We start from the raw sequence: 45,136 nt of genomic DNA, 5'->3' as shown, positions 1-45,136 counted from the left end.
CTGAAACTCAAAAGTTCATTTTCGTATTCTCTTCCCTTCCCTGATTGCTACTATTTAATAGCTTTTAAAGAACCGTTTCTCAGTGTTTTCCCTTGCTTTTCAGCAGGTAACCCCTGAGGCACGAGAGGTAAATTAACAAATAGAATAAATACTGTCAATTGAATTCAAATAAAAAAATTCTTTTTTATTTTCCCACAGAAATTCAGGCAAAATTCCTTCGGATTATTAAAGGTTTGAAATCAGATTCCGATAATTTTCGACCTGTCATGACAGAGGCTGTTCAGTCCGGTCAGAGTCTATTTCAAATGAAGAGAAATTTTCTTTTTGAGCTCTTCCGAGTAATCGGGTAAAGCGCCTTCCGAAGAGACGACAAAGGCTGCGACATCAAGCGCCAGCCTCCCTGCCCTGTCAATATCGCCGGTATTGAGATAGGAGTAAACAAAAGCTCCGGAAAAACTATCGCCGGCACCCACCGTGTCTACGACATCAGCCGGTTCCGGCTTAAGCTTATATTCACGGCGCTCATCAAAGAACAAGGCGCCTTCTCCCCCCATTGTAACGATGATTATGGAAACTGTTCTGTATGTTTCCATAATTTTTCTGGCGAGATATTCTTCAGTCATGTCCTGTCCGAAAAGAAGCCGGGCTATAACCGGAACCTCTTCATCATTAACTTTAAGAATGGTTGTGTGTTTTAAGGTTTCCTCAATAATTTCCCGACTGAACCATTCCTGCCGAAGATTTACATCAAAAAAAACATGCGATCTTTCCACGTTTTCCAGAATCCACCGGGCGGACATTCTGCTCTTTTGACTCCTCTGCGCAAGAGAACCAATATACAGCACATCCCATTTGAGTTCCGTCATTTTCTTTTTGGTTTCTTCATTTATTTCTATTGAGTCCCAGGCCGATCCCTGTACGATTTCATATGAAGGGATTCCATTATCCAGACGCACCTGCACAGTACCTGTTGGAGAACTGTTCCTATCAACCAGAGATGTATTGATATTCTGATTTTCAAGCAGTGCAGAAGCTCTGTCTCCCAGATCATCGTGCCCAAGAGAACTGACAATATAAGATTCGGCTCCGAGTTTCGCCATATGTCCGGCAAAATTGAAAGGAGCTCCACCGATATGATAGCTGCCTTCGATGATATCCCATAACACTTCACCGAACGCTAAAACCTTAATTGCCATTACAAACTCCTTCGGCGGCTCGGAGAGCCATTTATAAAAGGGGATTCCCCTCTATAGAGGTCATTATAGAAGAGCTCTCAGGAAATTCAATTATTTTTGTTTACTTCTCTCTTATGAGCTGATAATTTGAATTACCATGAAGTATAAAGTGGATTTGAATTACTCTACAGGCTTAATTGCCAGGACGACATTATCATACCTTAACAAGTCGATGGGATGGTCATTCTATACGGCCATGGGCATATCACTGTTAATTACCCTTTTTTTGTATTTTTCCGGAAACCGCACTGTATTATTGCCGGTTTTTCTTGGAGTTCTCATACTCGGAGTTCTCATTTATCTGAGAATGTTTGCTTTTTATTTCAGCGGAGCAAATGGAGAATATAAAAAGTTACGAGGTTCCCGAATCAGCGCGACCATAAGGGAGAACGGAATTACTTTCGGAACCGGAGGCGAAACTCTCCGCTGGAAGGATCTCTCAAAATTCAGTAACACTGATGAGGCTTTTCTTTTTTTTGTAACTAAAGACAAATACATCATCTGTCCGTCATCGGATATTGATGAGGAGACCCGAAGTTTTATTTTTGAAAAACTGGACGAATTCAGAATCAGTCGTCAATAAGAATTGAATTGAGTTTCGTACCCGTTTTTTTCTTCCAGAAGAGTCGCTGTCATATTCGTTTCACTATCATCGCCAAAATGAGTTTTGATATATGAGCCTGTGACTCTCCGGACTTTCCAGACCTCCACTCCCTCAGCTGAATAATAATCGGCCTGGAAATCCCCCAGTGGGGTTTCGACCTTAACCTTTTCAGGACCGGAGAGTTCGTATTTGGAAAGTATGATGTAGAGATTGCTGTTTTCATCTACTGTAGGCTTATATGATTCCACGGAGCTATCTGTAGAGTAACGCATCTCCAATAATTTCCATTCCTTATTGACAAGGAATTCATAAGTGCGTTCAAAACCGTTTCCCTCAACCTGAAAAAACCACCAGCTCTTTTCTTCATCATCCCTGCTGAGCAGAGCTCTTTCAAAATAAACTGTTTCATTCAGTTTATTTGAATCAACCTGCCATCTGGTTCCTTTTCCCGGATTGTAACCGCTCAGAGGAGGATCTATTCCGCTTAATGCAAAATAAACAGTATAAAGAATCGAAAATTCGACAACAGGTCCGTTCATATACTCTGTGGAACCGAGAAGAAGCGGTCCTTCGGAAAGATCCAGAGAAGAATATATGATTCCCGAGTTGATAATCTGATTACTATCCGCCCCGACAGATTCGTCAGCTTCATAATCGGGTTTCGAATCAGCCGGAGTTTCAGCAATTTCCTCTCCGGGAGAAACTGCGGGTGGTGTTGAAACACAGGAACTTATATTCAGGATAAAAAACAGAACAAACAGCAGGGTTGCAACTTTAATCAATGAACACTTCATAATTCCAATATAACGGAAGCCCGCTTAAATTAACAGTAATTCAAAGCAGGTCTTCTTATATTTCAGCCTTGCCTCAACACCTTCAGGTGTAAATGCAAACAGTTCGGGTTCTTCAAAAATCACTTGTGATATCCACCGAATAGCTTTTTCATCCCTCTGTGGAATTTGTGAATCGACTCTACCGGTTCGCAGTACATCATGACACATTCTTTATAGATGACATTCATTCCCTTTGATTCGGCGAATGCTATGGCTTCATCGGACTGGGAGCCCTGCTGCATCCATAAATTGGCAATGCCCTTCTCGTAGGCGGCCTGAACAACAGATAAGGTGACCTCCGGTTTAACCGTTGTGATAAGAGCATCGACATCACCGGGGAGATCGGAGACAGCAGCAAAACAGGGTTTCCCTTCCACTTCTGTCATATGAGGATTAACACCTACGACATCGATGTTCTTACCCGCCAGTTCCCTGACGATAGCCGTACCGAATTTGTGAGGATTTCTGGACACGCCGGCTATGGCATATTTTTTTGATGCAAAGAATTTGTCGATGGCAGGTCTCTTGTTTTTTTTCATTGGGTCTCCTTTAATTTTCTTCGATAGTTGCTGAGGTTGTTGTATCGGAATAAAACTCTTTAATCTCAATGTACCGGTTTGTATAAAACAGTCCGGCGGCCAGAACAATGATCAGGGCAATCAGGCGGGGACTATGTCTTTTGAAACGTTCTCCGGGATTGCCGCTCTGATCTTTAATAAATGTAGAGCGGATAAAACAGCTGGTACCAGCCAGGAAAAAGCAGAAAAAGGTAGCCGCCGGAGCAAAGGTGCAGACGGAATGGTATCCGATAAGATTGGGATAGGATGCTCCGGCTCCGGGAATGAGGGTTATGATTCCTCCCAGAGTGGCCAGTATGGTGAAGAGAAGCATGAGTTTATAGGAAAGTCGAAACATATGACTCCTTCTCCCGCTTAACTCCGGGATAATCTCATTATAACAAAAGCACCAGACAAATCATGTAAATTTTTGTTAATATTCAAGACAGGGTCGTATTATAGTTAAAACGATATGAACAGATTGAACAAAGCTATAACAATTCTGCTGCTCGCGACAGCGATTCCCGCTATTTCCTACCGGTTTATCGAAGCCGCGTCATGGGCAGACCGCCTGGACCTCCTCGGTTACTTTACCATCCAGTCCAATATCCTTGTGATTCTCCTAGTGGCTCTTCAAGCAGGAGGCCGCAAGATAACAACAGCAAAACTGCCAGTCGGCGCCGCCATCATCATTACGGGTCTCATCTACCAGCTATTGCTCAGGCAGACATGGAGTCCCCAAGGCGTTTCGGCTCTTGTCAGCAATATCAATCACGGTTCGACAACAGTGCTGTATCTCTTGTGGCTCTGCACAGACTCCTACAGGACCCGTATCTCGTGGAAAGAAATCTGGAAAGTCATTCCCTACCCTGCGGGATACTGTCTTTTCGGCGTATTTGAAGCTTTCTACAGGACAAGGCCTATCCGCTACTTCTTTCTCGATATCCGCCGGAACGGATGGGCCTCTTTCTCCTTCTGGTTCGCCGGACTGACGGGTCTGTTTCTTCTGGCCGGAGCTCTGGTCATAGCTCTCAGCCGGATGGAAAATCAGAAAAGATGGCAGGCGACGAAGTGATTCTCTCCCGATTCCCTTAAGGGAGGTTCGCTTTTCCGGCACACATCTTCAGCAAAAGGACAACGGTTTGCGAAACGACAGTTATCCTCCGGGTTGATGGGAGATGAAATTTCGCCCTTGAGAATAATTTTCTCCCCTTTCTTTTCCAGAGTCGGTCTGGGAATCGCTGACAGCAGAGCTTTCGTATAGGGATGGACAGGATTGCTGAACAATTCCTCAGCCCTGGCTTTTTCAATCAGTTTCCCCAGATACATAACAGCAATATCATCTGAGAAGTGGTTAACAACAGACAAATCGTGAGTGATAAAAATATAAGTGAGATCGAGTTTTTTCTGCAGCTCCTTCAGCAGATTGAGAATCTGAGCCTGAATGGATACGTCCAGTGCGGAAACCGGCTCGTCGCATACAATAAATTTCGTGTCGAGAGCCAGAGCCCGGGCGATTCCGATTCGCTGCCGCCGTCCCCCGTCCAGCTCATGGGGATAGGTGTTCATCAAACGACGAGACAGTCCGACCAGATCCATTAATTCGAGAACGCGCTCAAAACGCTTCTTCCTGTCTCTAATCAGTTTATTCAACTTGATAGGCTCTTCAATGATTTCGCTGACTGTCATTCTGGGGTCAAGAGAGGAAAAGGGATCCTGAAAGATGATCTGGATCTCCTTTCTCAGTTCCCGCATATCTTTCGGTGAGAGCTCATGGATATTTTTCCCGTTATAAATGATATCCCCTTCAGTCGCTTCGAGAAGGCGGAGAATGACCCGGCCGGTCGTCGATTTTCCGCAGCCCGACTCTCCCACAAGCCCCAGCGTTTTCCCTTTCTGAAGATCGAAGGTGATATCATCCACGGCGTGGAGCTTCCCTTTGGGGGTATCGAAATATTTTTTCAGGTTTCTGACCTGGAGCAGTACTTCCTTATCTTTCATCCTTTCCCGCCTTTGAGCTGAAATTCTTTATTGTCCGGGTAGAGATGGCATTCCACGAAATGATCCGGGGAGAAGCGGACTTTCTCCGGTTTTTCAGAGGCGCACTTGTCCATGGCGTAATCGCATCTGTCGCAGAAGGAACACCCCGGGGGAAGATTGAAGGGATCGGACATGAGTCCCCGTATCGGTTTGAGTTCCGCTTTCCGGTCATCGATATTAGGGATGGAGAGAAAAAGCCCTTCCGTATAGGGGTGTTTCGTGTTGTTGAAAATCTCCTCGAGCGTCCCCTGCTCGACGATCCGGCCGGCATACATGATAGCGACATTGTCGCAGACTTCCGCCACAACGCCCAGGTCATGAGTGATCATGATCATGGCCATATCCATTTTCTCTTTCAGCTCTTTCATCAGCTCGAGCACCTGAGCCTGGATCGTGACGTCCAGAGCCGTCGTGGGTTCATCGGCGATAAGAAGCTTGGGGCTGCAGGACAAAGCGATGGCGATAACAACGCGCTGTTTCATCCCTCCGGAAAACTGATGGGGATATTCATTCATCCTGCCGCCGGGTATACCCACCATCTCCAGCATTTCCCGGGCTTTCTGCAGGGCTTTGTCCTGAGAGAGCTGCTGATGAATTTTTATCGCTTCAGCGATCTGATCACCAACCTTGAGCACGGGATTGAGAGCCGTCATGGGATCCTGAAAAATCATGGAGACCAGACCGCCGCGGATTTTCTCCATCTTCGATTCGGGCAATTCCATCAGAGCTTTGCCGTCCAGCTCGATCTTTCCGGAAACAACTTCTCCCGGGGGATCGGGAATCAGCCTGAGGACTGACAGAGCCGTCGTCGTTTTTCCCGCTCCGGTTTCGCCCACCAGTCCGAGGGTACTGCCCTTCTCCACGGAAATATCGATTCCGTTCACGGCCTGAACGATACCGTCCTCCGTCACATATCGCACTTCCAGATTTTCTACTTTCAGTACCGTTTCTTTCATCTTTGCCGCACCTTCTATTTTAATTTGGGGTCGAGAGCGTCTCTCAAGCCGTCACCGATAAGGTTCAACGACAGAACCGTGAGAACAATGGCCAGACCGGGATAAAGGACAATGTACATATTGTCGCGGATGTAAGCCCGTCCGCCTGCCAGCATGCTTCCCCACTCGGGAGTGGGAGGCTGAATCCCCAGTCCGATAAAACTGAGAGAAGCCGTGGCCATAATGGCCGAAGCAACTTTTAAAGTGGCAAAAACGATAATCGGCGCCATGGAGTTCGGGAGGACGTGCTTAAGAATAATCGTATGGTCCCGGCTCCCGATCGCTCTGGCCGCCTCGATGAATTCCTGATCCTTAACGCTGAGAACCGCGGCGCGGACGACTCTTGCAAATCCCGGAATATTGGAAATCCCCACGGCTATCATCAGATTGAGAATGCTCGCCCCCAGGGCCGCCACAATCGTTATGGCCAGAAGAATCGTCGGGATGGCCAGCAGAATATCCAGGGTTCTCATGATAATATTATCTATCTTTCCCCCGTAATACCCGGCTATTGCCCCCAGTGTCCCGCCGAGAGTTAAAGCGATGCTGACGGAAATGACACCGACGAAAAGAGAGATCCTCGTTCCGTAGACGATTCTGGCGAAGATATCCCGCCCCATTTCATCGGTTCCAAACCAGTGGTCCGCACCGGGAGACTGGAGTCGTTCAATGATATTCATCTTCAGGGCATCGTTCTCGTAATCGGCTATCAGCGGCGCGAAAACGGCGAGGCAGAGAAAAATGAAGATGAGAATAAGCCCGGCAATGGCGGAGTTGCTTTTTCTCAGTCTTTTCCATACATCGAGAGCCTGGCTTCTTTTTTTTGTGGCCGGTATCATTTTCCGGCTCAATGTCCTGTCGCTCATTCCCGACTCCTAACTGTAATTGGATTTGATTCTCGGATCGATAAAGGCATAGAGAATATCGATTATGAGATTAACGATGCTGAAAGACAGGGCGAATACGATAACGCAGCCCAGTACCATGGGAGTATCTTTTCTCTGGATGGATTCGACCATGAGACGGCCGATACCGGGCCAGGAAAAAACTGTTTCGGTCAGCACGGCGCCGCCGAGTAGAACACCGAACTCCAGTCCGATAACCGTGACAGCAGGAATCAGGGCGTTTTTGAGCGCATGTTTATTGATAACGCTTCTCCGGCTGACCCCTTTGGCTTTAGCCGTGGTTATATAGTCCTGACGGATCACTTCCAGCATGGAGGAACGGGTCGTCCTGGTGATGCTGGCGGTCGAGGCGATGGCCAGCGTAAAAGCCGGCAGAATCAGACTCATGATCCCTTTCATACCGCCGGAAGGGAACCAGCCCAGCTTCAGGGAGAAAAGGATTATCAGAATCAGTCCCGTCCAGAACGACGGCATGGATATCCCGATCAGGGCGACGATCATCCCTATATTGTCGAATATGGAATACTGCCTGGTCGCCGATATGACGCCGATGGGGATGGAGATAAGAACCGACAGAAAAATGGCCGTTATCGTGAGCTTGAATGTGTTGGGAAAGCGCTGTTTGATTTCTCCCGCAACGGAAAGCCCTGTCGAGTAGGATTTCCCCATATCACCCTGAACAAGGTCGATCATGTAATTGCCGTATTGCACGATCAGGGGATCATCGAGCCCCAGTTCCTCACGCAGATCCTTAATCCTCTCCTCGGTAGCCCCATCTCCGAGAATAATGGTCGCCACATCACCGGGAGTTAAACTGATTATGAAGAAGACCAGAAAGATAACCCCGATCATAACCGGGAAGAGCATCATCAGCCTTCTTATGACATATTTAATCACATTTCCTCCGATATTGATTGAAACCCGGAGCCGCCTCTCTCTACAGACAGGCGCCCCGGGAAAAAGTATTTAATGATGAAAAACTAGTAGTGCAGTTTTTCCAGATTCCATAATCCCTGTGGACTCAGCTCCACACCCTTAAGTGCGGCATTGGCCCCTACGATATTGTTTTTAACAAAGAGAGGAACCCAGGGAGCCTTATCCATGATATAAGTATGAAGTTTATTGTAAATTACCTCACGCTTGCCGAGATCCAGCTCTTCCCGTCCTTCTTTGAGCATTCTGTCCATTTCCGGATCGTTGACCCGGGCAAAGTTCATACCGCCGATGTTGCCGGAAAACCAGTGGGGAGTCAGAGTCGCGTCGGGGTCGGGGTTGGAAGTCCATCCGAGGATGAGAGTCTCTTCGTCACCGCGGAGAACCGAATCGATAAATGTCCCCCACTCGAGCATTTTGATGGAGGCTTTGATTCCCACTTCCATAAGACTGGCCTGAATAACTTCAGCGATTTTCTTTCTGTCATCACCGGAAGTCATGATTTCCATTTCAAATCCATCGGGATAGCCTGCAGCGGCGAGAAGTTCTTTCGCTTTTGCAGGATTATAGGAATAAGGACCGGCTTTGTATCCCAGGAATGAGGGAGCGAGAACAGACTCAGCCTTAACACCGGCGCCGTCTATGGCAACCGTGATAATGGCATCCTTGTCGATAGCATAGTTGAGTGCCTGTCTGACTTTAACATTGTCAAAAGGCGCTTTTTCCGTATTCATAGCGAAGAAATCAACTCTTGTGGAGGGCTTTTCGTAGAGAGCCAGATCGGAATTGTCTTTTACGACATTCATATCGATGGTGGGCAGTTCGGGAACGACATCGACTTCTCCTGTTTCAAGGGCGATGGTTCTGGAAGTTCCCTCGGGAATCACTTTGAAAGTAATAGTAGAGGACTGGCCCATATTGTTTTTATCAAAATAAGCTTCATTTTTCTTAAGGACAACCTGATCACCGGAAATCCACTCAACAAAAGTGTAGGGACCGGAACCGATCGGTTTGGCGAACTCATCTCCTGATTCAACATAGGCTTTGGGAACGACAGATGTTCCGGCATGAACCAATGTGTACAGGAAGGGGGCGAATGCCGAATTGGTCGTGAATTTGACAGTGTATTTATCCACCACTTCGATCGATGCCACTTCACTGAGAACCTGTTGAACTTTAGGGGCCTCTTTTGAGCGGTCCATGCTGAATTTGACATCTTCAGCGGTCATTTCGCTTCCGTCGTGGAATTTAACGCCTTCTTTGATCTTGATGACCCATTCCGTATCGGAAGGCTGTTCCCAGGACTCGGCCAGATCGGGAACGACTTCAAAGTCGGTGTTCAACCGGAAAAGCCTGTTAAAAAGCAGGAAGGAAACCATTTCAGATTTCGTGTCGTTGTGCCCCTGGGGATCCAGAGAGGTAATATCGGCAGACAGCGCTACGACGACCTCATCTTTAACCATTTCCGTTTCCTCTTGAGCTCCGCCGGCATAGACCGGGAGAGTCAGACTCATGAGAACCAATGCGAATAACATGGTCATCTTCTTTTTGTAATCCATTCTTCATTCCTCCAATTTATTTAACAAGCTCAAATATCAAGCTCATATTTCTCTATTTAAAATTCAGGGCGAAATCGATCAGAATATCCTCGAGCTGTTTTACAGAGTCGATCTCCACATATTCCCCGTCGCCGTGCCAGAAATCTCCCACCGGTCCGAACTCAACGGCCGGGATTCCCAATCCGGTGAAAAACCGGGCATCGGAGCCGCCGTGCTGGGCTGCCAGTAGCACATCTTTTCCCGGAAGGATCCGGCTGACCGATTGCTTCAGACGCTGCACATAGGGATTGTCCGGCTGAACATTGACACCGGGCTCAATGGCAACGACCGACACCTCTCCGTCGACAACACGGCGGATTTCCTTCAGAATTTCCTCATGATCGAGATGGGGAACGAAGCGGATATCGATGCCCATGGTGCAGCTGTCGGGAACCCGGTTATAGATATCGCCGCCGCGGATCAGAGCCAGGTTCACCGAGGATCTCTCATAAAAGTCCGACCCTTCATTCAGTATAGGCAGAGCTTCGATGCGGGCGTAATTCTCCATAGCCTTTTCAATGGCGTTCACCCCTTCCCAGGGGCGGGAACCATGAGCTGAAACGCCGAGGGTTTCCACATCGATCCGGACAATGCCCTTGGCCTGTATGGAGGGGTTGAGGTTTGTCGGTTCGGTACAGATAACGAAATCGCCGACATAGCCTTTTTTGATAAGATGGGCTGTTCCGTATTTCCCACCGGTCTCCTCGTCGGGAACCAACTGAAGCATAAGGCGGCAGGGAAGATCCATTTTGCTGAGTTTTATTAAAGCTTCCATCATGGCGACACAGCCGCCTTTCATATCGGCAGAGCCCCGGGCGATAAGCTTTCCCGCCTCTTCAACCGGTTCGAACTGTGGATCTTTCCCGGAAACAACATCGAGATGCCCGTTGAGGATCAGAGTTTTTCCGTCTTTTCCCACAACAGCCACATAGCTCTTGTATCCCTCATTTTCGATAATTTCGCCTGAAATACCATTTTCTTTCAGATAAGCCGCGGCCAGTTCGATGGCTTTTCCGGTACGGGCGGGATCGATGCTTTTGATTCTGATCAGTTCGTGAAGAATATTCATTTCGCACTCTCCCGGTTATCTCCAGATAGGAATCGGCCGAACCATTGGAGTATCAACCTGTACCGCTCCATCTTGCTCTGTGGCTTCCCCCGGACAACGAGACTGTGATTTTCTCCGGAAAAAAGAGAGAGACTGGTTTCCACGCCGTGATAATTCAAAGCGTTAAACATATTGAGGGATTCAGTATACATACAGCGGAAATCCTCTTTGCCGTGAACAAATAACGTAGGGGTTTTTACTCTGTCCGCCCTGTATATCGGGGAATCCTCAATGGCTTTTTCCCGGTTCCGCCACGGATCAGAGCCGCTTCCGAGATATTCTCCGACGTATTGAGGCCCGATATCCGATGAAGTAAATGCCGTCTGCAAATCGCTGATACCCCGCTCTGTAACCGCGGCTTTAAATCTATCCGTATGAGTGATAATATAATTGGCTAAATATCCGCCATAGGATCCGCCGGTAACGCCGAGACGATTCTTATCAATAGCCGGGTACAGGGAAAGGACCTCATCGGTAAATGCCATTAGCTGTCGATAAGGCTGTTCCGCAAAGGAACCGCTGATACGGGCAAAATCATCACCTCTTCCATCACTGCCCATTGGATTACCGCAGAAAACAAAATATCCCTCGGCACAGAGCAACTGGATATCGTGAGAATAAACCGGCGCATAAAGCATTTTCGGACCGCCGTGAATCATCAGTACGGCAGGATATTTTCTGTTTTCTTCATAGTTGACAGGAGGATAGACAAACCCGTCCAGCTCGACGCCATCGGCTTCGCAAGTCAGAGATACCGGCTGAGAAAGTGATCGTCGGGAAATCCAGTTATTGATCCCGGAAAGAGGCTTTGTCCCCTCCGGGCCGGTAAAAAAGAGTTCCGTCAGATTCAGATCTTTTAGCCCGAGCAACAGTATCCCTTTTTCCACAATCTGAAAACTTCCGATTACCTGCATATCGGAGACAATCTCCTGCCAGGTTCCCTGAGAATCGATTCTGTATAGTTTATCGCCCTTTCGGCCTACCATTTTGAAGTAGAGGTGGTTTCCGTATTTCAGAAAGGGCTCTGAATCGGAGTAAAAGGAATCAGTAACAACTGAAGGATGTTCCAGACTTAAGTCGGGTGTCTTACAAAAAAGATCAACCCTGCCGCTTTTCTCATCCACCCGGTAAAATCGGGGATTATCGTTCCTGCTGCAACGGGCCAGATCAACGCCGGCCATGAGGATAAGATCAGTTGCCATCATTTCTATATGAAAAATCCGATAGGAATCATGGAGAAGATTGCGGCTAGTCCCTGTTTCCATGTCATAGAGATATAGATCGGAGCCTGGAGGCTTTACCCTCCCGGTCGTATAAACCGTATAAAGAATCCGCTTTTCTTCAAAAGCAAAATCAACAAGATCGACACAATTATCGAGAGTACTGATCATATTGATATCATTACCATCCGCTTCAGAGCGAAAGAGACAGACAGTGCTGTTGTTTACAGGCCCCCGCCCTTCAATGAAAAAGGGACTTCTCTCACCGGAAAAAACCCTGTCGTTTACCTGGGAACGGGGAACTTCAGCGGTAAAATAAAAACAGGACCTGTCAAAAGCGAACTTCTTTACGGGAAATGGGATAGTGAAAAGAAGCCTGAGAGTTCTTTTTTCGGGATTGAAGGAGTGAAAATCCGTATCCCCGTCATTTATCACCTTGAAAATGATTTCTCCATTCTCCGGAAGATAATCATCGGGCTCGAAGGGAATTTCCAGATTATTCATATCCATGCTTTCCAGGTCCACGAATTTGACAACTTTGCGGTATCTGTTATCCTTCAAGTCCGGCACGATTTCCGAGAATAAAGCGATCTTTCCGTTCTCATCAGTTTTGAGGTTGGTCAGCACCCGGTTCTGTAGAAAATCTTCCTGTTTAAGCTTTCCGATCATGACAACTCCGAAAAGCATACATGCAACTTATATGCCATCTTTTTTTACAGGAAGTGCCGAGAGGGGCATACTTTTCCGGTTTTCAGGAGTATGATGAGTCTATGAAGTCCATTGCCATTGTTACAGACTCAATCATCAAAGGGAAACGCCTGAGTAACCTGGGAGAGATAGTAAAGGCGAACATTCTCGATGTTTTCGGATCGAACGTTCTGGTAAAAAATTACTTCATTGACACCCTGACTCCCGAGAGCATGATTAAGGAAGATATCATCGTTATCATGGCCAGCAGCCGAGCCAGCAAAGTGCGCCGTTACACCAGTCATCCGGAAAATATTATCGTAGCGAAAAGAACCTTTTCCAAAAAGAGCATCGCCCCTCTGTATGACATTCCCGAAGGCTCTGATGTTCTTATCGTCAATGATGATATTGAAACGGTTCTGGAATCGATTTCCTCTCTCTATCACATCGGAATAAAAAACGTTAATCTCATACCCTTTATTTCCGGTAAAGATTACAATCACATAAAATATGCCGTCTCCCCTTCAGAACCGGAGCTGATCCCCGAAAATATTGAGAACGTATTCGATGTGGGACACCGCGTGCTTGATATTTCGACCATGCTCCTCATCATCAACACCCTGAAAATTGATGACAAAAAGACTCAGCAGAATCTCTACAACTACTATCAGGAAATTTTCAGTTCCAATGAAGGAATCGTCCAGAATTACAACAGCCTGCTGGCCAGAACAGAAGAGCTGGATCAGCTCCTGGACCTATCCCACGACGGCATTCTGCTTACAGACAAAGAGGGAAAAATCCTGATATACAACAAGAAATTCAAGGAGATTTTCGACCTCAAAGGCAAGCTGAGAGACCAGAATATCGGAGAGATTCTCAAAGAAATCGACCCGGCAATATACTCGGAAAATGATTTTCACGACGACCTGATTCACTTTAAAAAGAAAATTATCAACCTGGAAAAAAGAAACGTCATCCATTTCAATAAAGAGGAGAGGATGTATTTCAGTTTTCAGGAAGTGACCCATATAAAAAAGCTGGAGCAGAACCTCAGCCGGAAGCTCCGGCAGAAAGGGCATGTGGCGCGTTACAGCTTGAATGATATTGTTACGACTTCTTCAGAAATGAAAAACATCGTTCAGAAGGCTAAAAAAATTGCCCAGACCGATCTGACTGTATTGATTACCGGCGAAAGCGGGACAGGAAAGGAGATTCTGGCCCAGGCCATCCACAATGCCTCCCCCCGGAAAAATCAACCCTTCATCGCTGTTAACAGCGCCGCTATTCCGGAAAGCCTGATCGAAAGTGAGCTCTTCGGTTACGAAAGCGGCTCATTCACCGGAGCCCTGAAAGAGGGAAAGCCGGGCCTTTTCGAAAAAGCCCATAACGGAACGATTTTTCTCGATGAAATAGGGGATATGCCCAACCATCTCCAGTCAAAGCTCCTCAGAGTTCTACAGGAACGGCAGATCGTTCCCGTCGGTTCGGACAGAGTCATCGATATCGATATACGGGTTATAGCCGCCACTCATAAAAGTCCCACGGAGATGATAGAAAGCGGAAGTTTCAGAAAAGATCTCTTCTACCGCCTCAACGTATTTCCTCTTGAGCTCCCTTCTCTGAGTGAGAGGGTTCAGGACATACCTCCTTTACTCAAGCGGTTCACGGGAAACAGATTCCTCTTCAGCCCCGAGTGCATCGATCTATTAAAAAACCACAACTGGCCGGGGAATATCCGGGAGCTCTACAATATCGCCCAGTACATTTCCACCTTCGAAGAAAGAGATATTGTGGATATCGATTCCCTTCCCCGGTATATGAAAAATCAGTTCCAGATCTCAAAAAAAAGCCGGGACAAGTTCTCAAGATCCAATGAACTTCTGGTTCTCGGGGAGATGACTGATCCCGAGTTGTCATTTGCCGTTTTGAAAGCTATTGATTTGCTCAATTCCATCGGAAAAACAGCGGGAAGAAACCATATCATTCAATTGATGAAACAAGAGGATTACAGTATTGGAGAAAGTCTGCTCCGGAGAATTCTGGCACAGCTTCAAAGCCTGGATTTTATTATCATAAAAAAAGGGAGAAGCGGTTGCTATCTTACGGAAAAAGGAGCTCTCCATCTATCTTCACAACAAATACAGGTTGAAATATAGGTAAATAAACAGGTCCTAATCCTATTTACAATCCTGTTTATTAACCTTTTAATGCTATAAATTCTCATTCAGATTGGATATCCGGTACTGATTCCTTCCGTTCTTCTTCGCTTCATACAGAGCTTCATCTGCCCGGACTATTAGGTTTTTGCACATGGCATCGCTCCGGAAATTATCTTTTCGGGGGTTTTCGAGAATCGGGCAGCTGGCTACGCCCATACTGATGGTTACGATTTTTTCAACTTTGGAATATTCGTGAGGAATGGCGGCGGCTCTCACCGCATTTATGAGAAATCCGGCCACCTTTTCGCTGTTCTCCCGATTGGTAGAGGGAAGTATGACAACGAACTCCTCTCCCCCGTAACGGGCGACAACATCTCCAGCCCTTTTCAAACTGTCTTTCAGCAACTGAGCGACTTTCCTTAAACAGTCATCCCCCGCCTGGTGGCCGTAACCATCATTATAGAGCTTGAAAAAGTCAATATCGATCAGCAGTAAAGAGAGCGGTTCACCGGCCCTGGCAGCCCTTTTCATTTCTGTCTGAAAGGCTGAATCAAAATACCGCCTGTTATTGACTCCGGTCAGCCCATCCAAATGGACAAGCGCCTCCAGATGGGCATTCACTTCTTTCAATTCTCTTTCAAGAGCTTTTCTTTCAGTTACATCGCGGGCTATTCCCTGATGGCCTTTAAATTCTCCATCTATGACAACGGGATTCTGCGCCACATGAACATCAAGCGATTTGCCTTCGCTTCCCCTGATAAGGGCGTCAAAATTGTCATTTGAATCACTGGAGCTGATTTCTTCAAAAAAACCGGACAACTTCTTTCCGACGATCTGATCGCGGGACAGACCGGTCATCTTCTCGAAGCCTCTGTTAATCGATAAGACTATACCCTTCTCATCAGTCAGAAATATCCCGTCGGAACTGACAGACAACAACCCGTTATACAGCTGAAGAGCCCGGTCCAAATCAGCCTTACGGCTCCTTTGCCGAATTAATTCGTAAGCGATGAATCCGGCGATGCCCGATGCGGTAAGCGCAAGAATCTGCAAGAGAATATCATTACGGGATATTATATGGGGATGAAAAAAGCTCAAAAGAAAAGCCAGCATCACCGAGATAATAATCCCCGCTCTGTTTTCCGAAACAATTAAAGGAATCAGCACGATAAGAAAAAAGATACTGAACACCTGTGGTGCAAGCAGTGAAGAGAAAAACCAGAATGGAAGAAACACAACTGCTAACCGGTATTCCAGAAATTTATTCCTGAACAGCCCCGATGGAAGGAGGTCTTCAAGTATGATAAGGGTCATTAAAGCGAGAAAGCCCAGATGAAAGAAAGAATCTTCCATCCTGTAGGATATGGAAAGGGCATAAACCAGATATCCCAATGAGCTTAAAACAGCGAGAAGCCTTGTCAGATAAGGAGCGGGCAGCAAATTGCCTGACTGATCCTGTTTCAGCATCCCGCTGCCGGTCTGGAGCAGAAGAATCAGAACTTCCAGCATAGCAACCACTATTACCATATAAAAAATCAGCGGTGACTGTTGCCAGGAAAAACCGAGATAGCCAATATCGATATAACCGGAAAACCCGGGATGAGTCACAATGACAATAGAGGCAAGAGGTACGTCGTCGAGTGCCCCGTTCAGATCAGCGTTCTCCTCCTGCCAGGAATTTACCCCGAATCGATCCAGAGGCACGGAAAATGTATGCCATCCCGCTTCGGGAGTGGGCACTTCATAGGTGAAAATTTCACCACCGGGAGATTCCTCAATCTGCAGCTCAAAACCTTGAGCCTCACCGGAGACCCTCCATTCCATATTGATTTCCGCATCAAGAGGCGGATTTAATTTTCCGGAGATACCGACTCCCTTATAGAGGTCCGCACCATCATGGCTGGAATAACGGAGAAAACCACCGCCTTCTTCGTCTGATTCGAATACAATAGAGGAAAGGTCATCATAATAGACAAACCAGCCGAGCTCCTGCGGAGTTTGATCCGATATTATCGAATCCCTATCAATAAGAGTTAAAACCGAATTCCCTCCGGTTTTATTATAAATGAGAAAGGCTCCCAGACTCAGAAGGAGAAGGGCAAAAACAAGAAGAACAAAAAAGATCCGGGAAAAAAATCTGAATTGATGTGACTCTATCATTGCTTTTTAAATTATAGTAATTAATTCCCGATTATGCGATTTTATAAGTCAATTCTAATACCCCAGATAAGACCGAATCTCGGCAAGAAACTTATGCCCGTACTGATCCATCTTCCGCTCTCCCACTCCTGAAACCCTGAGCATGGCGGAACGGTCATCCGGTTTCAAATGGCTCATTTCCTTGAGGGTTTTATCGCTGAAAACAATATAAGGCGGTATTTTATTCTCTTTAGCTATAAGCGCCCTCACATCCCGGAGTCTTGAAAAGAGCTCCTCGTCAAAATCCACTTCGCGGAAATTGAGTTTTTTCTCCGGTTCTTTTTCCTTTTTCATAAGTACGGAGAAACCGGCACGCCCATAGAGAATGTCCCCTCCGGACTCATTGAGCTTGAGGGCATTAAAACTGTCCGGATCGCGGTAGATATGCTTCTGCCCCAGCAACTCATTGACGATACTGCTCCACCAGACTTTACTTTTGTCTTTTCCGACGCCCCAGGTCTTCAACTCGTTGTGCCCGAACTTGCGGATCTTTTCCGTATCGGCACCCCTGACGATATCAATAATCTGTCCGATACCGAAGCGCTGTCCCGAACGCACTATGGCGGAAAGGACTTTCTGAGCATCTACCGTTCCATCGACCTGCTCCGCCTCGCCGTTGCAGATATCGCAGGCTCCGCAGTTGCCCTCGTAGGATTCGTTGAAGTACTCGAGAATCTGCTTGCGGCGACAGACATTGATCGATGCCAGATTGGAGATGTTATTCAGGTTTCTGTTGGCTCGGACCTTTTCATTTTCATCACTGATTTTATCGATAAAGTAGTGGATTTTCGCTATGTCTCCGGCGCTGTAAAGAAGAAGACACTCCGAAGGAAGTCCATCCCGTCCGGCCCGGCCTGTTTCCTGGTAATACCCTTCGACACTCTTCGGAAGATCGCCGTGTACAACAAAGCGGATATTGCTTTTATCAATACCCATGCCAAAGGCAATTGTCGCAATCACGACATCGACCTCATCCCGGTTGAAAAGGTCCTGGTTTTTCTCTCTCGTTTTTGATGCGAGCCCGGCATGATAAGGCAGAGCCTTGATTCCCTTTTCAGACAGGTAGGCGGCTGTTTTCTCCACATCGGCGCGGGACAGCCTGTATACAATTCCCGATTGCTTTTTCCTTTTACGAATAAACTCATATATCTGCCTGTTGGCCCCGTTCTTCGGAACGATCCGGTAATAGAGCTCTTTCCGGTCGAAAGAAGCCCGGACCAAAAAAGGATCGCGCATTTTCAGAAGTCCGATAATATCTTCCTGGACCTTCAGGGTCGCTGTCGCTGTAAAAGCGGCGATTACGGAACCGGGGAAAAACTCCCGGATTCGCGATAGGGACAGATAGTCAGGCCTGAAGTCATGCCCCCATTCGGAAACGCAGTGAGCCTCGTCTACGGCGACAAAAGAGACATTGAATTTCTTAAGATTCTCGGAAAAACCGTCTATGGCAAAACGTTCGGGTGAGATATATAGGAGTTTGGCTTTTCCCGCTTCCAGAGCCTGATAGACATCCGCCGTTTCCATCGGAGAAAGAGAGCTGTTCAGACAGTATGCCTCAATACCGTAAGCTCTGGCACCGTCCACCTGATCTTTCATCAAAGCGACAAGAGGGCTCATGACTATGGTGATCCCTTCGAAAAGGAGAGCCGGAAGCTGATAACAGATAGACTTTCCCCCGCCGGTGGGCAGTGAAGCGAAAACATCTCTCCCCTCCAGGATATTTGTGATTATTTCTTTCTGATAGGGTCTGAATTTTTTAAATCCGAAGATCTTCTTTAGGGCGGCTTCAGGTTTTTTCATCTTTAGTAATACTACCGGCTTTTCCCGTCCTGTGCATCAAGGGGAGAAAAGAATTCTTCTATTTACAGACAAGAGAACCCTGTTCTTTCCTCTCATTCCTGATTGATCATATATCGAGGTACGGGATTATTCATGGCCTTGAAGAGGTTGTCCCTGATCGATTCGTCTTTCTCCGCCATGAAATTGATGACGGAACGCATCTCCTTCCTTTTCGATTGGGTATCGAAATTACAGGTGCAGGTTATCCGGCTGATTCCTTTCTCTTCGGCAAAACGGATAATTTCTTTCTCTTTCACCAGAGCGAGGGGGCGGATTAAAGTCTGATCGTAATTATCGAACTTCAGGACCGGCAGCATGGTGGACATTTCCCCTTTATAGGCCATATTCATAAAGAAAGTCTCCAGAATGTCATCCATATGGTGTCCCAGTGCAATCTTGTTACAGCCGGACTGCGACGCAAACTTCATAAGCTCCATGCGCCGCTGGGAAGAACACCAGTAGCAGTTCATCTTCCTTCCCGGTTTGAGCCGTTTTAAAACCGGAACATCGATGACTGTCAAAGGGATCCCCTCATCTTTCAGGAACTGCTCAAAGCCGCTTTTATCAACAGAGTTGTCAAAATCGGTACGGATATGGACGGCGTGAATATCAAAATTGATATGGTAGTCCGAGTTAGCCTTCAAAGCCAGGAAGTACGCCATGGTCAGGGAATCCTTACCCCCCGATACAGCCAGGGCGATTTTATCTCCCGGTTCAATCATTTTATACCGGAGTATGGCCTGATTGATTTTCCGGTCAATATGTTTATCCACCTATCAGACCTTTTTCCAGCTGAGAATATAGATCCAGTCGCTGTTCTCCAGATGAGGATCGGCATAAGAGAACTTCCCTCTCCAGCGCAGCTCTTCCGAAGCCTTCAGAAAGTGACAGAGAGCAATCCCCATATCGAGCAGTTGTATTTTAAAGTGGCGGAACAGCCTTGCATAATTTTTATCCAAGTCGCAGTAGAGATGATGCAGGTCTCCCTGCCGCACGATTCTCCAGGGTTGTTTGTTGGAGGCGGAAGGAGCAAACCGAACAGACTCTATGACTTCGTCGACCGGGGCAGGATATTTTTCCAGGTCTTCCGGCATCAGCTGACCGTCTGTGTTCCAGGAAAAGAGAATTTTATTATGGGGCTTGCGGTTTTTGGAACCGGCTACAAACCGGGAGATCTTTTCGGTCAATGACATCTTTTCGCCGCTGAAGCCGATGGGCGATATGGCGGGAATGATTTTCCCTTCAGGCAAAGTCAGCAGCCTGGCCACTTTTCCCCTGCTGAAAGTCCCTCCGAGCCAGCATGTCCCCAGTCCAATTGCAGCCAGCTCCAGAACAGCCTCTTCAAAACAGTATCCGTAGTCGATGATAGCATGTTCCTCGTTCTCCGCATATCCTCCGAAATAGAGCGGTGCGTTTTTGATCATACCATAGGATGAGAGCTTTCCGATCTCTTCCCGGGTTTCATCATTAACAGAGATAAGCGTGAAACTGAAGCGGTTCCCGAAAGGCCCTTTTCGCTGCTTGGTGACAATTTTTTCTACGCTCTCCATCAAAGAGCTACCGGGCATTTCATCCAAATAAGTTCGGACCGAAGTCCTTTTGTCCATGGCATCCAACATATTCATATCAGCTAATTATACCTTAATTCACTGTGAAATCACGAAGTTTAAACTTAAAGCCCCGGAATATACCAGTAGATTCCCAGAAAGAAACAGATACTTCCGCCCAGTACGAAAAGATGCCAGATAGCGTGGTTGAACGGGAGTTTTTTTATAGAGTAAAATCCCGTTCCGACCGTGTAAGTGACACCCCCGGCGATAATCCATTTCATCAGCTGCGGAGGGATGACAGCCGTCACCGGCTCCCAGATAAAGACGATCAGCCAGCCCATTGCAATGTAGAGAACAACATGGAGAGGCTTGAGCCTGCTCCAGAAAATCAAAGTGAAGGCAACTCCCAGAAAGGCAATTCCCCAGACGACAGCGATAAAAGCGTAACTGAGCTTCGTCCCGACAGCGATGAGAATCGGCGTATAGGTTCCGGCTATGAGAAAGTAAATATTGGAATGATCAAGAATCCGGAGAACCCTTTTGAGATTTGACGGTTTGACGAGATGATAAAACCCCGAAGCGGAATAGAGCAGAAGCATGGAAAGGGTAAAAATTATATATCCCGCCGTTGCCCCCTTATTGCCCGAAGCCAGACCGGCACGGACAAGCAGAAACATTCCGATGAGAGACAAAAGAGCTCCCGCCAGATGGGTGGCGGCGTTGGCCGTCTCCTCTTTCGGATTGGCATAGTTCTGTAAAGTGATGCGGTTTTCCAACCAGTCGCTGAAACGGCTCATAAAAACTCCTCGCAGTATGGGTTGATAGATAATAAGATATACATAAGAGCCATAAAAATGAATGAGAAATTGATAAAAAAAATATTGAATGCCCTTCCCGGCGAACCGGGGATTATGGATAGCTCGGGGTATCCCCGATCAGCTGTTCTGGCAGCTTTATATGAAAAAAAAGGCGAACCCCATCTGATTTTTCAGAAAAGGAATACCAACATCCGCCAGGGCGGCGAGATCTGTTTCCCCGGCGGACGATACGAAGTGGATCGGGATCGCAGCATGCTTGAAACCGCTGTCCGTGAAACGATGGAAGAGATGGGTGTCGGAAGAGATAAAATTGAAGTTCTGGGACATATAGACACTCTTGTAGCATCTATGGGCGCTGTTGTTCATTGCTTTCTGGGAGAGATGAAAATCGAAGATCTTTCCGAATTGAACATAAACAGCGACGAAGTGGAGCGGGTTTTTTCCGTTCCTCTTAAATGGTTTATGGAAAACCCTCCCGAAGAGTATACAGTTCAGATTGAAATTAAGCCGCGATACCGAGACGCATCAGGAAAAGAAGTGATTCTGCTGCCGGTCGAAGAACTCGGATTGCCCGATCGCTACAGGGAGCCTTGGGGACATAGTAACAGAAAGATTTATGTATGGCGCGTAGAAGGGGAAACGATCTGGGGTATGACGGCCCAGATGACGCGGCATATAACCGGACTTTTGAGGGGAATTATTTAATTCCCTTTTTCGTTATGCTGCAGAATTCCTCGAGGTCGGAACAGAGTGCCGATGCATATCTGTCGTAGGGAGTCGGCTGATTGTTTACCACAATCAGTTTTCCTCCGTTCTGAAGCGCCGTATCGATAAATGAAGCCGCGGGATAAACAACCAGAGTCGATCCGAGAGCGATAATAAGATCAGCCCTTGAGCTCACGTCTACAGCTTCCTGAACAGCCTTTTCGGGAAGCGATTCTCCGTAAAAGGTGATATCCGGCTTTATTACTCCGCCGCATTCCCGGCACCGGGGGACTTTCCCCTCCGAAGCGACTGGAGCGATATCATGGTAAGAATACTTCTCGCCGCAGTTACGGCAGTAGGCGGTTTCCGCCGTTCCATGGACCTCAATGACTCTCTGAGATCCGGAGCGCTGATGGAGCCTGTCAATATTCTGGGTTATGACAGCCTGTAGCGCACCGGCTTTCTCCAGCCGTGCAAGTTCTTTGTGGACCACAGAGGGCTCAATATTCTCCAGGTCGTAAACCAGCTCCCTTGCCTGTTGATAAAAGAAGGAAGGGTCTCTGTTAAAGATATTGATATCGAAAATCTTCTCCGGCTCCATTATTCTGCCCAGGCCGTTTTCCCCGCGGAAATCTTTCAGACCGGAAAAAGTAGAAACACCCGCTCCGGTAAAAGCGACAGTGTAAACTGAGTTTTTCATAATTTCGACAATTTTATCCATAGAAACCTTATCGGCAAGATTGATTGACGTCTCCACCGCAACGGGATTATAACAGTAGAATGAAATCATCAATATACGGCGAATTAATTTACACAGGAAAAAAAGTCATAAAAGACTCATACATCAATTTCAATGGCAACCTGATTACCGGCATCAGCAGTGAGCCGGAAGGTGTCGTTCTGGAAAAAGCTCCGGTTATCACGCCGGCTTTTATCGATCCCCATTGTCATATCGGAATGATCCGCTCCGGCGAACCGGGAAGCGAAGCGGAAGCCAATGACCATATCGACCCCATAATCCCGAACGGCGACGCTCTTGATTCAGTCCAGATGGACGATGCGGCGTTCACCGCTTCCATCGAATGCGGAACGCTTTACTCCTGCGCTCTACCGGGAAGCGGCAATATCATCGGAGGACACTCTGCCGTATTGAGAAACTACGGGACCACGACAACCAAGGCCCTGATCAGGCGGGCGGGAATCAAAGCGGCCTTCGGCTACAACCCCATGTCGGTCCGCGAATGGAAAGGCTCCCGACCCTACACGAGAATGGGAGCCCTTTCGCTCCTGAAGAGACGATTTGACGATGTGAAAATACAGGCGGGGAAAGGAGAGCCTCTTACGGGAGATGATCAGGTTATCCTCGATATTCTGGAAAAAAAACAAACGCTGAGGGTTCATGTCCACAAAACTGACGATATCGCTTCCCTGCTCCGACTGGTTGATGCATACGATCTGAAAATTACTGTGGAACACACCTGCGATGTTTTCAGCGATGAAATTTACCGCGAACTGGCGGAGCGTGGAATTTCAGTTATCTACGGACCCATGGATTCACTGGCCTATAAAGTCGAACTGAAGCACGACAACTGGAGAAACATCAAACCGCTCGTTGAGTCGGGAGTCAAATTCGGCCTTATGACCGATCACCCGGTTATTCTTCAGAAAACCCTTTACCTGCAGCTCCGCTGGTTTCTCAGAATCGGCTACACGAAAGAGCAGGCACTGGAGATCATAACAAGGACCAATGCGGAAATTATCGGCCTGGATGATATACTGGGAACGCTGGAAAAGAACAAATGGGCTTCCTTCGTTCTCTGGAACGGCGATCCCTTTGATCTCGGTCACTACCCTCTGTCCTGCTATGGAGAAGGCGAGTTGGTATATAGAGAGAAATGAGCGAAAAGATGACGGTTCTCGTTGCCGAGGACCATCCCGTCAATATGAAAATAATCCGCTTCATGCTGGAAAAAGAGAATTGCCAGGTTCATGGAGCGGAAAACGGCCTGGAAGCCGTTAAGCTCTTCTCAGAGCTCCATCCGGATCTGGTGATTCTGGATATACAAATGCCCGAAATGGACGGCCTGGATGCCTGCAGGGAAATCCGGCGGATTGAAAAGGAAAAGGGCTTGAAAAGAACCCCTATCTCCGCTCTATCTGCCAATGCTTCGACGGAAGACAGAGAAGAAGCGCACAATGCCGGAATGGATCATTTTGTCTCCAAGCCGGTAACGATCGACAACATCTCCGGGCTCCTGGACAAAGTGACCTCCCGGGATCTGTCCGAAGAGACTGAAACCGGAGGCGCAGAGGATTTCGGATACGGGAAACTTCTGGAGACATTCGGAGGTAACGTTGACATTGTAAAATCCCTGCTCAGAGAATTCCTTGACGGCCTGCCGGATATGATGGATCGAGTGAATCGTTTTGAAGCTGAGGGCGATTTCGATTCCCTCGAAAGGACAGCTCACACTCTCAAAGGCCAGATGCTGAATCTTCACTCTTCCGCAGCGTCAGAAGCCTTTGCCTTACTGGAAAGAGCGGCGAGAGAACAGAATAAGGAAAGAGTTATAAAATACAGAGAACGGTGTGACGATCTTGTTGTGGAACTGATCCAGGTTGTCCAGAGCTATCTCTGATCTAATCATCTTCGGCAAGCTCATCACTGTATTTGCGATAAAGCCCGCGGAATTGATCGTATGTCAATTGCATCATTTCGGCGGCATCTTTCTGCTTGCCGCCGCACTTCTTCAAGGCGCGGCGGATAAAATCGATTTCCAGTTCTTTCATTGCCGTTTTATAATTCTCAATCGGGATATCCGCCGTCGTAATGGCTTCATCGGGAATTTTTTCCCTGAAAGGATTTTCAAAAGGATCGAGTTTTACTTCTTTGATGAGTCCATCGGAACAGGTGTAAACAGCCCGTTCCACCACATTCTTGAGCTGCCGTACATTGCCGGGCCAGTGAAAACTTACCATTTTATCAATGATATCATCGGAAAAAGTGATATCGTCACTCCTTCCGAGTTCGCGGTTCATCCGGGCAGCGAAATGAAAAGCCAGAAGAAGGATATCCTCTTCCCGAACTCTTAAAGGGGGGACGAAGAGAACTTCGAAAGAAAGCCTGTCGAGCAGGTCTTCTTTAAATTTTCCCTGTTCGCATTTGGCCGGCAGATCATCATTGGTGGCACCTATGATTCTCACATCCACTTCATGGGTGTAGGAACTGCCCACCCTTTCGAATGTACCGTACTCCACGGCCCGAAGAATTTTTTCCTGAACCTCCATGGGAATGAGCCCGATCTCGTCGAGAAACAATGTCCCGCCGTCCGCTTCCTCAAACCGCCCTTTCCGTCTTCCGGAAGCGCCTGTGAACGCTCCGGCTTCATGGCCGAAGAGCTCGGATTCGATCAATCCGGGAGGCAGGGAAGCGCAGTTCATGGTAACGAAAGGCTTGTCCCATCGCTCGGAAAGGAAGTGAAGTCTCGAAGCAGCCAATTCCTTACCTGTCCCGCGCTCACCTATTATAAGCATGGGTCGGTTGACCTTGGCGGCCCGACTGAGATGCTGCTGAAAATCAAGGAAGACTTCCGATTCGCCCAGAGCTTCCTTAGCGCTGGCAGAGTACTCTTTCATAGAACCAGAGTAATATGATTCAAGGATATTTGCAATTCTGACCTTCCCGGCTCAAAATAAACAAACTGTTTAGATTATTTCTTTCTTTGGTATTTTCAACCACCTCATTTGGTAATATTAACCGGAAAAGTGCTGATTTTTTGGTTTTTCACCTGAAATTCCCGTTCTAAAAACTTGGCACACCGCTTGCAATATAGTTTGTGTAACTTGAAAAAACCTTGGAGGACAATATGGGTATTTTTAGAAGAGGAAAAGACATTATCAATTCAAATATAAACGCGATGCTGGACAAAGCGGAAGATCCTGAAAAAATGATCAAATTGATGATGCAGGAAATGGAAGACACGCTGGTTGATCTCAAATCATCCATCGCTGCCAAAATGGCGTCGAGAACACAGGCTCAGAAGGATCTGAAGGTTCTGGAAGGAAGATTGAACAGATGGACGGAAAGATCGGAATTGGCTGTCGAAAAGGGCCGCGACGATCTGGCGAAGGAAGCTCTGATCGAAAAGAAAAAAGCCAATGATGATCTTCAGGCTGTTCAGAGAGATATCGATCACCTGACACAGATAATCGATGAAACCAAAAACAATATCCTCACTCTCGAGGAAAAACTGCAGACAGTCATTCAGAAGCACAAGCTTCTTATCCAGAGAGCGATTCACGCTAAAGAAAAGAAAGAAGTGAATCAGACTATCCGCCATGCCACCGGCGCGGAAGCCATGGTGCGTTTCAACGAGTTTGAAAACAAAATCGAAAGAATGGAAGCGGAAGCGGAAATGACAACAGTGGGGAAAAGCAGCCTTGAATCGGAATTCGCGAAAATGGAAAGCGGAAGCGATGTGGAAGAAGAGCTGGAAGAACTCAAAAAAACCATGAAGAAAAAAAGCGCTCCCAAAGCGGAAGCCAAGTAAGAGGGAGGAAGACATGGCCTATTGTGAAAGAACAGCGAGACTGTATCGTTCGAGACGTGGTATGATATTCGGTGTCTGCCAGGGAATCGCCGACTGGAGAGGAATTAATGCAGGATATGTGAGACTGGCTCTTGTTGTCCTGACTGTCTTCACGGGCTTCTTCCCCTTCGGTCTGCTCTATCTGCTGGCTGCCTTCTTCCTTCCTCTGGAACCGTCATTCCATGAAAGGGAGAGCCGATCCTGGTATAGATCGGGAGTCAGAAAGGGATTCGATGATCTGAGACAGGAATTTGATGATTTGTCTTCACGGTTTAACAAAATGGATCGCCGAAGCTACAGCAAAGAGAGAGACTGGGACGACCGGTTTAAGGACGACCGTGCCTGAATCAGATTTATTTATGGCGATTTTCACCTGGAATATGGCATTATATGCCGGTCCGGAGGAAAATCGCCGCGATTTGAACTCTGAAAAGGCTCTAATCGCGACTATATATATGGCATGCATCTTGCATAATAATTACTATAAACGGTAATTGGAGGATAAAATGGGTATTTTCACAAGATTTATGGATATCGTGAATTCCAATATAAACGCTCTTCTCGACAAGGCGGAGGATCCGGAAAAAATGATCCGGCTGATGATGCAGGAAATGGAGGACACTCTCGTGGATCTCAAATCCTCCTGCGCAGCTAAAATCGCTTCCCGGTCACGGGTCACCAGAGAACAGGAAGAGCTTGAGAAAAAAGTAACGCGCTGGACTGAACGAGCGCAGCTGGCTGTAGAAAAAGGCCGCGATGACCTGGCCAGAGAGGCCCTTATCGAGAAAAAAGAAGCTCAGGTCGCACTGGATGAACTGAATCGCGAACTGGAGCACTTGAACCAGATTATCGATGAGTGTAAAAATAATATCGTTCTCATTGAAGAAAAACTTCAGACTGTGATACAGAAGCATAAAGCGCTGATCCGCAGAGGCAAAGAAGCCAAAGAAAAGACGAAAGTCAATAAGGTCATGCGCGACGCCTCCGGTTCGGGAGTCATCACACGGTTCAGTGAACTGGAAAACAGGATAGAGAGAATGGAATCGGAAGCCGAAATGTCGGGGTACGGAGCTTCGAGCTCTCTTGAAAACGAGTTCAGCAAACTGGAAGCCGGCGATGAAGTCGATGACGAACTGGCGGAACTGAAAAAAACAGTAAAGAAAACAAAATCGGAGTAGGAAGATAAGTTATGGGCGTTGAATATGTTGGTGTTTTTATACCGATTATCTTTATGGTCTGCATAACCGTGATCATACTCAACAAGCAGAATTCCAGAAAGTCCAATAGTAGAGACCGGGAATCTCTTGATGAGATGTATTACGCCATGAAGGATTTGAAAAAACGGATCGCGAATCTGGAAACCATCCTTTATGAACGGGAACAAAGGAGATGATTATGGCACAGGATAGACTTTACCGATCGAGGAACGGCATGATCTTCGGCGTTTGCCAGGGAATCGCCGACTGGAGAGATCTTCCTGTTGGATATATCAGACTCGGAGTCGTTATAGCTCTGGTCATGACCGGCTTTTTTCCCGTTGGTGTTCTATATATTGCAGCGGGAATGCTGCTGCCTGTTGAACCGAGAGAAGGGAAAAGCGATTATTATGAACGCGATTCCAGGGGAAGACGGGAGTACAGAAGAGAAAACCGCAGAGAGAGTCGCCGGGAAAGGAACGGAGGTTTTACCTTCGATGATATCCGGGAGGAATTTGAAGATATTTCGTCGCGGGTGAACAGGATGGAAGATGAGGTTATTGATAAAGAAAAAGAATGGGAAAAGCGATTTAAAGAAGATTCATGATCTCTACCTTTAATTTAGATACACGGCGGCCGGATAAAGGCCGTCTTTTTTTATTTATAATTGTCCGGGAATCCATGAGAACGCATCTTCCCCGGTTGAATGAGACTGGAAATTATAAAAAAAAACAGTTGACAATAAAACATAAAGGAAAATAATAAGGCATAGAACAATCTTTAGGAGAAAAGAACATGACAAAAAAAGTGCTCATTGCCCTGTTTATTTTAATCGGAATAACTTTTACCGGTTGTAAATCAGTAGACATGACAAGTAACAAGACAGGTTGGTCTGATTATGCAAGTATAGTCGTTAAGGACTACGAAGTAATCGATCATATTTTTGTAGAATCTACGGAAGTGACTAAAGTCGGTATTTTCAAATTCAAAACAACCATTTCCGGATCGACAATCACTTACGACATGCTTATTAAAGAAGCTATCGCGCTCGGTGCTGATGACGTAATAAACGTAAGAATCGAAGCTCAGGACCTGTCCAACAAAAGCTTCCTCAACAGCCTTTTCGGCGGATACACCGAAACCATCAAGTACACAGCTAACGCACTGGCCATCAAATATCTCGATGAAGCAGAAGCTGAAACAAGAAAGGGTGACAGCAATAATCCTTCTGGAATGATGAGTGGAACCGGAGAATCCGGTCTCCTCGGTCTTTTCGGCGGTAACTGATCTTTTCCCGCTGGGAATAAGGAACTGAGTTCCTTATTCCCTTCTCACGATTCTGAAACCGAGATTAAAGCTTTTTCCCGCGATGCTCTCGGACTTCCTTTTATTTATCCTTCCATCCGTACTCAGATTGTTCCAACCGCCTCCCCGAACGACTCTCTGACGTCCCTCTTCCGGACCGGTGGGATCGACTTTCAAAGAAGAGGTATATTCGCCATAATAATCCCAGCACCATTCCGCGACATTTCCCGACATATCATACAGCCCGAGCTCATTGGGGTTTTTCAATCCGACGGGATGCACGGTATTGGAACTGTTATTGTCGTACCAGGAAACCGGCCCCGGGAGATTCGCACCCGCATATATGCTTTTCGCCTGACCGACGGTTCCTCCTCCGGCGGCAAAAAACCACTCGGCTTCTGTCGGCAGACGGTAACCGTTGGCATCGAAATCACATGCGAGAGATCGCCCGCGCCCGGAATAACAGGGCTCAAGCCCTTCCAGCAGGCTCAACTTATTGCAGAACTCAATCGCATCGAGCCACGAGACTTTATTAACCGGATAATCATCTCCATAACTGTAATTGCGGTCTGAGGGATTTCTGCCCATAACGGCTTCGTATTCTTTCTGAGTTACTTCGTATCGGCTGATAATGAAGTCGCTGACCGTTATAAAATGAGTGGGTTTCTCATCGCTGTCGCCAAGCAGAGCGCCCATCTCGACGGTCCCTCCGGAAACACGGACCAGATTATTTTCATCGACTGGCGACTCTTTTTTAATGCGCTGCTTGAAAGCGGCTTCTGATGTTTCATTTTTATAAATGCGAACTTCAAGAGTCTCCCGGCCCTCCCGGTAAACGGCTTCCACTGTGCGGGAGCCAGTTTTGACATCATTAAGAACAGCCGAGGAATTGGCTTCCAGACTTCCGGCAGGCCGTCCGTCAATAAAGACTTCACAGGGTTCAAAGACAGAAATTCGAAGAGATCCGAATTCTTCTCTTTCAACGATCAACCCGCTGCCCGAACCTCTTCCGGCCAGATAGATATCGCTTTCAAGCTGATTGTAATCGCCGGTTCTCTGCATACCGCCCGACGCTTCCCTGACTTCGGTCCTGACTTTTTTCAGAATATCGTAAAATTCAAGCCCGGGCGTTTCAATATATTTGAGCAGAGTCGGTGTAAAAAGTCCGTCCTGAGCCGTCGTTCCCGCATCGGCGGAATAGACTATAATCGAATCGGGAGGCTGATTTCCTATAACGGCGAGCCCCCGGGAAGCGCTTCTCGATTCACCAGGCAGAGGATTGTCCCGGCAGGCATCAAGAATAATAATATTCGTCCGGCTTCCGGAAGATGCCATGGCGCTTACTATCTCTTCAACATCGACAGCGCGGGATTTGACTCTTCTCTCATCGGGAATATCGGCATTGACCGGAATGAGATAGTTCGAGCCGTTGACCTGCACGCCGTGGCCGCCGTAATGAAACAGAGCCAATCCGCCTTTGGCTTTCAGTTTATCCTCAAAAAGCGTAATGGCATCGTAGATTTCGTCTTCCGTTCCGTCCGTCAGGAGAATGACCTCAAATCCGATTCTCTGAAGGGCATTTCTCATATCTCTGGCTTCATCTACCGGATTAGATAAGGTCGAAAAATGTTTGTAATCGCCATTTCCGATAATCAGTGCTGTTTTAGCCTGACTGAAAAGAGGATATGTAAAAAACAAGACTATACTTAATAGTAAAAACTTTCTCATACTATAATTATATGCCCAAAACTTCAAAAGATCATTCCCTTTCAAAGGCTTTAAATAATTAAGCTTACAAGTATAATGGTGGATATGAAAACAATTGTGTTGGCAGAAAAACCCAGTGTCGGACGAGAGCTGGCCAGGGTATTGAAATGCGAAAAAAAGACAAAAAGCTTCTGTGAAGGAAAAGATTATATTGTGACATGGGCTATGGGCCATCTCGTAGAACTGGCCGATCCCGGGGAATACGATGAGAAGTATCAAAGATGGGATTTGAAGACGCTTCCCATGCTCCCCGAAAAGATGAAACACAAAGTGATCCGCAAAACTTCCCATCAGTTTCGCACAGTGCAGGGTATCCTCAAAAGAAAAGATGTGGATCGCCTGGTCATAGCCACCGATGCCGGGCGGGAGGGAGAGCTCGTAGCCCGATGGATCATGCGGCTTTCCGGCTGGAAAGGGAAAACCGAGAGGCTTTGGATCAGCTCTCAGACAGACCAGGCTATCCGGGAGGGATTTAAAAATCTGAAACCGGGGAAAAACTATATAAACCTGTTTCATTCCGCTGAAGCCCGGGCTGAAGCGGATTGGCTTGTGGGACTCAATATAACCAGGGCTTTGAGCTGCCGATACGACACCCGTCTCTCGGCGGGTCGCGTCCAGACTCCGACTCTCGCCATGATTGTAAAGAGAGAAGAGGAAATCGAGAACTTCCTGCCTCAGGAATACTGGAATGTGGAGGCGGATCTGGGAGCCTTTACAGCGCAATGGAGAAACGATAAGGGAATCAACCGGTTCAGCCAATACGAAGAAGCCCTCGCGCTGGCATCAAAAATGGAAGACGGCGAAGCCATCATTCTCGAGATAGATAAAAAAAAGAAGAGTGAAGCACCTCCCAAAGCCTACGACCTGACAGAGCTTCAGAGAGATGGAAACCGCTATCTCGGGTTCTCGGCCAAAAAGACGCTTCAAGTCCTCCAGGGCCTCTATGAAAGACACAAATACGTCACCTATCCGAGAACGGATTCCCGCCACATCACAACAGATATGGTTCCGACATTGAAGGACAGGCTCAAGGCTGTGAGAGAAACAGCCTATAGAGATCAGATAAATTCCCTTCTGGAGAAAGATCTGAAACCGGGAAAGAATTTCGTGGACAACAGCCGTGTGACGGATCACCATGCCATTATCCCGACAGAAGAAAAGGCCGATCTGAAAAACCTTACGGTCGATGAAAAACAGCTCTTCGACCTCATCGTCCGGCGCTTCGTCGTCGTTCTTTCCGAACCTTATCGATATGAGAGCATATCCATGACTCTGGAGATTAAGGGAGAGAAGGTATATGCAAGAGGAAACCGGACTCTTGAAAAAGGGTGGAAAAGCATAGACAGGCAGTCGGGCTATTCCGAAGGGGAGAATGATTCCCAGCTGCCCGACCAGGCACTTTCCGAATACGCCAAAGGGGATTTATTTCCAGTAAAATCGGTAAGTACACGAAAAGGACTGACCAAACCGCCGGCGCGCTACAGTGAAGCGACGCTTCTGACAGCCATGGAAAATCCTTCGAAATTTGTCTCCGATAAAAAGCTGAAGGAAACAATCCGCCAGGGCGGACTGGGAACCCCGGCGACAAGAGCCGATATCATTGAAAAGCTGCTCTCATCCTACTACATTGACAGAAAAGGGAAAGAACTTGTCCCGACAGCCGTAGGTATGGAACTGATACGAATCGTTCCGGATATGCTTAAATCTCCCGAATTAACCGCCCAGTGGGAACAGCGATTTACCGACATAGCGGAGGGCCGGGAACAGACAAGAGCCTTTATCAGCGAAATCCGGGAGGAGACGAAGCGACTTGTCTCTCAGGTAAAAAACAGCAAACTGACTTACGAACCCAAAAACCTCAGCAGGAAAGACTGCCCCATGTGCGGAAAAAAACTGATGGAGATCCATGATAAAAAGGGGAATCCCAAATTTGTCTGCCAGTCCCTGGCCTGCGGATACGAAGACGAGCCGGAAAAGAAAAACGATCCCTATAGACGACAGGGGCGGAAAGAGAAAGCGATGAACTCCCGCCTGGTCCGTCAGTACAGCAGTAAGGAAAAAGATACCATGACACTGGGAGATATGATTAAGGCTCAGATGAAGGATAAATAGAATAGATAAAAATAGGACTTTTTCCTATTTCACAACTTTTCGTACATCTATATAATGCACGCATCATACAATAAAAAATTTGGAGAGTATAATGAAAAAAATACTACTTATTGCAGCGGCACTGCTTATGTCCGCTTCACTTTTTGCTGAAAAACTCTATCTCATGCAGGGAACATATCTGAATACATCCAGAACTTATGAATCGACCAATAATATAAAAAGGAATTATGGTGAAGCCGGTTTGAATTTCACCTCTTTCAACGGTAATGGTGTAGGGTTCTACTCTAGCGCAACATTTCTATTACCTGTAACTTTTTCAGAAAAGGAAAACGGAGTTGACACTGGAGCGACAATGAACACTCTGGAAATTCTTTTCGATTCATGGCATTTAGGTCTCGATGCTCTTCTTGGTGTCGGCTTTCTGGCTCCTATAAGCCCCAGCTTTTCTCTTCTAGCCGGAGCAGGACTCCATTTCAATGGAATTGCACTATTCTCCAGTTACTATAGCAACTATCTCGCCTACAATATAGGTCCCGGAGCCTCTCTTAACGCCATCCTGTACCTGACAAGAACATTCAATATCAATGTGAGCGGTATGATCGCCTGGGATATGCTCGAGTTTCTGACATTGCCATCAGGTTCTGGAGTCTCGGCAAAAGGCGGACTCACATGGGCTGTTTCGGCCGGTATGGGTTTCAGCTACTGAAAACAACAAGTTTCCAATACCTGGGCTGCCGGAAGGCAGCCTTATTTTTTCCCCTTACCCGTTGCTTTTACAATCCCTGAAAATTACACTTTATAAAGAGGTAAGTTGAAAGGAAAACCCGTGCATATCAACCGCGTTTTAATAGTTGATGATTCCCTCGTCGCCAGAATGCTCCTCAAAAAATGTCTCGGCAATGGGTTTGAGCTTTATGAAGCCGAAACGGGAGAACAGGGTTTGGACGTCTTCCGCTCAATCGATATGGATCTCGTTTTTCTCGATCTGAACATGCCCGGCATGGGAGGATTCAAAACTCTGAAAGCGATGATGGAGTACAATCCCCAGGCGAAAGTCGCCGTTATATCAGCCGACAGACAAGTTTCCACGATTATGAACTGCGTGACGGCCGGAGCCTGCACCGTTCTGAAAAAACCACCCAGGGAAGAGAGCATACAAAAAACCATTCATGCCCTTGAAACTGGAGAAGACTTGCTTGTAGAGGGTATTCAGGATGAGTAACGCGCCTATCCCCCTGTTCAGCAATATGGAAAAACAGATTCTTCAGGAAATCATGAATATTGCTTTCGGCTCTGCCTCCGGCGATCTGGAAGAGATAATCGGAGTCTCGGTCATCCTTCATATTCCCGAAGTGGAAATTATCCCGATTGAAACGCTGCTGGATTATCTTGAGGAAAACCTCAAGTTAAAGGATGAGAGCACAATCATCGAGGAGATGTTTACGGGGGATTTTTCCGGCTCAGCCCTTCTTATGTTTCCGGAAAGCATAAAACCCGACCTGCTTGCACTCTTAAGCGGCATAAAAGATCTTCCCCACGATGAGGAACCTGAAATTGACCGAACAAGAAAAGAAGTCTTTCTGGAGATAGGCAATATTCTCATTGGTACCAGTGTCGGAAAAATCACGGAGCTGCTGAAAACTTCAGTATCCTATAAACCGCCAGTGGCTATTGACGGCAAACCTGAAGACTTTACCCATGTCCTTGCAAACATAAATGCCGATAGTGTCGCCATTATCCTGAAAACCTATTTCTCTTTTAAAAATCACGACCTGAACGGGACTATGATGATCGTCTCGAGCCACCAGTCTGTCATCTGGTTGAAAAACGCCCTCAATTCCTTTCTCGAAGCTTACCGCTGATAAAAATATTGGAATGTTAAAAGAGAAAGTTTTACATTAATAACAGCAGCTTGATTGTCCTTGAAAAGTTTTTATTTTAAGGGGGACCTGATGGCAGTAGAAAGGCTAGTCAGTTTTCTGAATCAGAACGGAACAGATTTCCGAACCATAAGACACGACCCGGCATACTCTTCTCTCTCATCAGCCAAGGCGGCGCATATATCCGGTCGGGAAATGGTTAAGTCCGTACTTTTGAAAGCAGACGGCTCCTATCTTCTTGTCGTTCTTCCCAGTACGGAAAAGATCGATTTTCACAGAATAAAAGAGATCACCGGATCATTATCCGTATCTCTGGCCGATGAAGAGGAGGTGGAATCGATATTCCCCGACTGTTCACCGGGAGCCATTCCTCCGCTGGGAAACCTTTATCACATGCCGGTCATTACCGATAGCGATGTCCTGGAAAAGAAAGATTTATTTTTCGAAGCGGGCAGCCACAGGGAGATTATGCGGCTCCATATGAATGATTTTCTAAAACTGACACACCCGAGAATAGCCACTGTTCACCGGGATTTCTGACGGCGCTTCTTCTTCATACCCGCCGGGTCGTTTTTTCTAATCAGGCACCTGGCACCGTTCCCGATGAGATCTGTCCTTCCGCATTTCTTCAGAGCTTCTTCCACCAGCTGTCGGTTTTGCGGCTTCCGGTACTGAAGCAGGGCTCTCTGCATGGCCTTTTCTCTCGGATTATCTACCACATGAACTTTTTTCATGGTCAGAGGATTATATCCTGAATAAAACATAGCTGTGGAAAGTGTCCCGGGTGTGGGTATAAAATCCTGAACCTGATCGGCTCTCAATCCCGAATCGCGCAAGTATTCCGCCAGCTCAACGGCATCGTCGAGAGTTGAGCCGGGGTGAGAGGAGATGAGATAGGGAACGAGAAACTGCTTCTTACCCACTTCTTCGTTAATTTCCCCGAACCGTTTCCGGAAGCGGTCAAAGACGTCTTTTCCCGGCTTTCCCATAATTGTCAGAACTTTATCGGAGATATGCTCGGGCGCCACCTTCAACTGGCCGCTTATATGATGCTTAACCAGTTCGTGAAAAAAGCTTTCATCTTTATCAAGCAGCAGGTAATCATATCGTATACCCGAACGGATAAACACTTTTTTTATTCCCTCAAGTTTTCTCAAATCGCGCAGCAATTCGAGATACTCGCCATGATCGACTTCTATGGCCGGACAGGGTACGGGAGAGAGACAGGATTTTTCCGGACAGGCGCCTTTTGTCTCTTGCTTTGAACAGGCAGGCTTACGGAAATTGGCTGTAGGCCCTCCCACATCGTGAATATAGCCTTTGAAACGGCTGTCTTCCGGGAAACCCGCGGCTTCCCGGACCAGAGATTCCCGGCTGCGGGAGCTGATAATTCGCCCCTGATGAAAGTTGAGCGCGCAAAAACTGCACCCTCCGAAGCAGCCCCGGCTGCTGGCCAGACTGAACAGGACCTCTTCCAGAGCTTTGACTTCGCCTTCTTTTCCATAAAAAGGGTGGACATCCCGGCAGTAGGGGAGCTCGTAAACGCCGTCCAGTTCCTCTTCTTTCAGGGGAAAAGCCGCTGGATTCTGAACGACGTAGTCTTCCCCATAGGGTTCCGCCAGAGTTTTACCCTGAAAGGGATCGGTATTGAGATACTGTATTCTGAAAGACTGTGCGAATGTCCTCTTGTCACGGCTGATGTCTTTATAGGAGGGAAGAATATGAACCATTGCAGGATCGGGCTTTTCCTGTGTCCGGTAGACCGTCCCCCGCACATTTTGAATCTCTCCGATACGCACTCCCGAATCCATGAGACGGGCGATTTCCACGATCTGATGTTCACCCATCCCGTAAACGAGAATATCGGCTTTCGAATCGAGCAAGATGGATCTCCGGAGCTTTCCCGACCAGTAATCATAGTGGGCCAATCGCCGAAGTGATGCTTCCATCCCCCCGATGATGACAGGCATCTTTTTAAAAGCCTGTTTCACCGCTGCACAATAGACGATTGTCGCTCTGTCGGGACGGCGGCCTGTTTTGCCTCCGGGACTGTAGACGTCGGAACTTCTGGGTTTTCTCGCAGCTGTATAATTGGAAACCATGGAATCCATGTTTCCGCCCGTCACCAGAAAAGCGAGGCGCGGCCGTCCGAATTCCCTGAAGGATTCGATCTTCCGCCAGTCGGGCTGTGCCAGAATGGCTACGCGGAACCCTTCTTTTTCCAGGACTCGGGCGATCAGGGCGGCGCCGAATGAGGGGTGGTCCACATAGGCATCGCCGGTCACCAGTACGAAATCGGGGCGGTCCCAGCCCTTTTTATTCATTTCTTCTTTACTTACGGGGAGAAAACTCTCGGTCATAGGGGGACTATAACAAAGAATTCTCAAAAAAAACTATTACTTATGCCCCCATCATTCGATAATTAATGAGATGGAAGACAGCAGACCTCTTAAAACATTACTCATAGTCCTTTTCGTTATCATTCTCGCCGTCATTATTACAATGATTTACTTTCTGAGGGACAAAACACCTTACGGACTGCCTGTCGAATTCTCCGCAAATAATGAAATGACGGAAGTTGCGGAAGCGGAAGAACCTCTTTTGCTTGAAGAACCGGAGGATGATCCCTTCGAATCTCCGACTGTCCCCGAGCGGTTTATTGTCGACCGGCATACAGTGGTAAAAGACGAATCCTTCTCTCTCGTTACGGGAATTTACTGGGACGATGTCTATCTCTGGCCCGATCTCTATATTCGCAACGACATGAAATCCGACGATCCGGACATCATATATCCCGATGAGATTATCGACATCTACAACCGTCTCGGAAAAGGCAATGTTTACAACGACATAGAAAAAGACGAAATCCTCAAGGCTTACATTGAAGTCTATGATATCTATAAAAAACTGGGTCCCGATAAAGAAAACTCCGTATGGGCTCTACTCTACAGCGGCGCTAAATACGACCACAGTTTTCTTGAATTGTTCAGCGACCGGATCGACCCGGCCGACAAGGCCATGGCCCAGAAATACATAGACGAAGAAGGCTATCTGGACTGATCCTTACGATCGACATCGAAATCCGGTTTACTTTCCACTGATAGAAACTCCCCGGTAAAGGGGTGCTTAAAGGCGAGCGCCGAAGCGTGGAGCTTCAGTTCGCCCATCAGCATTTCATCAGTTTCATCATCATACAGACGATCTCCCATAATGGGATGGCCGATCGATGCGAGGTGCACTCTCAACTGATGGGTCCGGCCTGTTTCGGGATAGAGAAAGAGCTCCGTCCACCTCTCTCCCTCTTTTTTTATTCTCCATCGTGTTATGGCTTTTTTACCCCTTTCAGGGTCAACAATCTGTCTGGGCCGGTTTTCCCGATCCCCCCGGAGAGGCAGATCGATAATTCCTTCATCTTTTTCGATTTTTCCACGGACACGGGCTATATAAACTTTTTCAACCTTCCGGGCTTCGAAGAGGCGGCTCATCTCTCTTTGGGCTTCGGGCGTCCTGGCGAGTATAACCAATCCCGATGTAGGCTGATCGAGTCGGTGAATATTGTACACCTCTCCAAGCCATTCAGCTGCCCGGGACATGAGGCAATGAGCTTTCTCCGGCCCTCTGCCGGGAACGGTGAGTTCCTCTCTCTCCTTGCTGACGATATAGAACCATGTATCTTCATAGACAACTTCCGGCGCGCAATCCGGTTCAAATTGTTTCAACGGCTGAAAACTCTCCTTCTAGACGTGGAGCCTTCATAGTTTTACAATCCCTGTATATGGACAGAAAAGACAGGATGGCTCCCTTCAGGGACAATCATACCTATAAGAAACTGAATGGTGAAGAGCGGGATTTCATTTCCCGTATTTCAGACCAGTATCAGCTGACGTTTCAGGATATCAAAATGCTGATCGATATTTCCCGTGATCTTTCGATCTGGGATGAGGGGAATCTTTCCGGTTTATGGAATATTCCCGACGACGAGAACCTCAAGGGCAAGCAGCTGAAACAACATTTGATGAACAATGTCAAAGACAGGTGGGAACAGCTGAAAAAGGGGCTCAATGATTATTCGAAGTTCTCGGGACGAACAGACAGTTCCGGAAAAACAAATTTCGTCAGGCTCAATGATGAGAGCACCATTCTGGGAAGCTGTCCCGTGGCATCGGAAAAAACCCGATGCTGCAATCTGAAAACACTCGACGTCGTTCTCAACTGCGGATTTGATTGCACCTACTGTTCTATTCAATCTTTTTTCGATAACGACCGGGTCTACTTTCATGAAAATCTGGAAGAAAAACTCCGGAAACTCAATCTCGACCCGGCAAAGAGATACCATATAGGTACAGGGCAGTCCTCCGATTCTCTCATGTGGGGAAACAGGGAAGGCATACTCGATAAACTCAACAGCTTCGCCGGAGAGAACAGGAATGTCATACTCGAGCTGAAAACCAAATCGAGAAACATAGCCTGGTTACTGGAAAACGATGTAGCGCCCAATATTTTTGCCACATGGTCCCTCAACACGCCGGCCATTGCCGGGAATGAAGAGCATTTTGCCGCCTCTCCGGAACAACGTCTGGAAAGCGCCAGAAAAGTTGCCGACAAAGGCATTCCCGTAGGATTCCATTTTCATCCGATCGTTCACTACAAAGGCTGGGAAGATGACTATAAATCTTTGACGACATCCATTCAGAATATGTTTTCTCCCGAAGAAGTGGCTCTCCTTTCCATGGGGACTTTGACCTATATAAAACCGGTGATACGGAAAATCCGGGACAGGGAAATGAAAAGCAAAATTCTGGAAATGCCCATGATCGATGCGGGAGGAAAACTGTCCTACCCCATTGAGATTAAAAGGGAGCTGTTCGGAACGGTTTACAACAGCTTTTCAGAAGATTGGAAAAAGGAAGTATTCTTTTATCTCTGCATGGAAGATCAGTCGCTATGGGAGCCTCTTTTCGGAAGAAGCTACAGGAACAATGAAGAATTCGAAAACGATATGATTGAATCCTATTTCAGGAAAGTCCCTTTATGAAGATACTCCTCATCACTCCGCCGTTCACCCAGCTCAACACCCCTTACCCCGCAACAGCATACCTGAAAGCTGTGCTGGAAAAAGAAGGGCACAGAGTCAGGCAGATCGATCTGGGAAACCTGACGGCCCGGGAACTCTTCTCTTCCCGGGGACTGACAAGGCTTTACGAAGATCTGGAAAGCCGGTATTCGCCGGGAGAGTATGCCGGTCTGGACCGCTTTTTTTCTCTGAAAGAGGTTTACCTGTCCACAATCGACAGCGCAGCCGCATTTCTGAAAGGGGAAGACGATTCCGCGTCCTATCTTATAAACAGGCCGGGCTGGCTCCCGGAAGGGGACAGGCTGGAAAATACCCCTCCCGGGCGGACATCTGATGAGGCGCGTCATAGAGCCACATTGTATCTGGAAGAAATTTCACAGATCATTTCAGCATACTGTGACAGCGCCTACGGTTTCAGCCGATATGCCGAGCGGATCGCCTTGTCTCCCCCATCCTTTGAAACGATTGAAGCTGAGCTAAACCGGCCCCGTTCGCTGATTAGAACCATGAGTCTCGAAATCTTCAGTAAGATTCTCGATGAGTATGATCCGGAAGTATGCGGCTTTTCCGTACCCTTTCCGGGGAATCTTCTGGGAGCTCTCGATGCCGCCTCTTTTATAAAAGAGCAAAAAAGTGAGATACAAACCGTCATGGGTGGCGGTTACGTCAATACGGAGCTGAGGGAATTAAAGGCTCCCGGTCTGTTCCGCTATATAAACTATGTAACGCTTGATGACGGCGAAACGCCTTTTATCCAAATCTGCCGGTTTCTCTCAGGAGAGATTTCCCGAAATGAGCTAAGCCGAACCTACTTCCTGTCGGAAAAAGGACATGTGGAGTACTGCGAGGGAACCGATAAGGATTTCCGTCAGCGTGATCTGCCGGCGCCGGATTACCGGGGTTTGATGGAAGAACCCTACTTCTCCCTTCTGCCATTAGCCAATCCTATGCACAGACTCTGGAGCGACGGCAAATGGGTAAAGATGACACTGGCTCACGGCTGCTACTGGCATCGCTGTGCTTTCTGTGATACAAGTCTCGACTATATTAAGCGATATGATCCCGACCAGGCCAAAATACTGGTCGATAAAATAGAACAGCTGATAGCAAGCACCGGTTTAAGATCTTTTCACTTTGTCGATGAAGCGGCCCCCCCCACTCTGCTCAAATCCATGGCGATGGAACTGATCCGGAGAGAGATATACATCAGCTGGTGGACTAATATCCGCTTCGAGAAAAGTTTTACATTCGATTTATGCCGACTTCTGGCGAAAAGTGGCTGTATTGCCGTTTCAGGAGGGCTGGAAGTGGCATCGGACCGTATGCTGGATCGGATGGATAAAGGGGTTACTGTTCCTCAGGTCGCATCGGTTGCCGATGCTTTTCATTCGGCGGGGATCATGGTCCACGCATATCTTATGTACGGTTTTCCCGGCCAGACCATGCAGGAGATTATAGATGCTCTTGAAAATGTGAGGCAGTTATTCTCAGAAGGACTTATCGATTCAGCTTTCTGGCATCAGTTCGCCCTGACCGCCCACAGTCCTGCAGGGCTCAACCCCGACCATTTCGGCATAAAGATTACCGGTCCGGAAAAAGCAGGCTTTGCCCGCAATGACCTGTATTATCATGAAAACAGGGAGTATGAACCGGATGATTTCGGAGAAGGTTTGGCCATGGCTGTCCAGGCCTATATGTCAAAAAGCGGACTTGAACTCCCTGTGGGAAGATGGTTTCCCTTCAAAACACCGAAAAGCCGCACAAAAAAAGGTTATATCCGGCAATTGGCAGTTGAGGCAAAGAGCAAAAGGGAAATCAATGATAACACCCGTTTCCTCTGGATTGGCGGAAAGCCGTTCTGGAATGAGAACCGCATGGAAATTCACGATACCGATGGCGCGGAACGGATTTCTGTGGGAAAAAAGGAGTGGATTTTCCTATCGGAACTATTGAAAATATGTCATATTAAAGACCATGGCGGGGCTTCTGTAGAAGAGATAGAGGAACTCTGTTCCCAGAGTCATATAAGCTTTGATGAGTTTATAAATTCCGATTCAGCGCGACTTCTATCCGGCTACGGGCTGCTCATGCTTTAACAAAAAGGAGCTTTTTAATGACTATAAAAGAGAGAATTATCAACAGCCTTATCCGGGCCGCTCTCGATGTTGTATATAAAATCGATAAATCCGACCTCTCACGCATCCCCATGAAGGGTCCTGCCATACTGATTACAAACCACGTCAGCAATCTGGAAGGCCCCCTCTTCTATGTTAATCTGAGACCGAGAAAAACCATTGCTATGGCAAAAGCCGAGCTCTTCGATAAGTTTTTCACACGGACGATTCTATCCACCTGGAATGCCGTGCCGATAAAAAGGGGATCAATCGATATGCAGGCCATGAAAGCCTGTTTTAAAGTTCTGGAAGAAGATAATTTTCTCTGTATTGCACCGGAGGGAACCAGGAGTAAAACAGGAAAACTGATCCGCGGCAAAGCGGGAACGACATTCTTTGCCACACAGAAAAAAGTTCCCATTATTCCCATGGTTCACTGGGGCCTCATAGATTATGAAGGTTCGGAAAAGAGCCTTTTCCGGAGGAAAGTCACAATCAAGGTGGGAAAACCCTTTTATGTGGAAAAAAAGGAAGAGGGGAAAATTACCAGTGAAGACCGCCAGAAAATGGCCGATGAAATGATGTATCAGATAGCGGCCTGTCTCCCTGAAGAATTGCGGGGATACTACAGCGACATGTCGAAAGCTACAACTGATTATATTACTTTTATGTAAAAGAGAAGGATACAAAATGAACCCACAGGCAGAAATACTCAACCGGGCTATCTCTGAAGCCAATCCCGTTGTTCTCGAGCTGCTTTCCCGAAGAGGAAAGAATATTTTCTTTCCCAGCAAAGGCCTTATACGCCAGGGCCTGGATGCCAGCACGAAGAAAATCAATGCCTCCATCGGCATAGCAATGGAAGATGACGGATCTCCCCTGCGCCTCAATGCGATTGACAGCAAACTCAATATGCCACCGGAAGAAACCTTTCCCTATGCTTCGAGCTATGGAAAAGCGGAACTCCGTGAAATATGGCATAATATCATTCGGGAAAAAAATCCCAGCCTGGGAAATCACCCGATTACCAAACCGGTGGTGACCCACGCTCTGACTCACGGCTTGAGTATGAGCGGCTATCTCTTTGTCGATGAAGGCGATGAAATCATCATGCCCGACCTTTTCTGGGGAAATTACAAACTGCTCTTTGAAAACGCCTATGGCGGCGTACTCAGCTTCTTTCCTCTCTTTGAAGGGAGCGGTTTCAATACAGCCGGTCTTGAAAGCAAGCTTAACGGACCGGGAGAAAAGAAAATACTCCTGCTCAATTTCCCCAATAACCCGACGGGATACACTCCGACGGAAGAGGAAGTAGCGAAAATAGTGGCCATTATCAACAGAGCGGCGGAATCGGGTAAAAAAATAATCCTTATAACTGACGATGCCTACTTCGGTCTGGTTTACGAACCGGGAGTCTACCGGGAATCGATTTTCGCTCCCGTCGCCGCCCTGCACGAAAACGTTCTCGCCGTCAAAGTGGACGGGGCGACAAAAGAGGATTATGCATGGGGTTTCCGCGTTGGATTTATCACATTTTCCAACAAGCTGATGAATGAAGGGATGGCCAAAGCACTTGAAGATAAAGCGGCCGGCGCCGTAAGGGGAAATGTATCGAACTGCGCCCATCTCTCCCAGTCTCTTCTTCACGTCGCCTATAAATCACCTGATTACAAAGAAGACAAAATTCGGAAGTTTGAACTTCTGAAAAAGCGCTATACAAAAGTCAAAGAAGTTCTGGAGGCGAAATACACAACAAGCGATCTGTTTAAAATTGTTCCCAACAACTCAGGCTATTTCATGTGTCTCAAACTCAAAGGAATTGATGCGGAAGAGGTGAGACAACAGCTTCTCAATCATTACGATACAGGGGTGATGGCCATCGGGGATATGATCAGGGTGGCTTATTCCTCTCTTCCAACCGATCAGATCGAGCTGCTCTTTGATAATATTAACAACGCTTGTAAAGATGTGAAAAAAATCGGGTAAAACCCTTTCCTGTGTAATAAAATGGAATAGTAAATTTTATAGGAAAGGAAAATAAAATGAAAAAAGTACTGCTTTTACTTGTTTCTCTGGCTTTTTTGACAGCTGCACTCAGCGCTGAGACTAAAACTGTAAGAATTGACAACAACAGATCCAATGATGCCTTCAAAGCCGGTGTTGTCCTCGGCTACCCGACCGGGTTGACAGCCGGATGGAGACTAGGCGAAGTGATGGAACTGAATTTTGTAGCAGCAACCCATTATTACGATATTACAATCGGTGTAGCACCTATGTTTACTTTGGTCAGCTTCGACATTCAGGGACAGAAATTTCCCCTTTCTATCGGACCGGCAGCCTACTTGAACATCGGCTGGTACGGAGGATTGGCTCTCGATGTTCTTTTCAATGCCCGTGTTGAATATTCTTTTGAAGAAATTCCTCTTAATCTTTTCCTCGAAGCGGGAGCCGGTATAGCTATTAATTTCGGCGGAGGCATCGGTCCCCAGGGCTCAGGAGCTTTGGGAGTCAGATACATCTTCTAAATAAGAAAGAGTTATAAAAAAAAGCCGCTCCTTATCGAGCGGCTTTTTTATTCTCTTATTTTACCCTCTGTATAAGGGATCCAATCCAAGAGTCCCTTTGAGCCTGTCAAGGAACCGGGGATCTTTTATTTCCTTCAACTCAGCTTTCGCCTTCTGAATCCTTGAGGGGATACCCAGCTTCATAGCTTCGTCGCGGTGTCTTTCCTGCGCCAGGAATTTATCCATATAGGCCAGGCTGCTCTCGATCTGGGCAATCCTGTTTTCCTGATAGCGGACCAGTCTCGCTTTATACCAGTCGCTCTCCAGAACGTATTCCCTGTCGAAGAGCTTGCGGATTTCCGGATCCTCTGCGGTCTTCCCTTCATAGCTGCCTTCGGCCATGATGTAGATGATCGCTTTGAGGGGAGGAATGGCTCCTTCCACGCTGCCGTCTTCCACATAGGCTTTGGCCACTTTCTGCTGGGCTTCACAAATGTTCCTGATTCCGTCCACGAAGTCTTCCATGCTCTGCAGCTCGGGCTTGAGCATATCTTCGTTGAACACGACCTCGGGGTTGTCGAAGAGGCGTCCCATATAGGCGCTGAGGAAC

The 45,136-nt window shown here is 47.2% G+C and carries 44 protein-coding genes and 1 pseudogene; 23 read left to right on the top strand and 22 right to left on the bottom strand.

The window, feature by feature from the left end:
* Positions 1–296: 296 nt before the first annotated feature.
* Positions 297–1,196 (bottom strand): carbohydrate kinase family protein, encoded by a 900-nt coding sequence (locus HNR50_RS21725; RefSeq protein WP_184748913.1) that lies wholly within the window; start codon positions 1,194–1,196, stop codon positions 297–299.
* Positions 1,197–1,332: 136 nt separating this feature from the next.
* Here HNR50_RS21725 and HNR50_RS21720 point away from each other — a divergent pair, with 136 nt between their 5' ends.
* Positions 1,333–1,818 (top strand): YcxB family protein, encoded by a 486-nt coding sequence (locus tag HNR50_RS21720; RefSeq protein WP_184748912.1) that lies wholly within the window; start codon positions 1,333–1,335, stop codon positions 1,816–1,818.
* On the opposite strand, the gene HNR50_RS21715 is transcribed toward HNR50_RS21720, so the two are convergent.
* From HNR50_RS21715 to HNR50_RS21705, 3 genes are all read right to left on the bottom strand, one after another.
* Positions 1,812–2,633 carry a hypothetical protein gene (locus HNR50_RS21715; RefSeq protein WP_184748911.1) on the bottom strand — a complete coding sequence of 274 codons (822 nt, stop codon included), beginning with the start codon at positions 2,631–2,633 and terminating at the stop codon, positions 1,812–1,814. The two genes, HNR50_RS21720 and HNR50_RS21715, sit on opposite strands and share 7 nt — an antisense overlap.
* Positions 2,634–2,752: 119 nt before the next feature.
* Entirely contained in the window at positions 2,753–3,211 is a 459-nt protein-coding gene (locus tag HNR50_RS21710; protein WP_184748910.1) for a CoA-binding protein, read from the bottom strand.
* Between the two features lie 10 nt (positions 3,212–3,221).
* Positions 3,222–3,587, bottom strand: coding sequence for a hypothetical protein (locus tag HNR50_RS21705; RefSeq protein ID WP_184748909.1), 366 nt, complete (start codon positions 3,585–3,587; stop codon positions 3,222–3,224).
* Between the two features lie 114 nt (positions 3,588–3,701).
* Between HNR50_RS21705 and HNR50_RS21700 the strand changes: the two genes are divergently transcribed.
* Positions 3,702–4,304: a Pr6Pr family membrane protein gene (locus HNR50_RS21700; RefSeq protein ID WP_184748908.1), complete on the top strand. Its 603-nt coding sequence runs from the start codon at positions 3,702–3,704 to the stop codon at positions 4,302–4,304.
* Here the strand turns inward: HNR50_RS21700 and HNR50_RS21695 are convergent.
* The 7 genes from HNR50_RS21695 to HNR50_RS21665 all read right to left on the bottom strand — a co-directional run bounded on the left by HNR50_RS21695 (position 4,277) and on the right by HNR50_RS21665 (position 12,697).
* A complete protein-coding gene (locus HNR50_RS21695; protein WP_184748907.1) occupies positions 4,277–5,230 on the bottom strand; it encodes an ABC transporter ATP-binding protein in 954 nt (317 codons plus the stop codon). The genes HNR50_RS21700 and HNR50_RS21695 overlap by 28 nt on opposite strands.
* A complete protein-coding gene (locus HNR50_RS21690; RefSeq protein ID WP_184748906.1) occupies positions 5,227–6,225 on the bottom strand; it encodes an ABC transporter ATP-binding protein in 999 nt (332 codons plus the stop codon). Before HNR50_RS21690 ends, HNR50_RS21695 begins: the two co-directional genes overlap by 4 nt.
* A gap of 14 nt (positions 6,226–6,239) precedes the next feature.
* Positions 6,240–7,130 (bottom strand): ABC transporter permease, encoded by an 891-nt coding sequence (locus HNR50_RS21685; RefSeq protein WP_246434176.1) that lies wholly within the window; start codon positions 7,128–7,130, stop codon positions 6,240–6,242.
* 9 nt (positions 7,131–7,139) lie between these two features.
* Positions 7,140–8,066: an ABC transporter permease subunit gene (locus HNR50_RS21680; RefSeq protein WP_184748905.1), complete on the bottom strand. Its 927-nt coding sequence runs from the start codon at positions 8,064–8,066 to the stop codon at positions 7,140–7,142.
* Positions 8,067–8,149: 83 nt separating this feature from the next.
* Positions 8,150–9,661, bottom strand: coding sequence for an ABC transporter substrate-binding protein (locus tag HNR50_RS21675; RefSeq protein ID WP_184748904.1), 1,512 nt, complete (start codon positions 9,659–9,661; stop codon positions 8,150–8,152).
* 52 nt (positions 9,662–9,713) lie between these two features.
* On the bottom strand, positions 9,714–10,769 hold the full coding sequence (locus HNR50_RS21670; RefSeq protein ID WP_184748903.1) for a M20 family metallopeptidase: 1,056 nt from the start codon (positions 10,767–10,769) through the stop codon (positions 9,714–9,716).
* Positions 10,766–12,697: an alpha/beta hydrolase family protein gene (locus HNR50_RS21665; RefSeq protein WP_184748902.1), complete on the bottom strand. Its 1,932-nt coding sequence runs from the start codon at positions 12,695–12,697 to the stop codon at positions 10,766–10,768. Before HNR50_RS21665 ends, HNR50_RS21670 begins: the two co-directional genes overlap by 4 nt.
* Positions 12,698–12,798: 101 nt before the next feature.
* On the opposite strand from HNR50_RS21665, the gene HNR50_RS21660 reads away from it, so the two are divergent.
* On the top strand, positions 12,799–14,871 hold the full coding sequence (locus tag HNR50_RS21660; RefSeq protein WP_184748901.1) for a sigma-54 interaction domain-containing protein: 2,073 nt from the start codon (positions 12,799–12,801) through the stop codon (positions 14,869–14,871).
* A 54-nt stretch (positions 14,872–14,925) separates the two neighbouring features.
* Here HNR50_RS21660 and HNR50_RS21655 read toward each other — a convergent pair whose 3' ends face one another.
* The 5 genes from HNR50_RS21655 to trhA all read right to left on the bottom strand — a co-directional run bounded on the left by HNR50_RS21655 (position 14,926) and on the right by trhA (position 21,259).
* Positions 14,926–17,034, bottom strand: a complete 2,109-nt coding sequence (locus HNR50_RS21655) for a GGDEF domain-containing protein (protein ID WP_184748900.1) — start codon at positions 17,032–17,034, stop codon at positions 14,926–14,928.
* A gap of 54 nt (positions 17,035–17,088) precedes the next feature.
* Positions 17,089–18,873, bottom strand: coding sequence for a DNA helicase RecQ (gene recQ, locus HNR50_RS21650; RefSeq protein WP_184748899.1), 1,785 nt, complete (start codon positions 18,871–18,873; stop codon positions 17,089–17,091).
* 92 nt (positions 18,874–18,965) lie between these two features.
* Positions 18,966–19,685 (bottom strand): PP-loop family protein, encoded by a 720-nt coding sequence (locus tag HNR50_RS21645; protein WP_184748898.1) that lies wholly within the window; start codon positions 19,683–19,685, stop codon positions 18,966–18,968.
* Between the two features lie 3 nt (positions 19,686–19,688).
* Entirely contained in the window at positions 19,689–20,537 is an 849-nt protein-coding gene (locus tag HNR50_RS21640; RefSeq protein ID WP_184748897.1) for a nitroreductase family protein, read from the bottom strand.
* 47 nt (positions 20,538–20,584) lie between these two features.
* Positions 20,585–21,259, bottom strand: a complete 675-nt coding sequence (trhA, locus tag HNR50_RS21635) for a PAQR family membrane homeostasis protein TrhA (RefSeq protein WP_184748896.1) — start codon at positions 21,257–21,259, stop codon at positions 20,585–20,587.
* Between the two features lie 57 nt (positions 21,260–21,316).
* Between trhA and HNR50_RS21630 the strand changes: the two genes are divergently transcribed.
* Positions 21,317–21,985 (top strand): NUDIX hydrolase, encoded by a 669-nt coding sequence (locus HNR50_RS21630; protein ID WP_184748895.1) that lies wholly within the window; start codon positions 21,317–21,319, stop codon positions 21,983–21,985.
* Here HNR50_RS21630 and HNR50_RS21625 read toward each other — a convergent pair.
* Positions 21,978–22,742 carry an NAD-dependent protein deacylase gene (locus tag HNR50_RS21625; protein WP_343060261.1) on the bottom strand — a complete coding sequence of 255 codons (765 nt, stop codon included), beginning with the start codon at positions 22,740–22,742 and terminating at the stop codon, positions 21,978–21,980. The genes HNR50_RS21630 and HNR50_RS21625 overlap by 8 nt on opposite strands.
* Positions 22,743–22,765: 23 nt before the next feature.
* Here HNR50_RS21625 and HNR50_RS21620 point away from each other — a divergent pair, with 23 nt between their 5' ends.
* Together HNR50_RS21620 and HNR50_RS21615 are read left to right on the top strand one after the other, a co-directional pair.
* Positions 22,766–23,884 carry an amidohydrolase family protein gene (locus HNR50_RS21620; protein WP_184748894.1) on the top strand — a complete coding sequence of 373 codons (1,119 nt, stop codon included), beginning with the start codon at positions 22,766–22,768 and terminating at the stop codon, positions 23,882–23,884.
* Positions 23,881–24,624, top strand: coding sequence for a response regulator (locus tag HNR50_RS21615; protein WP_184748893.1), 744 nt, complete (start codon positions 23,881–23,883; stop codon positions 24,622–24,624). Before HNR50_RS21620 ends, HNR50_RS21615 begins: the two co-directional genes overlap by 4 nt.
* A 1-nt stretch (position 24,625) precedes the next feature.
* On the opposite strand, the gene HNR50_RS21610 is transcribed toward HNR50_RS21615, so the two are convergent.
* Positions 24,626–25,621: a sigma 54-interacting transcriptional regulator gene (locus HNR50_RS21610; RefSeq protein ID WP_184748892.1), complete on the bottom strand. Its 996-nt coding sequence runs from the start codon at positions 25,619–25,621 to the stop codon at positions 24,626–24,628.
* A 230-nt stretch (positions 25,622–25,851) separates the two neighbouring features.
* Between HNR50_RS21610 and HNR50_RS21605 the strand changes: the two genes are divergently transcribed.
* The 6 genes from HNR50_RS21605 to HNR50_RS21580 all read left to right on the top strand — a co-directional run bounded on the left by HNR50_RS21605 (position 25,852) and on the right by HNR50_RS21580 (position 29,057).
* Positions 25,852–26,535: a PspA/IM30 family protein gene (locus HNR50_RS21605; protein ID WP_184748891.1), complete on the top strand. Its 684-nt coding sequence runs from the start codon at positions 25,852–25,854 to the stop codon at positions 26,533–26,535.
* A 13-nt stretch (positions 26,536–26,548) separates the two neighbouring features.
* A complete protein-coding gene (locus tag HNR50_RS21600; RefSeq protein ID WP_184748890.1) occupies positions 26,549–26,920 on the top strand; it encodes a PspC domain-containing protein in 372 nt (123 codons plus the stop codon).
* A gap of 160 nt (positions 26,921–27,080) precedes the next feature.
* Positions 27,081–27,752, top strand: a complete 672-nt coding sequence (locus HNR50_RS21595; RefSeq protein WP_184748889.1) for a PspA/IM30 family protein — start codon at positions 27,081–27,083, stop codon at positions 27,750–27,752.
* Between the two features lie 11 nt (positions 27,753–27,763).
* The gene (locus tag HNR50_RS21590; RefSeq protein WP_184748888.1) at positions 27,764–27,967 is read left to right on the top strand and encodes a hypothetical protein; all 204 of its coding nucleotides are present in this window, start codon (positions 27,764–27,766) and stop codon (positions 27,965–27,967) included.
* 2 nt (positions 27,968–27,969) lie between these two features.
* Entirely contained in the window at positions 27,970–28,377 is a 408-nt protein-coding gene (locus HNR50_RS21585) for a PspC domain-containing protein (protein WP_184748887.1), read from the top strand.
* A gap of 188 nt (positions 28,378–28,565) precedes the next feature.
* Complete coding sequence (locus HNR50_RS21580) at positions 28,566–29,057, top strand: hypothetical protein (protein WP_184748886.1); 492 nt, start codon at positions 28,566–28,568, stop codon at positions 29,055–29,057.
* 33 nt (positions 29,058–29,090) lie between these two features.
* On the opposite strand, the gene HNR50_RS21575 is transcribed toward HNR50_RS21580, so the two are convergent.
* Entirely contained in the window at positions 29,091–30,803 is a 1,713-nt protein-coding gene (locus tag HNR50_RS21575; protein ID WP_184748885.1) for an SUMF1/EgtB/PvdO family nonheme iron enzyme, read from the bottom strand.
* Between the two features lie 84 nt (positions 30,804–30,887).
* Between HNR50_RS21575 and HNR50_RS21570 the strand changes: the two genes are divergently transcribed.
* The 5 genes from HNR50_RS21570 (at position 30,888) to HNR50_RS21550 (ending at position 35,374) form a co-directional block, all read left to right on the top strand.
* Positions 30,888–32,954 carry a DNA topoisomerase III gene (locus tag HNR50_RS21570; RefSeq protein WP_184748884.1) on the top strand — a complete coding sequence of 689 codons (2,067 nt, stop codon included), beginning with the start codon at positions 30,888–30,890 and terminating at the stop codon, positions 32,952–32,954.
* 91 nt (positions 32,955–33,045) lie between these two features.
* On the top strand, positions 33,046–33,660 hold the full coding sequence (locus tag HNR50_RS21565) for a hypothetical protein (RefSeq protein ID WP_184748883.1): 615 nt from the start codon (positions 33,046–33,048) through the stop codon (positions 33,658–33,660).
* Positions 33,661–33,765: 105 nt separating this feature from the next.
* Positions 33,766–34,176, top strand: coding sequence for a response regulator transcription factor (locus tag HNR50_RS21560; RefSeq protein WP_184748882.1), 411 nt, complete (start codon positions 33,766–33,768; stop codon positions 34,174–34,176).
* Positions 34,169–34,816 carry a chemotaxis protein CheC gene (locus HNR50_RS21555; RefSeq protein WP_184748881.1) on the top strand — a complete coding sequence of 216 codons (648 nt, stop codon included), beginning with the start codon at positions 34,169–34,171 and terminating at the stop codon, positions 34,814–34,816. The genes HNR50_RS21560 and HNR50_RS21555 overlap by 8 nt, the downstream gene beginning before the upstream one ends.
* A 90-nt stretch (positions 34,817–34,906) precedes the next feature.
* Entirely contained in the window at positions 34,907–35,374 is a 468-nt protein-coding gene (locus HNR50_RS21550; protein ID WP_184748880.1) for an aminoacyl-tRNA deacylase, read from the top strand.
* Here HNR50_RS21550 and HNR50_RS21545 read toward each other — a convergent pair.
* On the bottom strand, positions 35,359–37,194 hold the full coding sequence (locus tag HNR50_RS21545; RefSeq protein WP_184748879.1) for a YgiQ family radical SAM protein: 1,836 nt from the start codon (positions 37,192–37,194) through the stop codon (positions 35,359–35,361). The two genes, HNR50_RS21550 and HNR50_RS21545, sit on opposite strands and share 16 nt — an antisense overlap.
* Before the next feature lie 70 nt (positions 37,195–37,264).
* On the opposite strand from HNR50_RS21545, the gene HNR50_RS21540 reads away from it, so the two are divergent.
* The gene (locus HNR50_RS21540) at positions 37,265–37,894 is read left to right on the top strand and encodes a LysM peptidoglycan-binding domain-containing protein (RefSeq protein WP_184748878.1); all 630 of its coding nucleotides are present in this window, start codon (positions 37,265–37,267) and stop codon (positions 37,892–37,894) included.
* Here the strand turns inward: HNR50_RS21540 and HNR50_RS21535 are convergent.
* Entirely contained in the window at positions 37,882–38,553 is a 672-nt protein-coding gene (locus HNR50_RS21535) for an RluA family pseudouridine synthase (protein ID WP_184748877.1), read from the bottom strand. The genes HNR50_RS21540 and HNR50_RS21535 overlap by 13 nt on opposite strands.
* Positions 38,554–38,609: 56 nt before the next feature.
* Here HNR50_RS21535 and HNR50_RS21530 point away from each other — a divergent pair, with 56 nt between their 5' ends.
* The 5 genes from HNR50_RS21530 to HNR50_RS21510 are packed head-to-tail and all read left to right on the top strand — an operon-like array spanning position 38,610 to position 44,547.
* The gene (locus HNR50_RS21530) at positions 38,610–39,869 is read left to right on the top strand and encodes an SPL family radical SAM protein (RefSeq protein WP_184748876.1); all 1,260 of its coding nucleotides are present in this window, start codon (positions 38,610–38,612) and stop codon (positions 39,867–39,869) included.
* Positions 39,866–42,004 carry a B12-binding domain-containing radical SAM protein gene (locus tag HNR50_RS21525; RefSeq protein ID WP_184748875.1) on the top strand — a complete coding sequence of 713 codons (2,139 nt, stop codon included), beginning with the start codon at positions 39,866–39,868 and terminating at the stop codon, positions 42,002–42,004. The genes HNR50_RS21530 and HNR50_RS21525 overlap by 4 nt, the downstream gene beginning before the upstream one ends.
* Before the next feature lie 17 nt (positions 42,005–42,021).
* On the top strand, positions 42,022–42,696 hold the full coding sequence (locus HNR50_RS21520; RefSeq protein ID WP_184748874.1) for a lysophospholipid acyltransferase family protein: 675 nt from the start codon (positions 42,022–42,024) through the stop codon (positions 42,694–42,696).
* Between the two features lie 16 nt (positions 42,697–42,712).
* Positions 42,713–44,008, top strand: a complete 1,296-nt coding sequence (locus tag HNR50_RS21515; RefSeq protein WP_184748873.1) for an aminotransferase class I/II-fold pyridoxal phosphate-dependent enzyme — start codon at positions 42,713–42,715, stop codon at positions 44,006–44,008.
* Between the two features lie 56 nt (positions 44,009–44,064).
* Positions 44,065–44,547, top strand: a complete 483-nt coding sequence (locus tag HNR50_RS21510; RefSeq protein ID WP_184748872.1) for a hypothetical protein — start codon at positions 44,065–44,067, stop codon at positions 44,545–44,547.
* A 60-nt stretch (positions 44,548–44,607) separates the two neighbouring features.
* Here HNR50_RS21510 and HNR50_RS21505 read toward each other — a convergent pair.
* A pseudogene (locus HNR50_RS21505) lies at positions 44,608–45,136 on the bottom strand (hypothetical protein); the annotation flags it as partial.

The organism is Spirochaeta isovalerica (assembly GCF_014207565.1).
GTDB classification, from domain to species: domain Bacteria; phylum Spirochaetota; class Spirochaetia; order DSM-2461; family DSM-2461; genus Spirochaeta_F; species Spirochaeta_F isovalerica.
This window is presented reverse-complemented; position numbering and strand designations above follow the sequence as displayed.

What these genes read in the sequence shown, in the direction of transcription:
- HNR50_RS21570 (WP_184748884.1), top strand. Translation starts at nt 30,888, where the DNA reads ATGAAAACAATTGTGTTGGCAGAAAAACCCAGTGTCGGACGAGAGCTG.
- HNR50_RS21525 (WP_184748875.1), top strand. Translation starts at nt 39,866, where the DNA reads ATGAAGATACTCCTCATCACTCCGCCGTTCACCCAGCTCAACACCCCT.
- HNR50_RS21605 (WP_184748891.1), top strand. Translation starts at nt 25,852, where the DNA reads ATGGGTATTTTTAGAAGAGGAAAAGACATTATCAATTCAAATATAAAC.
- HNR50_RS21565 (WP_184748883.1), top strand. Translation starts at nt 33,046, where the DNA reads ATGAAAAAAATACTACTTATTGCAGCGGCACTGCTTATGTCCGCTTCA.
- HNR50_RS21700 (WP_184748908.1), top strand. Translation starts at nt 3,702, where the DNA reads ATGAACAGATTGAACAAAGCTATAACAATTCTGCTGCTCGCGACAGCG.
- HNR50_RS21515 (WP_184748873.1), top strand. Translation starts at nt 42,713, where the DNA reads ATGAACCCACAGGCAGAAATACTCAACCGGGCTATCTCTGAAGCCAAT.
- HNR50_RS21585 (WP_184748887.1), top strand. Translation starts at nt 27,970, where the DNA reads ATGGCACAGGATAGACTTTACCGATCGAGGAACGGCATGATCTTCGGC.
- HNR50_RS21705 (WP_184748909.1), bottom strand. Translation starts at nt 3,587, where the DNA reads ATGTTTCGACTTTCCTATAAACTCATGCTTCTCTTCACCATACTGGCC.
- HNR50_RS21715 (WP_184748911.1), bottom strand. Translation starts at nt 2,633, where the DNA reads ATGAAGTGTTCATTGATTAAAGTTGCAACCCTGCTGTTTGTTCTGTTT.
- HNR50_RS21580 (WP_184748886.1), top strand. Translation starts at nt 28,566, where the DNA reads ATGACAAAAAAAGTGCTCATTGCCCTGTTTATTTTAATCGGAATAACT.
- recQ (WP_184748899.1), bottom strand. Translation starts at nt 18,873, where the DNA reads ATGAAAAAACCTGAAGCCGCCCTAAAGAAGATCTTCGGATTTAAAAAA.
- HNR50_RS21540 (WP_184748878.1), top strand. Translation starts at nt 37,265, where the DNA reads ATGGAAGACAGCAGACCTCTTAAAACATTACTCATAGTCCTTTTCGTT.
- HNR50_RS21655 (WP_184748900.1), bottom strand. Translation starts at nt 17,034, where the DNA reads ATGATAGAGTCACATCAATTCAGATTTTTTTCCCGGATCTTTTTTGTT.
- HNR50_RS21600 (WP_184748890.1), top strand. Translation starts at nt 26,549, where the DNA reads ATGGCCTATTGTGAAAGAACAGCGAGACTGTATCGTTCGAGACGTGGT.
- HNR50_RS21510 (WP_184748872.1), top strand. Translation starts at nt 44,065, where the DNA reads ATGAAAAAAGTACTGCTTTTACTTGTTTCTCTGGCTTTTTTGACAGCT.
- HNR50_RS21595 (WP_184748889.1), top strand. Translation starts at nt 27,081, where the DNA reads ATGGGTATTTTCACAAGATTTATGGATATCGTGAATTCCAATATAAAC.
- HNR50_RS21690 (WP_184748906.1), bottom strand. Translation starts at nt 6,225, where the DNA reads ATGAAAGAAACGGTACTGAAAGTAGAAAATCTGGAAGTGCGATATGTG.
- HNR50_RS21695 (WP_184748907.1), bottom strand. Translation starts at nt 5,230, where the DNA reads ATGAAAGATAAGGAAGTACTGCTCCAGGTCAGAAACCTGAAAAAATAT.
- HNR50_RS21520 (WP_184748874.1), top strand. Translation starts at nt 42,022, where the DNA reads ATGACTATAAAAGAGAGAATTATCAACAGCCTTATCCGGGCCGCTCTC.
- HNR50_RS21640 (WP_184748897.1), bottom strand. Translation starts at nt 20,537, where the DNA reads ATGAATATGTTGGATGCCATGGACAAAAGGACTTCGGTCCGAACTTAT.
- HNR50_RS21615 (WP_184748893.1), top strand. Translation starts at nt 23,881, where the DNA reads ATGAGCGAAAAGATGACGGTTCTCGTTGCCGAGGACCATCCCGTCAAT.
- HNR50_RS21555 (WP_184748881.1), top strand. Translation starts at nt 34,169, where the DNA reads ATGAGTAACGCGCCTATCCCCCTGTTCAGCAATATGGAAAAACAGATT.
- HNR50_RS21665 (WP_184748902.1), bottom strand. Translation starts at nt 12,697, where the DNA reads ATGATCGGAAAGCTTAAACAGGAAGATTTTCTACAGAACCGGGTGCTG.
- HNR50_RS21575 (WP_184748885.1), bottom strand. Translation starts at nt 30,803, where the DNA reads ATGAGAAAGTTTTTACTATTAAGTATAGTCTTGTTTTTTACATATCCT.
- HNR50_RS21610 (WP_184748892.1), bottom strand. Translation starts at nt 25,621, where the DNA reads ATGAAAGAGTACTCTGCCAGCGCTAAGGAAGCTCTGGGCGAATCGGAA.
- HNR50_RS21660 (WP_184748901.1), top strand. Translation starts at nt 12,799, where the DNA reads ATGAAGTCCATTGCCATTGTTACAGACTCAATCATCAAAGGGAAACGC.
- HNR50_RS21675 (WP_184748904.1), bottom strand. Translation starts at nt 9,661, where the DNA reads ATGGATTACAAAAAGAAGATGACCATGTTATTCGCATTGGTTCTCATG.
- HNR50_RS21590 (WP_184748888.1), top strand. Translation starts at nt 27,764, where the DNA reads ATGGGCGTTGAATATGTTGGTGTTTTTATACCGATTATCTTTATGGTC.
- HNR50_RS21670 (WP_184748903.1), bottom strand. Translation starts at nt 10,769, where the DNA reads ATGAATATTCTTCACGAACTGATCAGAATCAAAAGCATCGATCCCGCC.
- HNR50_RS21550 (WP_184748880.1), top strand. Translation starts at nt 34,907, where the DNA reads ATGGCAGTAGAAAGGCTAGTCAGTTTTCTGAATCAGAACGGAACAGAT.
- HNR50_RS21530 (WP_184748876.1), top strand. Translation starts at nt 38,610, where the DNA reads ATGGACAGAAAAGACAGGATGGCTCCCTTCAGGGACAATCATACCTAT.
- HNR50_RS21710 (WP_184748910.1), bottom strand. Translation starts at nt 3,211, where the DNA reads ATGAAAAAAAACAAGAGACCTGCCATCGACAAATTCTTTGCATCAAAA.
- HNR50_RS21545 (WP_184748879.1), bottom strand. Translation starts at nt 37,194, where the DNA reads ATGACCGAGAGTTTTCTCCCCGTAAGTAAAGAAGAAATGAATAAAAAG.
- HNR50_RS21720 (WP_184748912.1), top strand. Translation starts at nt 1,333, where the DNA reads ATGAAGTATAAAGTGGATTTGAATTACTCTACAGGCTTAATTGCCAGG.
- trhA (WP_184748896.1), bottom strand. Translation starts at nt 21,259, where the DNA reads ATGAGCCGTTTCAGCGACTGGTTGGAAAACCGCATCACTTTACAGAAC.
- HNR50_RS21630 (WP_184748895.1), top strand. Translation starts at nt 21,317, where the DNA reads ATGAATGAGAAATTGATAAAAAAAATATTGAATGCCCTTCCCGGCGAA.
- HNR50_RS21685 (WP_246434176.1), bottom strand. Translation starts at nt 7,130, where the DNA reads ATGAGCGACAGGACATTGAGCCGGAAAATGATACCGGCCACAAAAAAA.
- HNR50_RS21620 (WP_184748894.1), top strand. Translation starts at nt 22,766, where the DNA reads ATGAAATCATCAATATACGGCGAATTAATTTACACAGGAAAAAAAGTC.
- HNR50_RS21725 (WP_184748913.1), bottom strand. Translation starts at nt 1,196, where the DNA reads ATGGCAATTAAGGTTTTAGCGTTCGGTGAAGTGTTATGGGATATCATC.